The 57,671-nt window shown below is 32.3% G+C and carries 45 protein-coding genes (1 of these 45 running past the window's edge); 10 read left to right on the forward strand and 35 right to left on the reverse strand.

Translation table 11 applies throughout. The annotated features are described in order from the left end of the window. The first annotated feature begins 117 nt into the window (after window positions 1–117). The 3 genes from AC23L6_RS09150 (at window position 118) to AC23L6_RS09160 (ending at window position 12,033) form a co-directional block, all read left to right on the forward strand. Window positions 118–5,601 (forward strand): T9SS type B sorting domain-containing protein, encoded by a 5,484-nt coding sequence (locus tag AC23L6_RS09150; RefSeq protein ID WP_487561866.1) that lies wholly within the window; start codon window positions 118–120, stop codon window positions 5,599–5,601. A 102-nt stretch (window positions 5,602–5,703) separates the two neighbouring features. Next, on the forward strand, window positions 5,704–6,096 hold the full coding sequence (locus AC23L6_RS09155) for a hypothetical protein (RefSeq protein ID WP_487561867.1): 393 nt from the start codon (window positions 5,704–5,706) through the stop codon (window positions 6,094–6,096). 771 nt (window positions 6,097–6,867) lie between these two features. Continuing rightward, window positions 6,868–12,033 (forward strand): T9SS type A sorting domain-containing protein, encoded by a 5,166-nt coding sequence (locus AC23L6_RS09160; protein WP_487561868.1) that lies wholly within the window; start codon window positions 6,868–6,870, stop codon window positions 12,031–12,033. A gap of 497 nt (window positions 12,034–12,530) precedes the next feature. Here the strand turns inward: AC23L6_RS09160 and AC23L6_RS09165 are convergent, their stop codons facing one another. From AC23L6_RS09165 to AC23L6_RS09175, 3 genes are all read right to left on the reverse strand, one after another. Continuing rightward, window positions 12,531–14,111 carry an NADP-dependent glyceraldehyde-3-phosphate dehydrogenase gene (locus AC23L6_RS09165; RefSeq protein ID WP_487561869.1) on the reverse strand — a complete coding sequence of 527 codons (1,581 nt, stop codon included), beginning with the start codon at window positions 14,109–14,111 and terminating at the stop codon, window positions 12,531–12,533. A 200-nt stretch (window positions 14,112–14,311) separates the two neighbouring features. Next, entirely contained in the window at window positions 14,312–15,910 is a 1,599-nt protein-coding gene (locus tag AC23L6_RS09170) for an NAD(P)/FAD-dependent oxidoreductase (protein ID WP_487561870.1), read from the reverse strand. A gap of 27 nt (window positions 15,911–15,937) precedes the next feature. Further along, complete coding sequence (locus AC23L6_RS09175) at window positions 15,938–17,452, reverse strand: DUF5106 domain-containing protein (protein ID WP_487561871.1); 1,515 nt, start codon at window positions 17,450–17,452, stop codon at window positions 15,938–15,940. Between the two features lie 145 nt (window positions 17,453–17,597). Here AC23L6_RS09175 and AC23L6_RS09180 point away from each other — a divergent pair, with 145 nt between their 5' ends. Then, window positions 17,598–17,831, forward strand: coding sequence for a hypothetical protein (locus tag AC23L6_RS09180; RefSeq protein ID WP_487561872.1), 234 nt, complete (start codon window positions 17,598–17,600; stop codon window positions 17,829–17,831). Window positions 17,832–17,875: 44 nt separating this feature from the next. Here AC23L6_RS09180 and recQ read toward each other — a convergent pair whose 3' ends face one another. Further along, complete coding sequence (gene recQ, locus AC23L6_RS09185) at window positions 17,876–20,071, reverse strand: DNA helicase RecQ (protein WP_487561873.1); 2,196 nt, start codon at window positions 20,069–20,071, stop codon at window positions 17,876–17,878. A gap of 87 nt (window positions 20,072–20,158) precedes the next feature. On the opposite strand from recQ, the gene AC23L6_RS09190 reads away from it, so the two are divergent. The 4 genes from AC23L6_RS09190 to lptB all read left to right on the forward strand — a co-directional run bounded on the left by AC23L6_RS09190 (window position 20,159) and on the right by lptB (window position 23,167). Continuing rightward, window positions 20,159–21,124 (forward strand): KpsF/GutQ family sugar-phosphate isomerase, encoded by a 966-nt coding sequence (locus AC23L6_RS09190; RefSeq protein WP_487561874.1) that lies wholly within the window; start codon window positions 20,159–20,161, stop codon window positions 21,122–21,124. Further along, the gene (tatC, locus tag AC23L6_RS09195; protein WP_487561875.1) at window positions 21,124–21,936 is read left to right on the forward strand and encodes a twin-arginine translocase subunit TatC; all 813 of its coding nucleotides are present in this window, start codon (window positions 21,124–21,126) and stop codon (window positions 21,934–21,936) included. The genes AC23L6_RS09190 and tatC overlap by 1 nt, the downstream gene beginning before the upstream one ends. After that, entirely contained in the window at window positions 21,929–22,279 is a 351-nt protein-coding gene (locus AC23L6_RS09200) for a carboxymuconolactone decarboxylase family protein (RefSeq protein WP_487561876.1), read from the forward strand. The genes tatC and AC23L6_RS09200 overlap by 8 nt, the downstream gene beginning before the upstream one ends. 147 nt (window positions 22,280–22,426) lie before the next feature. After that, the gene (gene lptB, locus AC23L6_RS09205) at window positions 22,427–23,167 is read left to right on the forward strand and encodes an LPS export ABC transporter ATP-binding protein (RefSeq protein ID WP_487561877.1); all 741 of its coding nucleotides are present in this window, start codon (window positions 22,427–22,429) and stop codon (window positions 23,165–23,167) included. A gap of 58 nt (window positions 23,168–23,225) precedes the next feature. On the opposite strand, the gene AC23L6_RS09210 is transcribed toward lptB, so the two are convergent. Further along, entirely contained in the window at window positions 23,226–23,945 is a 720-nt protein-coding gene (locus AC23L6_RS09210; protein WP_487561878.1) for a CDP-alcohol phosphatidyltransferase family protein, read from the reverse strand. A gap of 176 nt (window positions 23,946–24,121) precedes the next feature. Between AC23L6_RS09210 and AC23L6_RS09215 the strand changes: the two genes are divergently transcribed. Together AC23L6_RS09215 and AC23L6_RS09220 are read left to right on the forward strand one after the other, a co-directional pair. Further along, on the forward strand, window positions 24,122–25,189 hold the full coding sequence (locus AC23L6_RS09215; protein WP_487561879.1) for a putative type IX sorting system protein PorV2: 1,068 nt from the start codon (window positions 24,122–24,124) through the stop codon (window positions 25,187–25,189). A gap of 8 nt (window positions 25,190–25,197) precedes the next feature. After that, entirely contained in the window at window positions 25,198–26,325 is a 1,128-nt protein-coding gene (locus AC23L6_RS09220) for a lipoprotein N-acyltransferase Lnb domain-containing protein (RefSeq protein ID WP_487561880.1), read from the forward strand. Here the strand turns inward: AC23L6_RS09220 and AC23L6_RS09225 are convergent. The 30 genes from AC23L6_RS09225 to wecB form a co-directional block, all read right to left on the reverse strand. Then, window positions 26,305–27,705: an exopolysaccharide biosynthesis polyprenyl glycosylphosphotransferase gene (locus AC23L6_RS09225; RefSeq protein WP_487561881.1), complete on the reverse strand. Its 1,401-nt coding sequence runs from the start codon at window positions 27,703–27,705 to the stop codon at window positions 26,305–26,307. The two genes, AC23L6_RS09220 and AC23L6_RS09225, sit on opposite strands and share 21 nt — an antisense overlap. A gap of 59 nt (window positions 27,706–27,764) precedes the next feature. Next, window positions 27,765–28,778, reverse strand: a complete 1,014-nt coding sequence (locus AC23L6_RS09230) for a glycosyltransferase family 4 protein (RefSeq protein ID WP_487561882.1) — start codon at window positions 28,776–28,778, stop codon at window positions 27,765–27,767. Next, entirely contained in the window at window positions 28,747–30,096 is a 1,350-nt protein-coding gene (locus AC23L6_RS09235) for an O-antigen ligase family protein (RefSeq protein WP_487561883.1), read from the reverse strand. The genes AC23L6_RS09230 and AC23L6_RS09235 overlap by 32 nt, the downstream gene beginning before the upstream one ends. A gap of 1 nt (window position 30,097) precedes the next feature. Continuing rightward, complete coding sequence (locus AC23L6_RS09240; RefSeq protein ID WP_487561884.1) at window positions 30,098–31,171, reverse strand: glycosyltransferase; 1,074 nt, start codon at window positions 31,169–31,171, stop codon at window positions 30,098–30,100. Beyond that, window positions 31,168–32,286, reverse strand: a complete 1,119-nt coding sequence (locus AC23L6_RS09245; protein WP_487561885.1) for a glycosyltransferase — start codon at window positions 32,284–32,286, stop codon at window positions 31,168–31,170. The genes AC23L6_RS09240 and AC23L6_RS09245 overlap by 4 nt, the downstream gene beginning before the upstream one ends. After that, the gene (locus AC23L6_RS09250) at window positions 32,283–33,380 is read right to left on the reverse strand and encodes a glycosyltransferase family 4 protein (RefSeq protein ID WP_487561886.1); all 1,098 of its coding nucleotides are present in this window, start codon (window positions 33,378–33,380) and stop codon (window positions 32,283–32,285) included. Before AC23L6_RS09250 ends, AC23L6_RS09245 begins: the two co-directional genes overlap by 4 nt. 92 nt (window positions 33,381–33,472) lie before the next feature. After that, window positions 33,473–34,468 carry a glycosyltransferase family 2 protein gene (locus AC23L6_RS09255; RefSeq protein ID WP_487561887.1) on the reverse strand — a complete coding sequence of 332 codons (996 nt, stop codon included), beginning with the start codon at window positions 34,466–34,468 and terminating at the stop codon, window positions 33,473–33,475. Window positions 34,469–34,473: 5 nt separating this feature from the next. Beyond that, the gene (locus tag AC23L6_RS09260) at window positions 34,474–36,015 is read right to left on the reverse strand and encodes a glycosyltransferase family 2 protein (protein WP_487561888.1); all 1,542 of its coding nucleotides are present in this window, start codon (window positions 36,013–36,015) and stop codon (window positions 34,474–34,476) included. A gap of 24 nt (window positions 36,016–36,039) precedes the next feature. Beyond that, window positions 36,040–37,191: a glycosyltransferase family 4 protein gene (locus tag AC23L6_RS09265; RefSeq protein ID WP_487561889.1), complete on the reverse strand. Its 1,152-nt coding sequence runs from the start codon at window positions 37,189–37,191 to the stop codon at window positions 36,040–36,042. After that, window positions 37,188–38,435: an MATE family efflux transporter gene (locus tag AC23L6_RS09270; RefSeq protein ID WP_487561890.1), complete on the reverse strand. Its 1,248-nt coding sequence runs from the start codon at window positions 38,433–38,435 to the stop codon at window positions 37,188–37,190. Before AC23L6_RS09270 ends, AC23L6_RS09265 begins: the two co-directional genes overlap by 4 nt. Beyond that, a complete protein-coding gene (locus AC23L6_RS09275; RefSeq protein WP_487561891.1) occupies window positions 38,435–39,085 on the reverse strand; it encodes a class I SAM-dependent methyltransferase in 651 nt (216 codons plus the stop codon). Before AC23L6_RS09275 ends, AC23L6_RS09270 begins: the two co-directional genes overlap by 1 nt. Then, window positions 39,078–41,057, reverse strand: a complete 1,980-nt coding sequence (locus AC23L6_RS09280; protein WP_487561892.1) for a hypothetical protein — start codon at window positions 41,055–41,057, stop codon at window positions 39,078–39,080. Before AC23L6_RS09280 ends, AC23L6_RS09275 begins: the two co-directional genes overlap by 8 nt. A 1-nt stretch (window position 41,058) precedes the next feature. Continuing rightward, window positions 41,059–41,583, reverse strand: coding sequence for a class I SAM-dependent methyltransferase (locus AC23L6_RS09285; protein ID WP_487561893.1), 525 nt, complete (start codon window positions 41,581–41,583; stop codon window positions 41,059–41,061). Between the two features lie 14 nt (window positions 41,584–41,597). Next, on the reverse strand, window positions 41,598–42,692 hold the full coding sequence (locus tag AC23L6_RS09290; protein ID WP_487561894.1) for a glycosyltransferase family 2 protein: 1,095 nt from the start codon (window positions 42,690–42,692) through the stop codon (window positions 41,598–41,600). 4 nt (window positions 42,693–42,696) lie between these two features. Further along, on the reverse strand, window positions 42,697–43,848 hold the full coding sequence (locus AC23L6_RS09295) for a hypothetical protein (RefSeq protein ID WP_487561895.1): 1,152 nt from the start codon (window positions 43,846–43,848) through the stop codon (window positions 42,697–42,699). 115 nt (window positions 43,849–43,963) lie between these two features. Continuing rightward, window positions 43,964–44,527: a serine acetyltransferase gene (locus AC23L6_RS09300; protein ID WP_487561896.1), complete on the reverse strand. Its 564-nt coding sequence runs from the start codon at window positions 44,525–44,527 to the stop codon at window positions 43,964–43,966. 1 nt (window position 44,528) lies between these two features. Further along, window positions 44,529–45,932 carry a UDP-glycosyltransferase gene (locus AC23L6_RS09305; protein ID WP_487561897.1) on the reverse strand — a complete coding sequence of 468 codons (1,404 nt, stop codon included), beginning with the start codon at window positions 45,930–45,932 and terminating at the stop codon, window positions 44,529–44,531. A 54-nt stretch (window positions 45,933–45,986) separates the two neighbouring features. Then, entirely contained in the window at window positions 45,987–47,102 is a 1,116-nt protein-coding gene (locus tag AC23L6_RS09310) for an acyltransferase family protein (protein WP_487561898.1), read from the reverse strand. Further along, on the reverse strand, window positions 47,087–47,956 hold the full coding sequence (locus AC23L6_RS09315) for an FkbM family methyltransferase (protein WP_487561899.1): 870 nt from the start codon (window positions 47,954–47,956) through the stop codon (window positions 47,087–47,089). The genes AC23L6_RS09310 and AC23L6_RS09315 overlap by 16 nt, the downstream gene beginning before the upstream one ends. A gap of 6 nt (window positions 47,957–47,962) precedes the next feature. Then, window positions 47,963–49,657 carry an asparagine synthase (glutamine-hydrolyzing) gene (gene asnB, locus AC23L6_RS09320; RefSeq protein ID WP_487561900.1) on the reverse strand — a complete coding sequence of 565 codons (1,695 nt, stop codon included), beginning with the start codon at window positions 49,655–49,657 and terminating at the stop codon, window positions 47,963–47,965. After that, on the reverse strand, window positions 49,658–50,353 hold the full coding sequence (locus tag AC23L6_RS09325; protein ID WP_487561901.1) for an acylneuraminate cytidylyltransferase family protein: 696 nt from the start codon (window positions 50,351–50,353) through the stop codon (window positions 49,658–49,660). It abuts the gene before it with no gap. Window positions 50,354–50,372: 19 nt separating this feature from the next. Then, window positions 50,373–51,023, reverse strand: coding sequence for a hypothetical protein (locus AC23L6_RS09330; protein WP_487561902.1), 651 nt, complete (start codon window positions 51,021–51,023; stop codon window positions 50,373–50,375). Beyond that, a complete protein-coding gene (locus tag AC23L6_RS09335) occupies window positions 50,993–51,376 on the reverse strand; it encodes a glycosyltransferase family A protein (protein WP_487561903.1) in 384 nt (127 codons plus the stop codon). The genes AC23L6_RS09330 and AC23L6_RS09335 overlap by 31 nt, the downstream gene beginning before the upstream one ends. A 3-nt stretch (window positions 51,377–51,379) precedes the next feature. Beyond that, window positions 51,380–52,267, reverse strand: coding sequence for a glycosyltransferase family 2 protein (locus AC23L6_RS09340; protein WP_487561904.1), 888 nt, complete (start codon window positions 52,265–52,267; stop codon window positions 51,380–51,382). A gap of 5 nt (window positions 52,268–52,272) precedes the next feature. Beyond that, window positions 52,273–53,085 (reverse strand): class I SAM-dependent methyltransferase, encoded by an 813-nt coding sequence (locus AC23L6_RS09345; protein ID WP_487561905.1) that lies wholly within the window; start codon window positions 53,083–53,085, stop codon window positions 52,273–52,275. Between the two features lie 50 nt (window positions 53,086–53,135). Further along, complete coding sequence (neuC, locus tag AC23L6_RS09350) at window positions 53,136–54,296, reverse strand: UDP-N-acetylglucosamine 2-epimerase (protein ID WP_487561906.1); 1,161 nt, start codon at window positions 54,294–54,296, stop codon at window positions 53,136–53,138. Next, window positions 54,293–55,300 carry an N-acetylneuraminate synthase family protein gene (locus AC23L6_RS09355; RefSeq protein ID WP_487561907.1) on the reverse strand — a complete coding sequence of 336 codons (1,008 nt, stop codon included), beginning with the start codon at window positions 55,298–55,300 and terminating at the stop codon, window positions 54,293–54,295. The genes neuC and AC23L6_RS09355 overlap by 4 nt, the downstream gene beginning before the upstream one ends. A gap of 31 nt (window positions 55,301–55,331) precedes the next feature. After that, a complete protein-coding gene (locus AC23L6_RS09360) occupies window positions 55,332–56,243 on the reverse strand; it encodes a glycosyltransferase family 2 protein (protein WP_487561908.1) in 912 nt (303 codons plus the stop codon). Continuing rightward, the gene (locus AC23L6_RS09365; protein WP_487561909.1) at window positions 56,243–57,487 is read right to left on the reverse strand and encodes a glycosyltransferase family protein; all 1,245 of its coding nucleotides are present in this window, start codon (window positions 57,485–57,487) and stop codon (window positions 56,243–56,245) included. Before AC23L6_RS09365 ends, AC23L6_RS09360 begins: the two co-directional genes overlap by 1 nt. Further along, on the reverse strand, window positions 57,484–57,671 hold the 3' end of the coding sequence (wecB, locus tag AC23L6_RS09370) for a non-hydrolyzing UDP-N-acetylglucosamine 2-epimerase (protein WP_487561910.1). 922 nt of this gene lie beyond the right edge of the window; only the last 188 of its 1,110 coding nucleotides appear in the window; the start codon falls outside the window, past its right edge; the stop codon is at window positions 57,484–57,486. The genes AC23L6_RS09365 and wecB overlap by 4 nt, the downstream gene beginning before the upstream one ends.

The raw sequence follows: 57,671 nt of genomic DNA on the forward strand, positions 1-57,671 counted from the left end.
GTAGATTGTAAAAACAACTGCTCCGAGGAACAACACGCTCAGAATAGAAGATCTGAATTCTTGATTGTGAAGTAGAGGATAGAATTAATAATGTTGAAAATTTAAAAAGTAAGGATAATGCAAAATTTAATAAAATATGTAATACTGTTATTTATAACTACTGCACTATCGCATACAACAATCTATGCTCAAAATTTACTCACAAATGGAGATTTTGAAAGTGGTGGAAGTGGAACAGGTTTTTTAGTTCACAATTACGGTCTCATAAATCCTTTAAATGGGACAAGTACCCCAGGAAAATATGGAATAACAACAAATCCAAACCTGATGAACTCTACCTACATATCTGGGGGCGACCATACTACAGGAAGTGGAAAAATGTTAGTTGTTGATGGAGCCAATTCTAGTAATCAATTTTTTTGGACTACTGGAAATACTGGTAGCCCAATTCCTGGATTTACAGTAGGAACAAATTATATCTTTAGTTTCTGGATAAAATCAGTATCAAATGACGTAACCAATACTACTAGGTCAACAATCAATGTAATTATTCCTGTAGGTGCTAGCAATATTAATCCACTTAACACTACAGTATTAGCTCCTTTACCTGCTGCTGGTTGGCAACAAGTATCGTTCATGTTTACCGCTACTTCAAATATGGTTATGGTTCGATTATTTACAACAAGTACAAGTACTATTGGAAATGATTTTGCGGTTGATGATTTTTCAATAACCGCTGGAACACTTCCTTTATCACTAGACATTACCTCATCTATAAATCCAACCTGTCCAAATTCTTTAGATGGATCAATCATAGGATCGGCTAAATTTGGTAATACTCCTTATACTTATACACTAAGTGGACCAAAAACAGTGAGTAATAGCACGGGGATTTTCACTGGGCTAAATGAAGGCACTTATGATATTACGGTCAAGGATGCTGCAAACAAAACAGATACTAAACAAGTTATTTTATCTGTTCCAGGAGGTCTAACTGTAAGCCCTGACGTATCTACTTGTGGTGGGAATCCGACAACACTTACCGTTAGTGGAGGAGCAGGAGGATATACATGGACAGCTTCTCCGGCAGACCCAACTTTAACAACTCCAAATAGTTCAAGCATAACAGTTAGCCCAAGTCAAACAACCACCTATACAATAACCTCTGGAACACCTTCAAATCCCACTAATTTAGTTAATAACGGCGATTTCACATTTGGTGATTCTGACTTTTCGACAGATTATTTGCCAATAGCAAATCCAAATCCGTTTGGAGTTAAAGGAGCATATGGAATAGTAACTAATCCTCAAGGATGGTTTAGTCCTTTTGACCCTTGTCCAGACCACACCACAGGAACTGGACTGATGATGGTTGTTGATGGTTCAGATAAAAATGGGGGAAACGATAGATTGTGGGTACAAAGCGTTAGTGTTCAACCCAATCAAGATTATGATTTTAGGTATTATATACAAACGCTTACCGCAGGGGCTCCTGCTAGACTCGAAGTATATATTAATGGAGTTTCTGTGGGAGCACCTGCAAATGCTCCCTCTTCGAAATGTTTGTGGGAACCGAGAACCTACACATGGAATTCAGGTTCTAATACCACAGCTACTATTACTATATACGATAGAGAGACATCAGGAGGGGCTAATGACTTTGCAATAGATGATATTAGTTTAAAAGAAACAACTGTCTGCATCTTTCAGAAAAATGTAACAATTACAGTAGATAACTCTGTAAATCTAACGATTACAGACCCAGCTGCTGTTTGTAATCCTTCAACTGTAGATATTACAGCTCCCGCAGTAACTGCAGGAAGTACTGCTGGTACATTATCTTATTGGACAAATCCTGCCGGAACAACTCCATTATTAAATCCAAACGCTTTGACAATTGGAGGTTCTTATTATATAAAAAATACCGTTGGCTCCTGCTCCGTAATTAAAAAAGTAGAGGTAACAATAAATACCAGTGGTTCAATAGCAACACCTGCAATTACATCACCAGTGAACTATTGTCAAAATAGTACTGCAAGTCCATTATCAGCCATAGGAGCAGTTGGAGCAACTCTAAATTGGTACGGAACAAATGCAATGGGAGGATTAGCTTCATTAACCCCTACAATTCCCACCACTAATGTTGATGGCACTATAACCTATTATGTAAGCCAAACAATAGGTAATTGTGAAAGTGCTAGAGTAGCAATTGATGTCATTGTTTCTCCACTTATAATTCCAACTTTTAATACGATAGCACCGATTTGTCAAAATGCAATAGCTCCTACATTACCTTTAAGTTCAACAAACTCTCCATCAATAAGCGGAACATGGAATCCATCTACCGTAAACACAGCGGTAATTGGAACTACAATATATACATTTACCCCAACCTCAGGCTCTTGTTATTCGCCAACCAAAACAACTATTTCAATTACTGTGAACCAGAGTGAAGCACCTAATTTTGCACCAATTTCTGCTTTTTGTGAGGGAAGTGTGTCACCAATATTAAACACTACTTCTCCAAATGGAATTACAGGAACTTGGCTACCAGCTACTATAAATAATACCTCTAATGGAAGTTATGTATTCACTCCTAATCCAGCACTATTTCCCTGCTCTCCAACTCAAACACTGAATGTTACTGTAACTCCTAAGGTCATAACAAAATTTGCATCAATAGCATCTCTTTGCCTAAATTCTATTGCACCTATTTTGCCCACAACTTCAACTAATTCTCCTACTATAAACGGAACTTGGAATGCATCTATTGACACTACCATTCTAGGTACTACAACCTATACTTTTACACCTACATCTGGAGTTTGTGCAACAACTGCTACTCTACCGATAACCATTGATTCAAAAATAATTCCATCTTTTAATCAGGTCTCTCCAATATGTTCAGGTGGTACACTATCCGCATTACCTTCAACTTCAAACAACGGCATTACGGGTAATTGGTCACCCGCTTTAGATAATACAAAAACAACTACCTACACTTTTACACCTGATCCTGGATTTTGTGCGAGCACAACAACTATGGAAATTATTGTTAATTCAACTGTAACACCTTCTTTTACATCCATTCCTGCTATTTGCGCTGGAGTAACATTAGCATCACTTCCAACTAGTTCGAATAATGGAATAATTGGTTCATGGACTCCTGCTTTAGACAACACAAAAACCACAACCTATACTTTTACTCCAACTACAAATTGTGCAACTAGCACTACGTTAACAATTACCGTAAATCCGAATACAATTCCTTTATTTGACCCAATTGCTCCAATTTGTTCAGGTGGTACACTATCCGCATTGCCAACAACTTCAAATAATAGTATTACAGGTAATTGGTCACCCGCTTTAGATAATACAAAAACAACTACCTATACATTTACTCCAAACTCAGGAATTTGTGCTACAGCTACAACACTTATAATTGTTGTTAATCCAAATATAACGCCTGCTTTTAACACTATTAACCCCATTTGTTTAGGAGCTACAATTGCTCCATTACCTACAACTTCAAATAATGGTATTATTGGTAATTGGTCGCCTGCGTTAGACAATACAAAAACGACGACCTATACTTTTACACCTAATGTAGGTCAATGTGCTACAATAACCACAACGACCATAACTGTAACTCCAAAGATTACACCTACTTTTGCTACAATTCCAGATATCTGTGTAGGAGCAGTTCTATCTCCATTACCATTGAACTCAACTAATGGAATTTCAGGAACGTGGTCACCTGCGTTAAATAATACTGCAACTACAAATTATACTTTTACACCCAATAGCGGACAATGTGCCTCAAATGCTAATTTGACGATTACAATAAACTCAAGTGCAACAATTACTCCCATATTTAATCCTATTTCTCCGATATGTATAGGACAAATAGTTCCGAAATTAGCTACTACTTCTCTAAATAATATTACTGGAACTTGGTCGCCTGAAATTAACCCAAATGCAACCACAACTTACACCTTTACCCCAAATGCGGGGCAATGTGCTACTACAATTACTCAACAAATTAGTATTAATCCATTACCAGTATTGTCTATTGTAAATAATTCTCCGTCTATTTGCTCTGGTACATCTACTGCAATTAATTTATCTAGTGATGTTATTGGCACAACATATACTTGGAATGTTGTCCAAGCCAATACAAAAGGAGGAAGTGCTGGCTCAGGAACTGTTATTAGTCAACTGTTATCAACTGCTGGGAATAAACCTGGTGAAGCAATATACTCTGTAGATCCTGTGGCCAATGGATGCCCTGGAGCTTCTCAATTAGTTTCTATAACGGTTAATCCTATACCTGAAGCTTCAGCAAATCCAACTCAACAAGTAATCTGTTCAGGTGAAACAAGTTCAATCAGCTTTTCAAGTACAGTTGCTAAAACAACTTACAGCTGGACAGTAGCTCCAAACTTAATTTTAGGCGCCTCTGCCTCTGATGGAGATGGTATTACTCAAACATTAATAAATACAACTTTGCTTGCTGATACAGCAATCTATACAGTAACGCCTCAGGCATATGGTTGCTCTGGAAACTCTATTTTGGTTCCAATTACCGTAAATCCTGCTCCTGAAGTTTTTGGATCTGGTGAAACTACAATTTGCAGTGAAGAATTCACCAATATTACTTTATCATCAAATATCCTTGGCACTGATTTCTCTTGGACTACAATTCAAACGGGAGTTACTGGTGCAAAATCAGGAACAGGTACCACAATCGAGCAATCACTAAAAGCTGGTGTAAATGTAGGAACTGCCATATATACAATTACTCCTACTCTAGAAAAATGTAAAGGAAATCCATTAACGATAACAATTAAAGTAAATCCTTTACCAAGTCCATCACTTTTAGAAGGAACCATATGTTTAGAAAACGATACTAATAATTTACTGAATCCATATACTATTGAAAGTGGTCTTACTAATGCAAATTATGATTTTGCATGGTTCTTGAATAAGACTAAGATAATAGGTGCTTCAGATAATAGTTATGAGGCTACTCAAGAAGGAAGCTACTCTCTCATTGTAACAGATAATGGTACCGGTTGTATCTCAAAAGAAAATACCGTTTTAGTTACTAAAAGTTATCCAATAGATTCATTTACTACTATTGTGAGTGATGCTTTTACTCAAAATGCAACAATTACGGTTATTACTCAGGGAGGAAACAACTCTTTGTTGTACCAAATTGATGGTGGTGATACACAACGATCCAATGTTTTTGCAAATGTAAGTAGTGGGACTCACATCATAACCGTCCTAGATGAATTGGGTTGTACCAATATAAGTGATGAAGTATTGATTATAGATTATCCCAAATTCTTTACCCCTAACGGTGATGGATCAAATGATAAATGGAATATAGTTGGTTTGAACGACCAATCAAATGCTAAAATTTTCATATATGATCGTTATGGAAAACTACTAAAACAAATTACAACTAGAGGTGAAGGTTGGGATGGAACCTTTAATGGTTGCCAACTTCCAGCGAGTGATTATTGGTTTACTATTGACTATTTAGAAAATAATGTCAATAAATTATTCAAAGCTCATTTTTCACTCAAAAGATAAAAACTAATTTTTTAACAAGAATTACAAAGTATTAAGCATCACGCCATGGTCGAGACAGTAGTAAATACCGAAATAAAAAACAACAAAGAACAAATAGAATATATGAATGCGTTTGGAGTAGTTTCAAATAAGTATTTTATTGTTTATGATGTATGCAAAAAAATTAGAACAAACATAGATGACACACGATTCGTTTCAATACAAAAAGTTAGAAAAATAAGAAAAAACGCTCTACTAGTTGGTCTGTCTGTTTATATGATTATAGGAGTTTATTATTTTGAATTGCCTCTCACCAATAAAATCTTTTTTAGTTTTCTAGCTTTCACAATTCTAATAGTCGGTATACTCATAAAAGAATACTATTACAAATTTAAAATAGTTAAATTTGATAATGAATGCATTGAATTTGAGGTAAAGAAGAAATTTAAAGAAGACGCAAAAAAAATTCAAAGGCTACTCAAAGAAAAATTAAAAAAGAATTCTAAACCATCATAGATTAAAAACTTTAGAGTTGTTATTCCTTACAGTTTTGCTTTAAACAACTTACCTAATCTCGCTAAAAAAGAAACAAATCTTTGCTCTTTTATCAAACTATACAATTCCGGCCTAATTTTTCTTTAATGGTGTTTAATCTTCTGCAAACTATCTACTTGCTAATGAATTAACGAAATTAGTTTATAGATACTACTATTTAAAATATTCATTACAATTAGTTTGAATCCGATTTTTCAGTACTACAATTTTTATCAAGAACTATATCAGATTATTTAAAATGAATTACCTCAAAAAACACATGTATTTTTGATACTATTCTTTTATTTTAAATTCTATTTTTCATTATAAATACATTTTTTAACAACAATTTTAATAACTAATTAGCATTTAAAATACTAATAACCTTATATTTTTTATTTTAAGAAAATTACTAATAGTATTTTTTTTTAGTACTTTTTTTATTTACTCTCTATTTTAAGGTATAAATTATTTGTTTTTTGATATTCTACATCGTTGTCGTGAACTTTAAAACCAATTTTCAACCATACAACAACTCAACATTTCGCTAAAAATTAAAAAAAACAGAAATTACATCGTTGTAGAATAGCAATTAAAAAGTTCTAAAATACCGATAATTAAAGGAATCAAGAGTGATAGTGAGACTTTTTTAAGAATGTATAGTTTTTGTATACTTTATTGATAACAAAAAATTAACATTCAGTGCTATATTTGAACAAACCAAAAAATATTATTCACTCAAAAAAATTATGTATGAAAAAATTTCTTTTATTACTCTTCCTGTTAACTCTTTTTTCAGGATATTCTCAGCCTAGTTCACCAGCACCAACTCCAACTAAACTTCAGGCGGATGTAGTTTCCTTTTACAGTGATACATATACTGCTGCATTTGGAACTGTGAATTGGACAAACGCAACTGATAGTCCAATTAGCGGTAATGCAACTAAACTTGCCACCAGTGTTACTTTTACACAAGGAGCAACAGCTTCAACTAGTATTACGGGTATGACATTTCTTCATGTGGATATTTACAGCACCAATGCAAATGCTTCACAAATAAAAGTTCAGGTCGGAGGTACTGTTGGCGCAGCCATCGCTACACCTAATGGTGTGTGGACCAGCTTAGACATTCCATTATCAAACTATAGCAATCCTAGCACGGTTAATCTTGTTAATCTTCAACCTTATGCTGGAGCTGGAACTTTTTATTTTGATAATATTTATTTCTATAAACCAGCTAGTGTTCCAGCAACACCAGCACCAACACCAAATAGACTACAGGCGGATGTAGTTTCCTTTTACAGTGATACATATACCGCTGCATTTGGAACTGTGAATTGGACAAACGCAACTGATAGTCCAATTAGCGGTAATGCAACTAAACTTGCCACTAGTGTTACTTTTGCACAAGGAGCAACTGCTTCAACTAGTATTACAGGAATGACATTTCTTCATGTGGATATTTTTAGTACAAATGCAAATGCTTCACAAATGAAAGTTCAGGTCGGAGGTACTGTTGGCGCAGCCATTGCTACACCTAATGGTGTATGGACCAGTTTAGACATCCCATTATCAAACTACAGTAGTCCTGGGACAGTTAATCTCATTAATCTTCAACCCTATGCTGGGGCTGGAACTTTTTATTTTGATAATATTTATTTCTACAAAATTCCTTCTGGACCTTCTGCTGCACCAACCCCAACTAATCTTCAGGCAGATGTAGTCTCTTTTTATAGCGATGCATACACTGCAGCATTTGGAACTGTTAATTGGACAAACGCAACTGATAGTCCCATTAGCGGTAATGCAACTAAACTCGCTACCAATGTTACTTTTGCACAAGGGGCTACTGCATCTACTAGTATTTCAGGAATGACATTTATACATGTGGATGTTTACAGTACCAATGCAAATGCTTCTCAGATAAAGGTTCAAGTTAATGGAACTGTTGGTTCTGCCATAGCTACACCAAATGGTGTGTGGACCAGTTTAGACATCCCATTATCAAACTATGGAAGTCCTGGCACAGTTAATCTTGTTAGTCTACAACCTTATGCTGGATCTGGAACTTTTTACTTTGATAATGTTTATTTTTATAAACTTGCTGGACTACCTGCTCCAACAATTGGTTCATTAACAGTCCCAGCTAAATCAGTTGGAGATGCACCATTTGTATTAACTAATCCTACATCGAACAGCAGTGGAGCATTTACTTATACAAGTAGTAATACAGGAGTAGCTACAATAAGTGGCAACACTGTTACCATTGTAGGAGCTGGTTCATCTACTATTACTGCAACTCAAGCAACAGATGGCACATATAGTTCAGGATTTGTTACTGCAACATTAACGGTTTCTTACTCACCGCCAGCAAGTGCTGCACCAACACCTCCAGCAAGAAATGCTTGGGATGTAGTTTCTTTATACAGTGGAGCGTATACTCCAACAACTGGAGCGACATGGGGTGCAGCTGGAACAGATGTTGCTATAGCAGGAGATAATGCACGATTTTTTAATGGTTTTACATTATCTCGATTGTCTTTTGCTGCTGTTAACCTTACTACAGCAGGAATGACTACATTGCATATTGATGTTTATACTCACAATCAAAATCAACTATGGTTTGAATTGAATAGTAACAGAAAAGTAGTATCAAGTATTGCTTTAAATGGATGGGTAAGTTTTGATATTCCATTAACAGATTATGTAGGGTTAAATTTAGCTAACATTAGTTTCTTTGATTTGAATAATCCTACTGGAGCAACTCCACCTGCAAAAGTAGTTTATTTAGACAATATCTATTTCTGGAGAGCAGCTACATCACCAGCTCCGACTTTTGGTGCATTTACAGTTCCTGCTAAGTTAGTAGGAGATGCGCCATTTAACTTAACAGATCCAACATCAAACAGTACAGGTACTTTTACCTATACTAGTAGTAACACTGGAGTTGCAACAGTTAGTGGAAACACAGTTACTATTGTTGGAATTGGGTCAACAACTATCACTGCTAATCAAGCGGCTAGTGCACCTTACTCTGCAGGTAGCACAACAGCTACATTAAATGTAACGGCACCAGCACCTACAGTTGCTGCACCAACACCTCCGGCAAGAAATGCATGGGATGTTGTTTCTATATATTCTGGAGCATACACACCTGTGGCTGGAACAAGAAATTATAACCCTGACTGGGGACAAAGTGGTCGTGCCAATTTTGCACAACCATTACTAGGTGGTGATGAAGTACTTAAATATTCTGGTGTAAATTACCAAGGTATTTCTATCAATAACGGAGCTACAATCAGTGCAGCTGGTATGACACACTTGCATATTGATATTTGGACTACTAATCGTCCTTCTACCGATATACGTATCATTGATACAGGAGATAAATCTGTAATAAGAGCAACTGCTGGTGGAGTATGGAATAGCTTAGATATTCCTTTAACTGACTTTACTGGTTTGAATATAGCTGCTTTCAAAGAATTCAAATTTCAAAGTTCTACTGGTATTGGTACTACAAGTGAGTGGTTTATAGATAACATCTACTTCTATAGAGCGGCTACATTATTGCCTCCAACATTAGGAGCATTTACGGTTCCTGCAAAATTGACAAACTCTGCACCATTTGCATTAACGGCACCAACCTCTAACAGTCCCGGAGCATTTTCGTACACTAGTAGCAATACCGCAGTAGCTACCATTAGCGGAAGTACAGTTACTATAGTAGGAAATGGTACTACAATTATTACTGCTACACAAGCTTCTGATGGAAGCTTTGGTATAGGAACTACAACTGCAAACTTAGTAGTTACTTTCCCAGTACCAACAGTAGCTGCACCAACTCCTACTGTTCCATCAGGAAATGTAATATCTATATTTAGTAATGCGTATACCAATCAAGCAGGAACTGACTTCAATCCGAACTGGGGACAACAAGGTTCTGTTGCCGATGTATTAATTGCTGGTAACACTACCAAAAGATATTCTAGCTTCAATTATCAAGGAACACAGTTTACTACGATAAATGGTGTTACTTCCAATCTACAAACCATTCATTTTGATTTCTTGTCACCTAATACAAATTTACTTAAGGTGTCCCTTATCTCAAATACTGGTGGTGGAGAAAAAGCAGTATTAATTCCTACTACACCTTTAAACAGCTGGAAAAGTGTAGACATTTTATTAAGTCAATTCTCTTCTCAAGGACTTAACCTAACAGGTCTTTTCCAAATTAAAATTGAGAATTATAATAATGGAGGGGCAAATAATGGAACATTATGGGTGTCTGGCGGAGAATTGTATATAGATAACATCTATTTTAGCGATGTAGTGACAAATGTAGCTCCTATCATTTCAGGATTTACAATTCCTATTAAGTTAGTTGGAGATGCTCCATTCAACTTAACAACTCCATCTAGTTCAAGTGCTGGTGCATTCACCTACACTAGTAGCAATACTAATGTAGCAACTATAAGTGGTAATACAGTTACAGTTATTGGTGCTGGTACATCCGTAATCACTGCTACACAAGCTGCAAATGGTAGCTATACTAGTGGAAGTATTACTGCAAACTTAGTAGTTTCTGGAGGACCTACAGGGCCTGCTCCTTCACCAACTGTAAGTCCATTAAGAGTTTCGTCAGTATATAGTAATAGCTATAACAATAGTAGTTACACATATGATAATTATGGAGGATCATCTTCTGCTTCAGAATTTGGAATTAATAATAATCCTGCATTAAGATTTAAAAATCTTGGAAGATTAGGATTAAATATAACAGGTAGTTTAAATGTGACTGGTTTAACTAATTTACATTTAGATATAAATACACCAAATGTTACAAAATTTAATGTAATTTTATTTAATGGTGGTGTACAAACGTTATACTCTCTTACCACTACATTAAATGGTTGGAACAGTTTTGATTTAAACATAACTGGACAAACAAAAGTAGATCAAATCTTATTAGTGGCTTCACCAGATGCAATCAACACAATAGCTTCTACTATTACAACTGGAATAGCTTATGTTGATAATGTTTATTTTTACACAACTGATAATGTTACTAAATTAATGTTAAATCAATGTGGTTCAACAATAACTGCTTTGGATTCTCCAATCTATTGTAATGGTATTACAGGTGCAACAGATTATCGTTTTAAAGTTACTAAAAATGGAGTTGACTATTTCTATGATAATGATTCAAAAAACATTAGAGCTTTTGCATTAACACAAGTATCAGGAGTTGCTGAATACAATAAATCATACTCAGTTAGTGTATCTTATTTTTCTGGTGGAGTCTGGTCAGCTTATGGAACACCATGTTCGATTAATACACCAGCATTGATTGTTGTTAACACTACTCAAATTATGTTGAATCGTTGTGGCACAACGTTACCTGCTTTAAATACAATTATATATGCTAATGCCGTTATAGGAGCTACTCAATATCGTTTTGAAGTTACTGGAGGCTCATTCGGATTAAGAACTTTTGATACTCCAAACCGATACTTCACTTTATCACAATTAAGTCCTGGGGGAGGAGAATCAAGCACTACTTATTCAATACGAGTAGCGATAAATAATGGCACTTGGCAATCTTATGGTCCTGCATGTAATGTAAGCACACCAGCGCCAATTTCAAGAATGGCCGCCCAAGATATCAACAGCAATGTGTTTGAGGTAAAAACGTTCCCAAACCCATTTGCGAGACATTTTAGCTTAGACATTCAAAGTTCTAGTGATGATTTGGTACAAGTGCGAGTATATGATATGATAGGAAGAGATCTTGAGGTTCAGAAAGCTACTGTATCAGAATTGAGCACTAAAGAAATCGGAACGAACTATCCTTCAGGTGTATACAATGTAATTGTAAGCCAAGGGGATAAAGTGAAATCCGTTAGAATGATTAAACGTTAAATTATTTTGGTTTATTTATTAAAAAACCTCTCCGTTAAAGTCGGGGAGGTTTTTTTTATTTTCTTTTATTCTCCAGCATAAATCTATATGTATAAAATATTTTTACACAAAAAGTATAAAAACACTTTGCTTTTTATACTAAAGTTTGTTAATTGAATAGTGTATAAACAACTCACATTCAACCAAAAGTCTAGAAAAAAGAACACAGATAGATAATAATAAAATGAATAGTAGAAGGAGGAGCAATTGAACTTTTATAGCAATATAATCTAATACCGATAGGTTTTAATATACTTTCCACTATGGTAAATTTAGTTTTAAATATTTAAAAAAAATCTCAGTTATTTAAATTATATATGTCAACCAAAAATTAATACATCGGCTAAACAAAATCAGAACATAATCTAGAAAAACACATCTAAAAAAATTTAAATGTGTTTAATAATTAATTATATGCAGGTCTGTATCGATTTTTGGCTAGTAAAAAACTATAAAGACTATAGAATATAATCCGTATTGATAAAGTTTGATTCTTTACTGTTTAACAATTCTTGTAAAATTTCATTGTTATACTCATTATCTTTTGAAGCTACAAAAGTTCGTATAGAAAACGAACGCAAAGCATCATGAATACTTAGTGTTCCCACAGCTGAATCTTTTCTTCCTGTAAAAGGGAAAACGTCAGGACCTCTCTGACAAGAGCTATTCAAGTTCACACGAGAAACTAAATTTACTAGGGTATCAATAAGTGGTGCAATAGTTTTTATGTCTTTTCCAAATAAACTCACTTGCTGACCATAATTAGATTCTGCCATATCATTTAAAGGCTCTTGAATATCTTTGAAAGTCATGATTGGCACAACAGGACCAAATTGCTCTTCATGATACACACGCATATCTTTGTTTACAGGAAACAAAACTGCTGGGAAAATAAAATTATCATACAACTGTCCTCCTTTAGCATTAATCACTTTTGCTCCCTTAGCAGTTGCATCATCAATTAATTCTTGAATATAGGCTGGTTTTTCTTTTTCTGGTAATGGAGTCAAAGAAACGCCTTTATCCCAAGGATTTCCAAAAGCCAATGCATCTACTTTGGCTGTGAATCGCTTGTTAAATTCCTCTTGAATAGATTCATGAACATACAATATTTTTAATGCTGTACAACGTTGTCCGTTAAAGGATAATGAACCTGTTATGCATTCTTGTATTGCCAAATCCAAATCGGCATCTGGTAAAATTATAGCTGGGTTTTTAGCTTCTAAACCTAAAACTAAACGCAATCTGTTTTTATTTGGGTGTTGGTCTTGTAGGGCAATAGCTGATTTACTATTTCCAATTAGGGCTAAAATATCAACTTTACCAGACTTCATTACTGGAGTTGCTACTTCACGACCTCTACCATACAAAATATTAATTACTCCTTTCGGGAAACAACTTCTAAATGCCTCTAATAAGGGAGATATTAGTAAAACCCCGTGTTTTGCAGGCTTAAAAATTGCTGGATTTCCCATTATTAAAGCGGGAATAAGCAATGAAAAAGTTTCATTCAAAGGATAATTATATGGCCCTAAACACAAAACCACACCCAATGGTCCTCTACGAACCATAGCATAAATTCCTTGTACTTTAGAAAAATGAGCGCTACGAGCATTCAATTCCTTATAACTTTCTATAGTATCGTAAATATATTCTACAGTTCTATCAAACTCTTTTTCAGAATCACCTTGAGATTTACCTATTTCCCACATCAGTAACTTAACCACTTCTGATCGAGTAGTTTTCATCTGAGCCACAAAATTCTCCATGCATTTAATACGATCTACCACTTTCATGGTAGGCCACAACCCTTGTCCATTATTAAATGCTTCATCGGCTGCTTTAACTGCTTCTAGAGCCTCTGTTTCTCCCATAAATGGGATAGTTCCTAACAAAGTAGGCTCATAGTTTTCAGTTGAGGATATTGTAGAATATACAGGAGTAGTAGGTCCTGTCCATTTTTTCAGTTCACCGTTGACTAAGTAAGTATCTTGAATAAGTGGCGCAGTAATTTGAAATTCTTCAGGTATTAAATTCATATTAATTTTTTTTTGTAAAAATACTATTTTTCAGTTAACAATATGCCGTGGATTTGTTTCCTTCTTAACATATTAATAACAAATTATTAATATCACAATAATAGCAACTAAAATAATTTTAAAATATCATATTGTTATTTTTAATTGATTTCGATTACTAAATAAACACAAAATAATTCAAAAAATGAAAAAATCGCAATTTACATCATTTTAACAGCAAGGCTTTGGCCCACCATTAAAGCGCACTTTTCACCATCTATGGCAGCAGAAATAATACCTCCCGCATAACCAGCGCCTTCTCCACACGGATACAATCCTTTTATTTGTAAATGCTCGAGGGTTTCTGGGTTTCTTGGAATTCGTACCGGTGACGAGGTTCTCGATTCTGGTGCATGCAAAATAGCTTCATTGGTTAAATATCCCTTCATAGATTTTCCAAATTCTTTGAATCCTTCTCTTAATATTTGAGTTAGAAAACCAGGGAAAACTTGTCCTATTTCTACTGAAGTCGTTCCAGGAACATAAGAAGTTTTTGGTATAAAAGAGGAAACTTTACTTTGTGTAAAATCTATCATTCTTTGAGCAGGAACCTTTTGACTTTGCTTCGCTTGTTCGCTACCGCTAGAGTCGCCAGCTAAATACCATGATTTTTGTTCTATTGCTTTTTGAAATTCCATCCCAGCAAGCGCTCCATACTTTGCAAAAGGTTTGAAATCTTCTAATTTTAGTTCAATGACAATTCCAGAATTGGCGGTGGCTTGATCTCGTTTAGATGGAGACCAACCATTAGTAACTACTTCTCCTGAGCTAGTTGCACAAGGAGCTATAACTCCACCTGGGCACATACAAAAGGAATACATCCCCCTGCCTCCGACTTGCTTTACAATAGAATAGGGTGCAGCAGGAAGAAATTCACCTCGATAATCACAACTGTATTGAATACTATCAATCAATGATTGTGGGTGTTCCGCTCTTACACCTAGGGCAAAAGGTTTAGCTTCGATAAATATTTTCTTTCTGTCTAATAGTTCATAAATATCTCTGGCAGAATGTCCAGTAGCAAGAATTATTTTTGAGGCAGAAATTGTATTCCCGTTTTGGGTTATAATCCCTTGAACTTCATTATTTTTAATAACTATGTCTCTTAAACGAGTTTCAAACAGCACTTGTCCGCCACATTCAATAATTTTTTCTCGAATATCTTGAATGATTTGAGGTAATTTATTGGTTCCGATATGCGGATGTGCTTCAACCAAAATATCTGAAGAAGCACCAAAAGCAACTAATAATTCCAAAATTCGTGTAACATCGCCACGTTTTTTTGAACGGGTATACAATTTCCCGTCTGAATACGTACCCGCTCCACCTTCACCAAAGCAATAATTAGAATCTTCATTTACAATATGTTGAAGATTGATTGCTTTCAAATCACGTCTACGACCTCGAACGTCTTTTCCTCGCTCTATAACTATAGGTTTTAAACCCAACTCTATTAACTGTAAGGCTGCAAAAAGACCAGCTGGTCCTGCCCCAACGATTATGATTTCTTGGGCATTAGAAACATTTTTATAATCAGGAAAGTCTATTTTTTGCTCTGTAAAATTCTCATTTTCAAAAAAAACAGCAACTTTATAATTAATTTTTATTGCCTTTTGGCGGGCATCAATAGAGCGTTTTAAAGGTATTATGTGCTTTATCTCCTTTGGTGAAACTTTAATTGATTTTGCTATATACTCTTTGAGTAAAAACTCATTTGCTGCTACTTCTGGAGATAATTGTAATTGAATTTCACGAGGCATCCTTGTCTTTTTTTAGAAAACTATAATTTAGTTTTTTTGATATTCCTCTTGCATTATTTTGATAATATCTTTGATTTGCTCTACTCCAACTCTCTTTGCCTTGATAATCTTATTTTTATCTAAGATATATATAACTGGAGTGGAATACACATCATACTTTTCTACTACATTATTATAGTGTACTCCGTCGTAAACATTAATCCAGTCTAAGCCTTTTTCAGCAATATATTTGAGGTATTTATCCCCTTCATGTTGAGTGTAAACACTATATACTTGAACATCAATATTCTGTTTTTGCAAATCATGGTACACGTTCAAAAGTTTCGGAATTTCTACCTGACAGTGTCCGCAATCTACATCCCAAAAAGCAAGTATTAGATATTCTGCTTTTACCGAACTAAGTTTATAGAGCATTTTATTGATTTCATCATAATTTGCATAAAATATTTTCGTCACTTCTTCATTGGTCTTAGCCAATTCAAAGCCCATTTTATCTATTTTATCATAATCAGAAGCTCTTATCATTTGAAGTTCTGGAGCTTTAGCCCCTATCAAAAGTGGTCTTAACAACTCTGCACGCTTGATAATTTTATCCACCACACTTTCGTCTTCATAAATTCCGATAGCTTTCCCTGTTTTGAAATAGTTATCTATAATATGAACAAATACTTTATCGAACCCCATTACTTTTGATGTTTCGTAAGAATACGTCAAATGTGCCAACATAATTTTATAAAGAGAACTTCCAAGTTGTGTCTTTTGAATTATTTTATCCACCTCAACATTTACAGAATCTGGGTGTCTGTAAACTACTTTGTCTAAATAATTTTTCAACTTATTGAAGAAAAAAGGATTTCGCATCGTCGCATTATCCTTAAAATCAACATTATCCCAATAATGTTGTTTGTAATAATTGTAAACAGCTAAACTGTCTGGTCTTCCGTTTGAGGCTTTTGGCACCTCTTTTAAAATTTTTTCAATTTTTATGTTCACAACGTCACCTATGAAAGTCCCTTTTTGCTTTACCAAAAATTTTTCTTCATACTCACGGATACGGTTTTCAAATTCTTTTTGCTTATCAGTAAGGTACAGGGTGTCTTTTCTGGTTAAAAGTGGTGTTTGTTTTTTTAGCTCTGCAAAATCTTTATTCTGTTTACCAATATATCGTACATAGTCAAAAAACTCATTTTGACGTGGGGCATTCTCGGCGCTTAATGCTTCAATGATATTGTCTCCAGCTTCACTTTTAAGTTGAATTTTTTGAATATCATCATCAATAAAGAAATCAAAATAAATACTTTTTTGTTGACCAACTAAAGAATAAATTCCCTTGTCTAGTTTGGTTTTCCCTTTGAAAACAATTTTACCATTTTTAATTGTTGTGCAGGTATCTTTTATAAATGTTTTATCAAACTGATAGAAGGTTAAAAACGCAATGGTATCCTTACAATTTTTTAGATTGATTGTAATATCATATCCTGACTGTGCCTGTGTAGAAAATCCGGTAAGACTGATTAAAATAGCTAAAACAAGTTTTTTCATAAAAATTTTATTTTATAGTCACTTTAAATTTTAATAAGGTTAGCGAACAAAAATAATCTATTTTAAAAATAAAATTCTTAAAACATTCTCAAATTACAACAAAAAATTATCTTTGAATTTAATCGAAAAATAAGTGAAATTAAAAATGAGAAAAATAAAGTTAATCTGGGATTTTCGAGGGCCTGTCTCTTCCAAAACCGCCGAGCATCATGAAATACATCTTAAACAGTATATTATTTCAGAAAAATTAGACATCAATTATACTGGTGTTGAAATATATAATGAAATGCACGCTGTAGCTTATATGGTGGTTTCTGAGGCTATGATGATTCCCGTTAGAGATGCTTTAAAACCTCATCGTGGAGAGATTTTTGAGTAATCAGTGATTAGTATTTAGCGTTCAGCTAATAAACTGAACACTTTTTAATTTGCTACTTCACTAATAAATTTTATTCGCATCAATCGCAACTCGTCGATATCGTAATCTCCATCAAATTCTTTTAGCGCATCCTCGATATTGTCCGATTCAGATTCCATGAAATAATCGTGAATTTCTTCTTGTTGCTCATCATCTAATAAATCGTCAATCCAATATTTAATATTTAGTTTAGTTCCAGAATTAACAATTTGTTCCATTTCTTTGATTAAAGCATCCATTGTCATCCCTTTGGCAGAGGCAATATCTTCTAGGGATAATTTTCTATCAATATTTTGTATGATATACAATTTATTCGTTGAATTTGCTCCAGTAGATTTTACCACCAAATCATCTGGGCGAATAATATCGTTATCTTCAACATATCGACTAATTAATTCTACAAATTCCTTACCATATTTTTTTGCTTTTCCTTCCCCAACACCATGAATATTGGTCAATTCATCTATACTAATTGGATATTTCAAAGCCATATCTTCTAAAGATGGATCTTGGAAAACTACAAATGGTGGAACTCCTAGTTTCTTGGCCACTTTTTTACGTAAATCTCTTAACATTGACATTAAAACTTCATCAGCTGTTCCTGATGATTTAGCTGCTGTAACAATAGCATCGTCCTCAGATTCGTTGTATTCATGATCTTCAGACATCATAAAAGAAACAGGATTATCAATAAAATCAAGTCCTTTTTGAGTTACTTTAATAATTCCGTAGGTCTCAATATCTTTTGATAATAATCCATCAACCAAAACCTGACGAATGAGTGCCATCCAATACCGCTCTTCAAACTTTTTCCCGATACCAAAAAACGGTTGTGTATCGGTTCTATGCGCTTTTATCATTGCATTCACTCTACCAATCAGAGTATAAATAATTTCTTTAGATTTATACAAATGCTTGGTATCTCTAACTACTTCTAATAGTTTGACCACTTGCTCTTTGGATTCTATTTTTGTTTTTGGATTGCGAACGTTGTCATCCATATCAGCACCTTCACCTGTCTCGCTATCAAATTCTTCTCCAAAATAATGCAACAGAAATTTTCGTCTTGACATAGAAGTCTCAGCATAGGCAACAACTTCTTGTAGTAATGCAAATCCAATTTCCTGTTCTGCAACAGGTTTTCCAGACATGAACTTTTCTAATTTTTCCACATCTTTATAAGAATAGTAGGCCAAACAATGTCCTTCTCCTCCATCACGACCAGCACGACCCGTTTCTTGATAATAACTTTCTAATGATTTTGGGATATCATGGTGAATTACAAAACGCACATCGGGTTTGTCAATTCCCATTCCAAATGCAATAGTCGCAACTACCACTTCAACATCTTCCATGAGAAACATGTCTTGATGTTTTGCCCTAGTTTTAGCATCCAACCCAGCGTGATATGGAACAGCACTGATACCGTTAACTTGCAAAACCTCTGCTATAGCTTCTACTTTTTTGCGACTCAAACAATATATAATCCCAGATTTACCTTTGTGTTGCTTTATAAATCTAATGATGTCTGACTCTATATTTTTAGTTTTGGTTCGAACTTCATAAAACAAATTGGGTCTATTGAATGATGCCTTAAATGTTGTTGCATTAGACATATCTAGATTTTTCAATATATCTTCTTGCACTTTTGGAGTTGCAGTTGCTGTCAATCCTATAACTGGGACTTCTCCTAATAATTTGATGATATTTCTTAGATTTCGATATTCTGGTCTAAAATCATGCCCCCATTCTGAAATACAGTGTGCCTCGTCAATAGCTACAAAAGATATGGGTACACTTTGAAGAAAGTTAACATATTCTTCTTTAGTCAAGGATTCTGGGGCAACATATAGGAGTTTAGTCAAACCCGATGTAATATCTTTTTTAACCTGATTGATTTCAGTTTTTGTCAATGATGAATTGAGTACGTGTGCAATACCGTTCTCAGAGGATAAACTTCGTATAGCATCTACTTGATTTTTCATCAAGGCAATTAATGGAGAAACTACAATAGCTGTTCCCTCTTGTACCAAGGCTGGTAATTGATAACATAAAGATTTTCCGCCACCAGTTGGCATTATAACAAATGTATTTTCTTTTGCTAATATCGCTTTTATGACCTGTTCTTGTAAACCTTTAAATTGGTTAAACCCAAAATATTTTTTCAGTTCCTTGTGTATGTCAATTTCGTTTGAATTCATTCTTTATTATATGGTATTTTGTATAAATTTGCAACACATAAAGATACAAATTTCTTTTACACATACAAATTTTATACCTTTTCTGTTTTGATAACAAAAGAAAATATTTTGGCTATTGCAAAAAAAACTATTTTGTCTGAAAGTGAATCAATAGCAAAATTAGCCGATTTTATTGACGAAAGCTTTATTAAAGCCACTCATACCATCTACAATTGCAAAGGTAGATTGGTCGTAACTGGCATAGGAAAAAGTGCAATAATTGCTCAAAAAATCGTAGCTACGATGAACTCGACAGGAACACCTTCGCTATTTCTTCATGCTTCAGAAGCTATTCATGGTGATTTAGGTATGGTACAAAATGACGATGTGGTGATTTGCATTTCTAAAAGCGGTAACAGTCCAGAAATAAAAGTTTTAATTCCTATTTTGAAAGGTTTTGGCAATACATTAATTGCAATGACTGGAAATTTGACTTCTTTTTTAGCTAAAAATTCCGATTGTGTTTTGAATACAACTGTAGCTACTGAATCGTGTCCAAATAACCTTGCTCCAACGAATAGTACCACAGCACAATTAGTTATGGGAGATGCCTTAGCAGTATGCCTCATGGAAATGAGAGATTTTAAAGCTGATGATTTTGCTCGTTTCCATCCTGGTGGTGCTTTAGGAAAAAAATTATTGCTTCGTGTAAAAGACATGTTGGTCAATTCCTTAAAGCCAATGGTTAGTCCAGATACCGAAATCAAAAAAGTAATTTTCGAAATCTCAGAAAAACGACTGGGTGTAACCGCTGTCATTGAAAACAATAAAGTGATTGGTATTATTACCGATGGTGATATTAGAAGAATGCTAAGTGACCGTGATTCATTTGCCGATTTGACTGCCAGAGATATTATGACAAAAAATCCAAAAATGGTTCAATCCACAGCTATGGTTATCGATGCATTCAACATTATGGAAGATTATTCCATAACTCAGCTCATCGTTGCTGACAGTGGTGAGTATAAAGGTGTACTGCATTTACATGATATTCTAAAAGAAGGCATCTTATAATGGAGAAAAAAGAATTAAAAGAGATGTCATTTCTAGATCATCTTGAGGATTTAAGATGGTTGCTGATTCGAATAACAGTTGGGGTTTTAGTAATATCCTGTTTATCTTATTTTATCATTGATTATATTTTTGACGAAGTCATTTTTGGCCCCATACATCCTGATTTTATAACCTACAGACTCTTTTGTGATTTAACAAAATACCTTGGTGCCGACGATGGCGGAATGTGTGTTCAACAAATGCCTTTTATCATTCAGAGTACAGAACTAGGAGGACAATTTTCCATTTTTATTTGGACTTGTATAACAGCAGGTTTTATTTTAGGTTTCCCTTACATTTTATGGGAAATATGGAAATTTATAAGTCCCGCGCTTTATGAAAAAGAAAAAAAACACGCTATTGCATTTATAGTTACCGCTTCACTTCTATTCTTTATCGGAGTTTTATTTGGGTATTACCTCATCCTCCCACTATCGGTAAACTTCTTCGGAGGTTTTAATGTAAGTAGCGTTATTAAAAATGAATTCAATGTGGACAATTATATGAGTATGGTTAAAACATCTGTGATATCCTGTGGTTTAATTTTTGAATTGCCTATTATCATTTATTTTTTAGCAAAAATTGGACTTGTTACCGCACAAACCTTACGGCAATATCGACGTTATTCCATTGTTATCATATTAATTGTAGCGGCAATTATAACACCTCCTGATATTTTAAGTCAAATTATTGTCTCTATCCCGTTGTTATTATTGTATGAAGTAAGCATATTTATAGCAGTACTAATTCAAAAAAAAGAAAAAAATGTCTGATTTAGTTCAAGAATTCAATGACTATCGTTCTAAAATGAACGAGAAGTTATTGGCCGATAATAACAAAATTGTAAAACGAATTTTCAATCTTGACACTAATGCTTATGCAGATGGCGCACTGAATGTTAAGACTAAAGAACTTTTAGGTTTAGTAGCTTCGACTGTTTTGAGATGCGACGATTGCATAAAATACCATTTAGAAAACTGCTATAAAGAAGGCATTTCTAAAGAAGAAATGATGGAAGCTATGGGAATTGCTACGCTTGTTGGCGGAACTATTGTTATTCCACATTTACGAAGAGCATACGAATTTTGGGAAGCACTTGAAGAAAGTAAGCAGTAAAAAGTGTTCAGTTGGTGACATTTAAAATCTAAAATTGAAGTTAAATCATACAATCAAAGAGGCAAATTTTGTTTATTTGTAAAACGAATTCTATTTATAAAAGTTAGGAAATAAACCATCCAAACTTTTTAATTCATATCCTTTAAAATGAAATTAAGAGCAGAAAATCTGATTAAAACCTATAAAGGCAGAAGCGTTGTAAAAGGCATTTCGGTAGAAGTAAATCAAGGAGAAATTGTTGGACTTCTGGGTCCGAATGGTGCTGGGAAAACCACTTCGTTTTATATGATTGTAGGATTGGTAAAACCCAATGCTGGAAATATTTATCTTGATGATATGGATATTACCGATTTTCCAATGTATAAAAGAGCACAGCAAGGCATTGGTTATTTGGCTCAAGAGGCATCCGTATTTCGAAAATTGAGTATCGAAGACAATATTTTGAGCGTGTTACAATTGACCAAACATACAAAAGCAGAACAAATTGCCAAAATGGAATCACTCATCGATGAATTTGGTCTGCAACATATCCGAACCAATCGTGGGGATTTACTTTCTGGAGGAGAACGTCGTAGAACAGAAATAGCACGATGTCTAGCAACCGACCCAAAATTTATTCTGTTAGACGAACCTTTTGCTGGAGTTGACCCTGTAGCTGTAGAAGATATTCAACGCATCGTTGCCCAACTTAAAAACAAAAACATTGGCATTCTTATTACCGATCATAACGTTCAAGAAACTCTTGCCATTACTGACAAAACCTATTTGATGTTTGAAGGTGGTATCCTAAAAGCGGGTGTTCCAGAAGAGTTGGTCGTAGATGAAATGGTACGTCGCGTGTATTTAGGTCAGAATTTTGAGTTGAGGAAGAAGAAGTTGGAGTTTTAAACACAAATTTCACAGATTTTCACAAATTGAGTCAGGCTTGGTAATCAAAAAAAGTCTTTTATTTACTTTTATTTACTTTATTATTCACAACAGACATCAAAACATAAGTTACAATTACTAGAGGAATAGCTAAATAATTTAGAAAAATCAACAATACAAGAGCACTCATCAGGAAAACCACTTGGAGCACATTATCCTTAAAATTGAATTTCTTGATTTTTAGAGAGAACAAAGGAATCTCAGCATTCAGTATGTAAGCACTAAACAAGGTGATTGCCAGTAAAATCCACTGATTTGTCAAGGCTTCAATTACGAACAAAGAATCGGTATGTTGTAAAACCAAGGGCAAGCTTAAAATAAACAAGGAGTTTGCTGGTGTTGGCAAACCAATAAACGAATCGGTTTGTCGGGTGTCAATATTAAAATTAGCCAATCTGTAACAAGAACCCAAAGCAATTATAAAACCCAAATAAGGAAAAATTTGTGTGTAACTAGTTGCTACAGGAGTTTCATTGGTAATCATTAACTGGTACATGACAAGTCCAGGAACAATTCCGCTAGTAATCATGTCTGCCAAGGAATCCAACTGCAATCCTAATGGACTGGAAACCTTAAACAATCGGGCAAAAAAACCATCAAAAAAATCGAAGAAAATTCCCAAGCTGACAAATCCAAAAGCCATTTCAAACTGGCGATAAAAGGCAAAAACTAAAGCGATACATCCACAAAAGAGATTTAAAAGCGTTATCGTATTTGGAATTTGTGCTTTGATGTTCATTATTTCCTGTTTAATTGTTCTAATTTGACAAATTTAGTACAATAAGTTAAAGAGAAGTACGTTTTTTAAATGATATTTTTATTTGTTCGTGTCTGTTGGTTATTTATTTAATTAGACGAAGAAATAACCTCAGTAAAAAAGTATATTTTTGACAAAAGTTTGTAAACAAATCCACATTGAGAAAAGTCCTTTTAATTTCATTTCTTTTTATCTGCATCTTTGCTCATAGTCAAGCGGTTAGGAAATATTCCAATGAATTTATGAATATTGGTATTGACGCTGCTGCTTTAGGGATGGCTAATGCTGTTACTTCCAGCACTAACGATGTCAATTCAACCTATTGGAATCCAGCGGGATTAATCCATCTTGAAGACAAACAAGTTTCCTTGATGCATGCTAGTTATTTTGCCAACATTGCACAATATGATTTTGCCGCCTATGCCTCACCCATTGACGATGAAAGTGCTTGGGGAATTTCTATGATTCGTTTTGGGGTCGACGATATTTTAAACACTACAGAATTAATTGACAGTCAAGGAAATATTGATTACAATAGAATCAGCAAATTTTCAACTGCTGATTATGCTTTTACTTTTTCTTATGCTAGAAAATTAAAATTGGAGGGATTTCAATATGGAGTGAATGCAAAAATTATCCGAAGAATTATTGGGAAATTTGCCAATTCTTGGGGTTTCGGAATTGATGCTGCAGTGCAATTTGAAAGGAATAATTGGAAATTTGGTTTGATGCTTCGAGACATAACTACAACCTACAACGTTTGGAGTATTGACGAAAAAGAGTATGCTAAGATTCAGAATGCTATTCCAGGAGAAAATCAGGATTTACCCGAAAGCACAGAAATTACGTTACCAAAAGCGCAATTAGGAATGTCGAAAAAATTTGAATTTCACAATGACACCAGTCTTTTAGCTTCTGCAAACTTGAATATGGAATTTGCAAAAACCAATGCTATTTTTGCGAGTGATTTTGTGAGTATTGCGCCAGCTTTAGGTTTTGAATATGGATATACCGATTTGGTGTTTTTAAGAACTGGATTTGGAAATTTTCAAAATACCGTTCAACTTGATGACAGCAAAAAATTAAGTTTTCAGCCTAATGTAGGACTAGGATTCAAATACAAAGGGATTCAAATTGACTATGCCTTGACCGATATCGGAAATCAAAGTGCCGCTTTATATTCCAATGTATTTTCTTTAAAAGTTGATTTAGGAATTTTTAGATAAAACTTAAAATGATACGAAAACTACTATTGTTGTTTATCTTTTTCTTTTCTTGGAAAAATTATTCCCAACTTACACCAATAACGCCAAATACTCAAATAAGTATATTAACTGTAGGAACGGCTAATGAATCCCATTCTTTATATGGACATACTGCATTGAGAATACAGGATGCCTCTAATGGTTTTGATTACATTTACAATTATGGCATGTTCGATTTTAGTACTGAAAATTTCATTCTAAAATTTGTAAAAGGAGACATGCAATATTATGCAGCAGCTTATTCGTATGAAGATTTTGAATACAATTATAGAATTGAAAATAGGTCTATCTATGAACAAGTTTTAGACCTTTCTATTGAAGAGAAGCAGCTTTTATTTGAAAAGCTAAGTATTTCTCTTAATCCAGAAACCAAATATTACACTTACAAATTTATCGATAGAAATTGCACCACAAAAGTAGTAGATATCCTCAACGAAGTGCTTAAAAACAAACCTATTGAAAAGAAAAATACCAGCGATAAAACGTACAGAGAAGTTTTATTCCCTTATGCCAAAAATCATTTTTACGAAAAATTAGGCATCAATATTATTTTTGGGACCAAAGTAGATGAGCCGGAAACTAAAATTTTTCTTCCTTTTGATTTATACGAAAATCTAAAAATTATTTCCTACAAGAATAAACCACTAGTTAAAGAATCCAAAACACTGTTTGAAGCAACTTCTGTTACCTACAATCCTCCTATTTGGGACAACATGTATACTTTGATAGGGATTTTATTGATAGTCATATTTTTGAATAATAAGATAACTAACATTATCTATTTTAGTACTATTGGTGCTGTAGGATTGCTGTTTTCACTGATTGGCTTATACTCGTTTCACAAAGAGATATTGTGGAATTATAATATCTTTTTATTCAATCCTATATACCTTGTAATTATTTATTTTATATGTAAAAATAATTTAAAATGGATTAGAAAAACTGCATTTGTATGCCTATTCTCGCTTTTAATTTATATACTATTGATGATTAATAAAGTTCATCTATTCATTGTTTTACCAATTATAATAACCAATAGTATAGTACTTCTTAGGTTGATTGTTACAAAAGAAAAATTACTGTCCTCGGTAAAATAATACCGTACTGAATGTTTTGAAGATGATATTGATGTCTAGAAAAATACTTCTGTGCTTGATATAATACAAATCGTATTGCAATTTTATTAGACTGTCATTTATGGTTTCGCCATAAGAATAATTTACCTGAGCCCAGCCCGTTAATCCTGGTTTTATAACGTGACGGGTTTCATAGAAAGGCATCACTTCTGCAATTTCGTTAACAAATACGGGACGTTCAGGTCTTGGCCCGATAACAGCCATATCGCCTTTTAAAATATTTATAAACTGTGGAAACTCATCGATTCTCGTTTTTCTTAAAAATTTACCGAAGGTAGTAACCCTTGAATCGTTGATGGTCGCAAATACGGCTCCATTACTTTCCGCATTGGTTTTCATGGTTCTAAATTTTAAAATATTAAATATTTTCCCATTTTTACCAACACGCTCTTGAATGTAGAACAATTTTCCTCGATTCCCTATAAAATTTCCTATCAAAATAAATGGACATAAAAGTATCCCCAGACTCACACCTAATAAAGAAATCAATACCTCTACAATTCTAACAGCCAAGAGATAAAGCTGATTTTGATTGCTTCTACTAAATGGGAAATACCTGTAAAAATCCCTTGCTACATATTGAACTGGGATTCGCTGTGTACTATTTTCGTACACCTGAGTATATTCTCTAATAACAAAACCACTTTCCAATAAATGAATGAGTTGATTGTATAAATTGACTGTAATACCATCTGTTTTTTGTGAAGCTATAACAATCTCTGAAACTGAATTTTCTATGACAAAATTCTCCAATTGATTGCTATCAATATTTTCTATAAAATGACTTTTATTCTCTTGATTAGTTGTACTAATACTGTCCGAATTAATGTAGCCCATTACTTTATAATGCGGATCAGCACTTTCTAAACCCGAAACTAATTCTTCCAATTGATCTTTATCACAAATCAATATCACTTTTTTTGTAAATCGATTGGAAGCTAAAAACTGAACATAAAACATTCTCCATAAAAATAGAGCTAGAAAAATAGCTATGTAAAAGAAGACTATTTGTATCCTATTCGATGGTAAAACAGGAGTGTAAACGGGAGTAAGTAAGTATATTAAAACCGTTGTAGAAGAGGTTAAGACTATACTTTTTATAATTTGAAACTGATTACTTGCAACTTGCAAATTATACATTTCAAAAACCGTCCCAAACATAATGATGTAGAATCCTAAAACAATAGTCCAATAATAATTTGTAGTTGAAATATTGAAATAATTAAACTTAAAAATAATTCCTACGCAGTACAATGCCAATAAGACCCATACCACATCGAAAATTCTTAATAGAATCTTTCTTTCAGAAATTTCAAAATGTATTTTTTTATTGGCAACCATTTTTAAGCTTACTCATTTTTTTGAAAGCGCAATTTAGTGAAATTAGGGATGCTTTTATTCTAAATAAGAATTTTTAACCACTTATTTTTCACCAAATCCCAATCAAATTGCTGCACTAAATTTAATGCGTTTATGACCAGCTTATCTTTCAAATCTTCATTTTCAATTAATTCTTTAATACCAGCAACCATTCCATTAACATCGTTGTCATCTACTAAAAGAGCCGTTTCCCTGTTTTCTAACAAATAAGGTATTCCACCAACATTAGTAGTTACAACCGGTAAGCCCAAAGCAATTGCTTCTATAACACTAATAGGAGTATTATCGTAGTGGGTGGTATTTAAAAATATATCATATTGCTCCGAGAGTTTTATCCATTTATTTTTTGATAATTTTCCTGTAAAAACTACGTCTAAATCCAATTGTTTGGCAATCTTCTTTAATTTCCTCTTATTGCCATCCTTATCAGGACCAACCATACAAAGTTTTGTGTCTGAAAATTCTTTTTTTATTTCAAACATCACTTTTAAAGCCATTTCGGGATTGTAAATATCACTTAAAGAACGTACCCAAAGCAATTTAGGGGAACATTTTTTCCTTTTTTTAAATGAATAATTTTGAATTTCTATAGTATTTGGAATACACATAAGATGTGCATAGCCTCTATTTTTAAAAGCCTCTAAAAGGTAATCGGAGGGTGCAATATTAATATGAGCATACTTAAATATCATTCTACTTAAAATAGGATTTCTTTCTAATCGATTAGGTAAATCCCCACCATGAAGCTTTGGAATATATTTCAACGAAAAAAATCTGCACAATTGACTGATAATAAATGCATACCAAAAATTATAGGTGCTGTAGGTATCTATTAATACATATTCAACTTTATTTCTATATTGAATAGTTCGAAGAATCATCTCAGAAAGTCTTAGAATTTTATTTTTCTTTGATGAAGCATAATATACATCATAGCCTTCCTTTTCTAGAAGTAACCCTAAGGTTTCAATAGAAGTAACTGTTAAATTGTGACCAGAAAGTTTATTTCCTATGTAGAGCAGGCTCTTTTTCATTGATTACAACTACTTTTAAAAGTGACAATGCATATACAAATGCTGGTGCTGCAATTCTCATGGCAGCATGATTAATAGTCAATATCCAAAAAACTATAAAACTCAATAGATAAATATTGTGGTTATTGTCCAAAAATAGAAATAATGGAGTGGCAAAAAGTATGAGTAATCCTAAAATCCCCAAAGCACCATGTTCTGCAGCCATTCTGGTAATTTCATCATGAGAAGCCACAAATTCACCTATTCTTTGTTGCCTTATCTCTGCTGTCTTACCAACTCCAACTCCCAAAAAAGGATTTTTGAGAAAAGTTTCAATTTCCTCTTTAGCAAGCTCTGCTCTTCCGGTGAATCGATCCTCTTTTTCTTTTCCCGTAGCATCTTGATTGGCATATCTTTTTTCTATCAGTCCTCCTGTTTGATTAGAACTATATATCCAAGTTGAAACCATTGTTATTACCACCGCTATCATAAGATAATTCATTTTAATTTTGGCACTTGAATTAATTTTGAAATAGGTAATCATAATTAAAATTATAACCATAAAAAAACCAGTCATCATTCCCCCTCTCGAAAACGTTACCAAACCTCTGTAACTAATGTTAAAAGCAATAATTAAGTTTACTATAAAAAGAAATTTAGAATTGGAATAATAAATTAATCTGGATATGAATACAAACATCCCTAATCCTAATATTGTAGCAACTTGATTAGGTCCAAACCCCCCAGAAGTCTCATAATTAGAACTTGTCCCTGTAATGACATCTCTAACACTTGGCGTATATAAAATGAGATAAATCATATTGGCTATTATAGGTAATCCTATGAGTAAGAGAATTTCATTGAGTTGCTTAAAAGTAACCTGCCTAGTGTAACAATACAAGGAGGTAATACCCAGACAGAAAGGACCAGATGTATTGAATGAAATTTTATTTTGTAAATCTGTGGTATATTTCAATGAATAGGTAGCTATGAAAATACCTGGCAATAAAAGCAAAAGAAAAATCCAATAGGCGGCTGCGTGTTTTGACACTCCTTTATAATACATGCCTATTAGCATAAAAATAATTACACCATATTTTGAGAATTCATAGTTAATATTACCTCCTGTCATTCGAAGCAAAACCTCGCTCCCTACAATGTAGGCAGATGCATACAAAACCTCATTGTTTCTATTTTGAGAATTAATCACATAATAAATTCCCCCAATTAGAATTGTATATCCATAAATCTTCGGAAAAAAAGGGATATAATACAGCCCAAAACCTATGGCAATATGGAGACCAATTAGAAATAAATATTTTTTATCTGATTCATTCATTCTATAGCTCTTTTATCCATGTTAGATATTGCTGAATAATTGCCGATTCGGAATTATTATTTAGTATTGTCTCATAAAGTGCATTCCCAAATTCACTCTTTAAATTCTGATTCTCAATTAATGTGACTAATGCCTTATAAAATTGATCTTCATTGTTTGAAGGTACACTATACCCATTTTTACCATTCTCAATAATTAGTGGGATTTCACCAACTTGAGTAACAACAACAGCCTTTTTATTCAATCCATATTCTAATAATGCTACTGGCAGACCTTCTGATTTGGAAGTTAATATAGCAATATCTGATTGAAAAATTACATTAGTAACATCGTTCCGAGTCCCATATAAAAATACTGTTTCGTCTAATTGATTTGACACAATCAAAGATTTTAACTTCTTAGAATAATCATCTTCAAAATCTTTTCCAACCAAATGAAAACTCCAATCTGGATGACTTTTTTTTAATTTATCGGCTACACGAACAAGTAAAAAATGATTCTTCTGATCTCTTAAATTAGCCAAACACAGTATTCTCTTCTCTTCTTTTCCTTTTAATACTGTTTCGAATGCCGTTTCATTTTGTTGATGTGTAAAATTAGGCAGATAAATTACATGTTTACAATTTAACTCCTTTATTGCCCAATTTTTCAGTTGGTAATTTACCACAATAATTCCTTTAAAGAAAAAAGAAGCAACTTTTAACGGAATCCATTTTTGGGAACCTAAAAATTCACTTAATCCATTATGGTCATGCCAAATAATTTGAATTTTAGGGTATATTAATTTAACTAAAAAAGCCAAAAAATAAGAGCTACTGTGAGGTTGTAAAAACTGTATTTTATTTTTTTTACAATATTCTTTTAATTTAAAAACAGCTTTCCAATCTATTGTTTTTTTCTTGTTCAAAAAAAGATATTCGACTCCTTCTCCTATTCTGCTTTTCAAACCACCTTCTCTCCTTGTGACAACTAAACCTGAAAAACTAATTTTTTTAGATAAAGCATTAGCATAATTAACAGCAATCTGTTCTGCTCCTCCAACATCAAGCGAATCTATAATTTGTGCTATTCTCATGTGTACAACAATGCTCTAATTTCATTTTCAAACAAATCTAAAGTATATTTTCTAGACCAAAGAATACTTTCTTGAACTTTAGAATCGTATTCTGTCTGATTTTTTAAAATAGCTCTAATCATATCGATATCACTCTCTAAATCCATATTTAAAAGTAATCCTCTTTTTCCATAACATAACATACTTCCTACGCATGATACCTGAGTTGCTATAGGTAAACATCCCCAAAACATTGCTTCAGCTACTACTTTTGGCCAACCCTCACTTTCAGAAGGCAAGAGTAAAAAATGACTTTTTTTGTACGCTTCACGAACCATACTTTCTATCTGATTCCCTTTGAATTCAACAATAGAATTCAACTGATTCTCATCACAATAGTGTTGTAATGCACTTCTTTCTGCTCCTTCTCCAAAAAATTGTAGTGAGACAGGATAACCTAATTGTGCCAACTTTTCGACAATATGAACAGCATATATGGGTCTTTTACCTGAAGAAAGAGTACCTACAAATAAAAAATGAATTCTACTGTCCAATAAACTAGGACTAATAATAACTTTATCTTGCTCGCGATAGGTTGCAGTAAAAAATGGTTTTATGTTTTTTGACGTATTCTCCCATTCTCCATAAACCAAAACTTGCATGTTTTTTGTTAAAAATGTATTACTCAAAATCCATCTTTGCAATTTATAGGTGAAAGGTTGTGCTGATTTTGGATCCCAATTACCCGCATATTTGGCTGTTTTAGGCTTTTTAGGAAATAACACTTGAATTATACAGCCCAATAAACCTATATTTCCTGGACAGCGCAAATGAATATGATCTGCATCTCTCATTGCTTTGAAAATACTCCAAGAGACCGAAGGGGTATTTAAAATTGACATAAAAATAGATTTAAAACTCAATAGATTCATTTTAGGAATCGACTTGAATCTAATATTCTTATGACCGTAACAGCTGTGAATTGCTGCTCTTTTTTTTGATTCCAGTGGGGCAACTAGTACTACTTCATCCACATAGTTTAACCAAACATTCATTTCCCTGACATATGGAGCATATGCATAGTATAAATTATCCTCTAATATGTGTTCTACGTGAGTGATAATTACAAATTTCATTCTATAATCTTTAATAAATCTTCACAATAATTTGAAATACTGAATTTTTTTAAAAAAGTATTTCTCGCATTCAAACTCATTTGTTCTATAGTAGCAGAATTAGATTCAACTCTGTTGAATAACGCTATGATATCATCTATGTTGGAATCAAACTTGAAACAATCTTTACCATCTTCCAAATAATCCGTTAATCCCGTAGTATTCGAAATAAGTAAAGGCGTTTGATTCATTAGAGATTCAAGTCCTACAGTTGGAAGATTATCAAACTTTGATGGAATAATCGTAAAATGGCTTTTATTCAGATATTCATCTATTTCATGGTATGCTAATGGACCTAAAAAACGAATCGAAGAATTATTTTGTGTTAATTCTTGTATTTCACTGGATTGTTTTCCTGAACCAGCAATATTTAAAACAATTTTTGAAATCGGATTATCAATTTTATATATTTCAAAAGCCTTAACAAGGTCAATCACCCCTTTTGAAGGGTCTAGTCTACCTAAATAGGATATACTAATCGAGTCTGTGGTCGTATTAATTTTTTTCTCAAATCTATCTATCATCGGATTTAGAAGTACAATACCCTTTTCTGATGAGAAAAAATGAGCCAAATCTTTTTTTGCTAGTATCGAAGGACAAATTATTTTATCACAAAAAAGCTTGTAGAAAAATTTCTTTCTAAAAAAAAGAAGCTTTTGTTTGAAAGTAACTCTTTTGAGGTCTGATATAATTTGGTCTGAAAGCGTATGATAGTATTCTACCGATTGGACCTTACCGAAAGAAAACACCTTAGAAAGCAAAATCGTTATATTACTTCCTACGAAATGCCCAATTATAATTTGTGGTTTATATTGAAAATAAAGTCTTGAAAACCAAATAAAGTCACGAAACGTTGTGGGTCTTTTCTCTGAAGACCAAGAACACAGAATAATTTCTCCTGAATTGATTTTAAGAATTTTCTTTTCAGAAAAATAAGGTATATGAGAAATAAATACTACCCGATGACCCAAATTAGCTAAATAGTGAGCAAAGTGATAACTCATTGCAGCAAATGAAATTTCACTGTAATTATGTGCAATAACAATCGTTTTCATTTACTGATTTAATATAATTTATCATTTTAAGATGCTATAAAAAAATATTGTTTTGCTCTCTTTTAATAGTACCAACAGTAACTAATCTAAATTTAACTTTTGGGTTTATCAAAAAATAAGCTAAACCAACCCACTGCTCTTCCCATAGTTTCGGTTAAAGCTTCTTTTCTCTTGCTAGTTGTAAATATATTGATAAATCGTATTACCGTCAAAAGTAAAGTTATAGCGTGCCATTTTATCCTAGCATTTAATCTTGGTTTAGGATTCTTAACTCTCCAAACATACCATCCATTTCTAACCACCATTTTACCATATTTATACCGATTTGGTCTTCCAGATGGGTCATGATAATGAGATAATTGAGCATTAGTATTAATGTATAACTTGCCTGTTTTTGAAAGTCTTAGGGTAAAATCGGCATCTTCATACAAACCATATCCTTCAAAATAAGTAGAAAATTGAAAAGTTTTAAAAACTGATTTTCTAAAAGAGGAAACACCACCCATTAGTTGCTCAACTTCATAAATTTTTCCCGATGGCGGAATGAATCCAATGCTTCTACCGTGAGAAAATTCAGGTAAAAAGCCAGGTTTTACATTACTATCTAAGCCTAGTCTTTTCCTTAAAACAAAACGACTCCCATCTTCTTTTTTCCATCCATCATAGTAAAATTCATGTAGCTTAGGTGTATAATCCTCAGTAGTCTTTTTCCAATCATCTTCATTAATAATGTATCCTCCAACTCCTAAAGCATTGGGAAACTGATGATACGTTTCTATAATTTGTTCAAAATAACTGTGTTCTAGAATAGTGTCATCGTCTAAAAAACAAACTATTTCTGAATCATTTGCAACACGTTCAATTCCGAAATTTCTTTGTCTTGTCAGACCTCTATCCTGAGATGACACTAAAAAATAGCGTAGTTTTTCAAATGGATTTTGCTTTAAAATAGTCTCTGTATCATTATTTTCAGAACCATCAATAATTAAAATTTCATCAGGATACATTGTCTGTTCTTGAACTGATTGTAACAATTGCAACAATGGCTTAGGTCTATTATAGGTACAAATAATGAGTGTAAACTTCATAATTATTAACTTGTTCTTCTGCCTAAGTCCATTAATTTTTTTGCATAAAATAATGACTTATTAAACTGTAATTGTTTGAATGGGATTTTTAAAAGTCTTAAAAGAAATAAAGCTTTTGACCCTTTAAATAAAAATAAAACAAAATATTTATGACGGTATTCTTTTATTAATTCTATACCAAAATGTTTGCAGTAGAAATACATTACTGTTGGACTAGGTATAGGTCTAATAAATCGTACAGGTGTATCTAATTCCCAAGGTTGTTTTTTTCTCTTTTTCCCTAAAATTTTTGCCTGATTTCCCCAAAATCTGTAACCTCCAATAGGTGGCTTTAAATGTAAACTATTTGAAAATGGATTTTGTAAGACAGTAACTCCAATTTTAGTTAAAGTCAAACCAAAATCATTATCCTCACCGTAACCTCCATCAAAATTGATATCATTACCAACTAATTTATTCACAAACTCTCTTTTAACACAATTATTGGCATTATTAAAAAATTGAGCTGCGCCAACAACAAACCTACTATCATCAAGTATATCTAATTTCTTTTGCAAATCATTAAGATCTTGATGTTGGTGGTCAGCACGAATGTCTAAACCATTGCAAGCATCCGCCTTGTAAGTTTGTAAAAACCGAATATGATTTTCAATATAATTAGTAGCAAGTCTTAAATCATCGTCCCCAAACACAATATAATCACCAGTGCAATAGGTAATAGCCTCATTTCTTGCTCTACAACTTCCTTTTGTTTTTTGCCATTTTACAATTAATTCAAATGGATAATTTTTATTGTTATATGCAGACTCATCTCTACTATTTTCGGGTGTTGCATCAACGACTACTACCTGAGTGGGTGGATAGGTTTGATTTGCTAAATCCGTCAACAACTGCAAAGTATAATCTTGGCGCATCATCGTTGGAATAATATAACTAACAGTAGGTTTCCCTTGTATGGATTCTAATTCTCTAGGTTTTATTTTAGGAGTATTAGATTTTATTCTGAAGTTTTTCTTCGCATATAAAAAGGCATTCCATTCACTAATCTTCCAAAATCCTTTTCGGTATAACATAAAAATGGCATGGTCAATTTTGAAGTTTTTTATAAAAAAAGCATACCTGTCTTTTGGCGTAATTTGAAATATTTCCTTTTTATTTTCGTCAAAAAGTTTATTTACATACAATGGAACGCCTCCTGAAAATCGTAATGCATTGAACCCAAAATCTAAAGCTTGCATATAGATAGTATCGTAATCAGCATCAAAACCATTTAGAGTTTCCCAAACTGTTTTTCGCACAGCAAACTGATTTGGATTTATCCTCCAACTAATGCATTGATCCAAATTATCAAAGTCAAGTAAATACCAAAAAATAGTTTGATACACGACCTCGGGAAATGCATTTTTGAATCCTTGCTCAAAAGAACTATGCCAAATATCCCCATAACCGAGAGACAATTCTTCTAATTTTTGAAAATCTGGATTTCCATTGTAAAGAAGTATCTCCCCATTTTTGGTAACAAACTCTTTCAAATTAATGCTATTCATATCCTTTTAGTTTTCAAAACTTAGTTATTTTTTATATCCGAGAATCGTTTTCTCATAAAATTGAATACTCTTGTCAGCAACAACGCTAATACTAAATTCTTGTTCCACTTTTTTTCTTGCTTGAGTTCCAAATTGAGCTCTTACTTTTTCATTTTGAAGTAACTCCTGAATCTTCAGTGCAAACTCGTAATGCTCTTTCGGGTGAACTAAGAAGCCACTGACTTTATCTTCAATTACCTCGGTTGCCCAACCTATATTTGAAGCTACAATAGCTTTCTTCATTGCCATTGCTTCTAGCCAAGAAACAGGTAATGCCTCAGCAAAAGTAGGAAAAACACAAACGGATGCTTTTGCAATGTAACTTTTAATTTCATTATATGGAATACTTCCTAGATAGCTTACATTCTTTAAAGTATCAACATCAAAAAGCTGTTGCATCATTTTCCACGAAGAGCTATTTCCTGACTGTATATCCGATGCATCTCGGCCAATTAAAATTAATTTGGCATCACTGTTTTTTTTATACAATTCGTTAAAAATAAGTGGCAGTTCGAATGCGCCTTTTTTTCGAATTAATGTTCCAAAATACAAAACCGTATTTTCTTCTATTTCAGTTGAAGTATTACTAAAATCATCTAAATCAATACCATTGGGAATAACTGTAAATTCTTTATTCAATGAAAATAATTCTTTGGTTAAATTTGCGGTATATTGACTCACCGATAGTAATGCATCGGCATTATGTAAGGCTTTCTTTTCATTAAATTGATTTAAAAACTTTACAGGTCGTCCTTCTAAATGACAAAAATAAGTATCCGTTCCATGTAACCTAATAACAACAGGACATAAAGGGCATATTTTTGATGTAATTCCCGTCCAATCAGGAGCTTCAAGAATATCTATTTTGTTTTCTTTTACTAATCTATTAATTAGTTTTTGAATTTTATTTTGTGTTAAAAACCGAGAAAACCCTTTCCATTTTATGTTTTTTATCTTGTAAAAAGTAACCCCATTGTCTTTAAAAACCTCATCTTGATTTTGACCATAAACTAGAACAGACACTTCATGTCCAGATTGAATTAATCCTTTGGATAAATTAAAAATACTAGTACCAATTCCACCAGAAGGTCCAGTTTTAAGATGAGGAAACTCAGGTGTTAGAAAAGCAATTTTCATTGGTCAAGTTTGATTAAAAGTTTTCTAAATAGGTACACATAAATCACATAAGACAAACCTGTGGCCAAAGATGCCCCTTCAATTCCAAATAAAGGAATTAAAGCCATGTTTAATAATAGGTTAGCAATAAAGAAAACAAAAAAAGTGGCTGATTGTTGATTTGGCTTTCCTATTTGACCAAAAGTCAACATTAAAGGAATAAATCCTGAAGTTAATGCCAAAAAAGACACTAAAATAATTAATGAAATTGTACCGTCTCTATAGATTAAAACTTGTGAAATAAAATTGGTTGCACCTAAATAAAACACCACTACCAAAAATAAAAAAGGCACTAGTATTTTATAACACATCATGACTTTGTCTGTTATAAAGTTTACAAAATTGTTTCTATGGTTCATAAAATTCATTGTGATATCTGGATTCAAAAATGTTCTTAAAACCGATGACACATTCAAAAACAAATCAGAAATCATTGAAATAATAGTATATATCCCTACCTTATCTGGACTTATATAAATTCCTAGCATTAAAACATCAACTTTTGTGCTGGCTTCAAAAAATAAGGTTCCCCAAATAGACTTTACACCAAACGTTAAATCTCTTTTTAAATATTTGAGATAAAATCGCTCTTTGATATTCAAAAATTCTTTTACGGTTTTGCACAAATAAAAGAGATAAATGAGTAGCTCAGGAATAATTAATTGATACATTAAATAGGCTCTAAAATCAATTTTTTTGAAAATGATTAAAGAAATAATTGCGAAAAGAACAAAAGATTTAAACAAATAGAGCTTACCAATCAATACAAATTTCTTGGATGCGTTTAACTCAGACAATAATACTTTATTAATCGCTATTAGAATAACAGAAACAATTAAATAGATTCTAAAATCGTCAAGACTGAAATTGCTGTATATTCTAATTATAAAAGGGAAAACAAAATAAAAAATGATGCCGAGTAAACTTGCTACCAAGGTTACATTTATCTTAGAACTTATAGAGCAATACGATTCATTAGTTGAAGAATTTTCATCCATAGATTTGTAATACAAAGATGAAAAATGCAATCCTGAACCAAAAAGCTGAGATAAAATAAATTGTAAACTGATACAAATTCCCAAGATACCTATTTGTGATTGCGAAAAATATAACGATGGGACTGCAATTACAGCTAAATAAGCTAATCCTTGTGCAAAATAACCAAGCATTAGAAGATTTAAACTCGTATTTTTTAATGATATCATTAGTACTTTTCGACAAGCATTATCAACCACGGAAAGGGCTTAAAAACTTTAATAACCTTACCATAAGGCTTGATGATTTTTGCTAATTTTTTTTCATTATAATGATTGATATGCCCTGGGGTATTACCGAAATCTTTGAGATATTGGAATCGTGCCATATTAGCAATTCTCCAAATAGGTTCGTTGGGAACAGAAATAACTACATATTTTGAACTTACCCTAAAAAGTTCTTGAATTGCCTTCTCAGGAAACTCAAGGTGTTCTAAAACTTCCAATAAAAAAATCACATCAAACTCGCTATCCTCACGCTTTAAATCATAAACCGTTTCATGAGTAACTAGAAATGGATAATTTAGGGTTTCTATCTTATCAACAAATCTCTTATCATATTCTGAAGCTTCAAAATGAGTTTCAAAATCAAGGTTTGACAGCATCTTATTAATTTTTAATGAAGATTCTGCTGCCCCACAACCCACCTCAAGAAGCTTAAATTTTGGCTTTGCAAAGTTCTCTACTATGAAATTGATTTTTTTGTAAAAATTAGCATATAATTTCTGGCTTATAGGATTAGTAGATGCGTATTCCAATCTATAAAACTCCCAAAAATCATCAACTGACATTTCTTCAAAACCAACAAATTTTTTATCCATACAAGTTTTTTTTGCTATTTATAGTTTGTATTGTTTTTTTCCAATCTATGTTTATCGTATTACAATACCATTGTATGGAGTTCCATCTTGGAATGTTTTCAGTTTCAACTTTTAACAAGGCTTCTTCTCTAGAAATTCTTCCTTCCCGAATCTCATTACTTCTGAAAGTATCATACTCGCTAAAACCAGCATTTATATAGTAAATATAATTATAAAATGCCGCAGTACCATCTCCAATCCTCCATGTAGATTTCGTTTCTGGATCGGTTTCCCAATTGTACTGATAAATCAGTGTATCTATTATCTCTTTTTCATCCCATTCTAAGTAATGAAACAAGTTAAGATACGGATGTTTTATATAATAAAATGACAAAAAAGCACCAAAACTATCTAGCAAAGACGAATTGATATAAGAAGGATTTATCAGATACTGTTTAAAATAAAATAGCATCATTTTTAACTTATCAAAAGTTGAAATTGAGAATGATTTTTCCTTCTGTTTTAGATTGGGTTGGATGCCACAAAATCCATATTTGAAAAAAGTTGACTCTAATAAATTTTCTCCAAAAAAGATAAAATCCAATCCTTTTTCGTCCATTATTTTATTGGCATAATAAAAGTATTGTTTATCGCCAGCCATAAATAAAGGAATGGTGCCTAGATTTGGATTCTTTAGCCAAGCTTCTACATTAAGCTTAATATTTTTTCTTTTTTTTCTAATATCTGCTGATATCAAAATGTGCTCTACACTTAGCTTCGCACACATTCTTGATTGATTTCGTCTTGCTAAATCGGTTAACATACCCCAATCATATGAGAAGGCTACAGCCTCAACACCTAGTTTTTGAGTAACATAATGAAGCGCATAACAACTGTCTCTTCCTCCACTTAACCCTATAAGTACTTTAGGTAATCTACCATGAGTAGTTTGAAAATCTGCTATTAACTTTTTAAGTTCAACTTCTCCTTTGGTGGCATATTTTTTATAGTTTGAACAATAATTGCAAACTCCTTTAGAATCAAACTCTATGAATGGAAATGAACTTGGTAAAATGCATTTCGTACATCTTTTAAGTTCATTTATCTTTTTCTTTTGATTATCAAAATGGTTTAAAAATGATTCTGGAACTTTTTCAAAACTAGTTTCAAGCGATTTGTTTTCATGAACCTGCTTCTCATCTTTATCGACTACTTCCTTAATTTCATACTTTGGTGTAGTATCAATATCTAATACTTTCAAATCCGTTACGATTTCAAATTTTATAAAATCAAAATAAAGAGCTGTATTAACCAATTGATGTATTGAACTTATAGCTACAGAAAGTCCTAGACTCTTGATTGCATCGCTTAAAAAAACAGATTCGGAAGCAAAAAGGAAAAGCCCTGCTTTTGCATCAAAAACATAATACAAAGAGCCATTATTCGACGCAATTGTCAAAAATGTTTTCTGAACATCTAGTAAAGCTATATTGGCAATTCCTTCAATCTCAGAAAAGACTTGCTTAATTGATTCGCTATAGGTTTGTTTATTTCTAAGTGAATTATTTAGTATGGCGGGAATTAACTCCGTGTCTAAATCGGTTTTTTTTACAGTGGTAGGATAGTTTCGCCATAAATCATCTGTATTTACAATAATACCGTTGTGAATTACAATTTTGCCATCATCAACAATAGGTTGATTGTTATAATTGTGTTGTTCGTATCCATTAGTTACCAGTCTTGAATGACCAATTCCAAGAAAAAATTCAGTATTGACTAACTCCTTTTTAATGTCTTTATAAACCTTAGTTTGCAGCAATTCCTTGCCTGAAAAGGGAATTTTATTGACCAATAGTGTCTTTTGGTTCTGCCCTAAGATAGCAAAACCAGAAGCTTCTTTACCTCTTTTATCCGACTCAATTAGTAATGTTTCGAAAATTGCACTTGGCTTATTTTCTTTATGCTTGGAGATAACTCCAAAAATTCCACACATATTATATTTTTTTGAAAATGTAGAGTCTATTGATATTCATCATGAAACCTTCATCTAAACTCAACTTGAATTTTTGCTGACCAAATAAGTCTACTATTTGACTCTTTGTAAGCCCATACACTTCGCCTTCTTTCATGCCTCTTTCGGATTGATCTACATCCCAAGGCTTCCTTAAAAAATGCCAAACGGTTGAAATAACAGGTGGAATCATTGTGATAATCATTTTCCCGTCAGGCTTTAATAGTCTGTAACATTCTTTAATAACCTCACCTCTATTGGGAATATGATTCAAAGCTGCGATGATTGTAATCGTATCAAAACTATTATCTTCAAAAGGTAGTTGTGCAGTATTTTCAACAACAATATCTACATTATCCCATTTATAAACATCAACACCAATACCCTTACCATAGGCTTTTTTCAATTGATTCAATCCGCAACCAATATCCAATAATTCACCTTGAATGTGAGGTAAAACTTTATTAATTCTGGTCGATTCTAATTTTTTTCCTAGAGCATCATTCATTTGATTTGTTTTAATTATTTATACAACCTATCATTATCCTGAATATCCATCCACATTGCAAAAAGAAAACTTTGTATAGAGCTAATTCCTAGAAACGTAAATGCAAACAATGTCTCAAAAGAGAGATTTTTACCTTCAATCAAAGCCATAATTACTCTATAGAGATAAGGCATCCAAATTATTCCAAGCAAAAATGAAAAATGGTATAAAATAAATAGTGGGTGAAAATCTCTAAATAAATATTTGAACCATAGTCTCTTGAAAAATGATTTTATAAGTAATAAAGATACTGTTGGAATTACTTTAAAAATTTTCATTTTAGATTTTTCGCCAATATCATAAACTGGTTTTATCTCTACTTCTCTCAAAGTACAAAATGCAATATTCAATTTGACCAACATATCATTAGGATAACCGTATTTCTTGTATATATCATACAATCTTATAGCATTCAGAGCTTTATTTGAAATAGCGGTATAACCCGTTTGGGTATCCGATACATGCCAATATCCACTGGCTAATTTAGTCAATATTGAAAGTATGGAGTTTCCAAAAAATCTAACTTTAGGAATTACAAGTAAGGCACTTCTATGAATTAATCTGTTTCCCTTTACATAATCAATATTTTCGTAAAGTATTGGCTCGCAAATACTGAGTAATTCCTCAGGATCCATTTGTCCATCACCGTCCATAGTCGCCACACAATCAATACCATAATCTTTTGCCCATTTATAGCCAGTAGCTATTCCTGCTCCTTTACCTGCATTTACAGTGTGAGAAATCAACACTATTCTATCTGTATTATTATTATTGTAAATTTGATGCGGAGTAAAGTACTTCATTTCTTTTCGCTGCAATTCTTGTACTACGATGTTCGCTCTGTTATGGCTATTGGGTTTAATTTTATCCAAAACAGTATTAATTTCAATACCAACATTAGACACATTATCAATATAATCCTTAATGTTTTTTGAGGTTTTATCGGTGGATTTGTCATCAATAACTATAATTCTATCTACAAAACTTGGCATAGTTTCTAAAACTTGAATTATTTGTAATTCTTCATTGAAGCATGGAACAATTACTGCAATCGTTTTGTTATTTATCATAAAATTATAATTTGCTCAGTATTAAATAATCCAATCGCAATTCGTTGATGACATATATCACAGCGAGCAATAGTGATAGCTTTTCAAAATAATTATCTTTAATTTTTAGATAATTAAAACAAAAATAGAAACCAAGCCAATATCCAGGTAGTAGAACTAACCAATACCTACTAAAACCAGTTCCTGCAACTATTAAACCCAACATGATTAAAATTATAGCTATAAAAATCACTCTATATTCTTTTACTTTCCATTTTGAAATGTATCCAAAACAGAAGGCTACTATCAAAGCTAAACTTATCATCCAATTTCGCAATCCAGTAACAGGAACAAAAAGAGAAATAAAGGCTGGAATTCCATTGATTTTATTAACCTCTTCATGTTTTATTATTCCTAAGCCCGCTTTAATATTATAAAAAATATCATTTTCCTTGAATCTGGTAAAGTAGCTTTGCTCAATATTAATTCCTCTTTCAACAAAATAAACATATTTGAACCAGATAATTAAAGGCAAAATACAAATAAAAGAATAAATCAATACTTTGTTTATGCTTCTGTAATCTCTTCGTTTTATTAATTCAAGAAAATAGTTTGCAATAAAAAATCCTGTTATAAAAATACAAACTCCATATAAATAGCGCGTAATTACAAGTATTGAAAAAGGAATTAGAAAAAACAGAATTTGCCTTGGCGATTTGATTTCTTCAATAATATAATAAATAAAAATCCAAAAAAAACAAAACAAAATAGCCTCTGGGTATACAGCTGCACTCCAACTTACAAAAATAGTGTTAACTGCTGTGAGTAATACGATTAGCTGAGAGATAGTTGATGTAATGTTTATTTTTTTTAAAGTTAAATAAACAAATCGCAATCCAACAATCATCAATATCAAATTAAAAAATTTAACCACTGCAAAACCTACGGCTGGTAATGATTTTGAATAAAATAAAGCGATTAAAAAAGGAAGTGTTGGTGTAAAGGTTGAAGGAATTCCCGATAAGGAATACTCACCCTTTGTCATACAATTCTTTGCAATTTCAGCATATTGAAGTTCATCTGAAACTAGTGGAAAAAACAAATTTCTTAATGAAGACACCAATGAAATAAGTAATAAAGTATAAATCAAGTATTTTTTATTGTTAAAAAACTTCATGTTTTTGTATTTAACATTTGTTCCCAAATCTAATAAATTATAACTACTTAAAAAGTGAAATTATAGCTTAAAAACAAACTATTTACCATTTGTAAATTAATTAAAAAAGTGATGGCTAATTATCTAAATTATGAACAAAATATGCAGATAAATCTTTATCTATTTGTATTGATTTTGGACTTAAAACTGTTGAATTATTTGGCACATCTTCCGTAACTACAGCATTGGCTCCAATAGTTACATGATTACCAATCATGATTTTACCAAAAACACAAGCTCCTGGTCCTAAAAACACATGATGCCCAATAATGGGAGCTCCCGTTTTTTTCCCATAATTACTAGTCCCTAAAGTTATTCCTTGTGAAAGATTACAATAATCTCCTATCTCAACATCCCCATGTATCACTATACTTCCAAAATGACCGATATAAATTCCTTTTCCCATCTTAGTTCTATAAGAAATATCTAGCCCATATTTTACCTTTAAACGTCTTAACCATAAGAAAAAGAAATAAAACAACAACCTGTTTCTTCTTCTATAATTTTGAGTCAATCGAAAAATAGTCATGTACTTCAAACCTGGAATAGGATGGATTACAAAAATGGAAAGTAAATTCCCTAAAGATATTGATGTAAAATTATGTCGTTTAAAATCCGATAAAATTAACTCTCTTACCATATTACATTTTTATAATTTTTTCAATGGCATTCCAAATTGTTTCAGAAGCCAACTCTGCTGGATGAAAATTAATTTTTTCAAACCATCTTTGAGCATTTTCAATCACTTTCTCAGAATCATTAGTGCTCAGCATTTTTTCAATTGTCTCTGAAATTTGATTCGGATTATTTATCCAAAAAACAACGTCTTGTGATGGCATTGAACGAAAATGAATAAAATTATATATTTTTTTCACAGACCAATCTGGGTAAGCATCATTGGGTACATCATAATTTATAAAACCACAAGGTTTTTTATGTGCAACATAATCAAAAACCATTGACGAACCAAGATTTATGACCATCTCTGTGTGAAATATTGTATTCATCTGAAGTTTTAAGTCCTCTTTTGTTGGTAAAATAGTATTCCATCCTTCTCCTATTTTTTCCCATTTTGGATGAATAGGAATGATAATGTCTTTATTTTTTTCTAAAATAGCATCATATCTATCAGAAAAATCGACTGGACATCTCCGAAAAATTATTCCTAAATTATATTTTTTACTATTTAAAAAGCGTACCGCATCGGCAACATCTGCTAAATATGTAGGGTCATTTGGCGAAGTAGTAGTGTCATCTCCAGAGAAACAGATGTATTTTTTGTTTAAATCTAATCCATGAAGTTTGAAAAAAAATTCCTTTGATTCAATCCAACTTTTAGTATAATGGGGCTCAAATTGGGGCGTTCCAGTGATAAAAATTTGTTTTTCATCAATATAAGGATAATAATAAAGAAGTTCTTCTTTCATGTATTGGCTCCAAACAAAATAGAAATCTGTTTCAAGCACCTTCGTTCCTTTAGGCAGATTATCCCAAGAAAAAATGAACGTAGCGGTTGGAATCCCCAAATCCTGAGCAGCTAGAATTGGCGCAACGGCTAGAGTAATTCTCTGATTAGTACAAAAAATCAAGTCTGGTTTTTGTTGTTTCAGGGTTTCTAAGCTGTCATAATATAATTTAGTTTTACGCTCTTGAATTGCGATTCGTTTCCTAATTCGCCCCAACCCTTTTTGAGAATTATTCCAAAAAAAAAGCCAATTTACATAACCATTTTTCAGAATTGATTTAAGATTTCTATTGGTAAGTTGGAAACGATAACTTTTATAAACTGTATCTTTTGATTTTGCAGCGTTTAGAGACAATTCTATTTTTACCTGAGCTTTTTTCAAAAAATCAGTCATAGGATGCAGTCTAGCATTTTGAATTTTGATTTCTTTGAAATTAATTTCAGTCAACTCAAAAGGTGTACTGTTCCAAAAAGTGATATCAAATCCTTTTTCAATGCCAATGTTGTAAAAATCAGTATAAGCAAAATTGCGAAGACCTACGCCATCTGGTAATAAAATAAATATTTTTTTACTGTTCATTAATTTTTGAATATTTATTTCTCAAATATCTTTCTTTTTATCAGGACTAAAAAATTAAATTGATCTACTTGGAAAATACGTATCACGATATGTTAGAAAATATTTTTCCAAGCTATACGTCATTACAAATCCACAAATTGTGGGAAACAAGAAGGTCAATGCAAAAGACAAATAATGATTTTTCAAGCATAAAAATCCCACTAAATAAATCACAAAAGAATGAATCACATAAATTGAATAGGAACAAAATCCAATTTTTGAAACATAATTAACAAGTGTAGTAGAGAAAACTGTATTCAATTTTTTATTAATTGTTGTATCAACTAGAAAATGAATTAATAGGATTCCAAAGGCAATGTAGAGCATTGAAAAACCAAAGATTTTTACAAAAAAGGAAGGTACAGGTTCAATAAAAGGAGTAAAAGAAAGAAATAAACATGATAACAATAATAAATATTTTTGATGTCTAAAATAGATTGAATTTAGTTCTTCTTTTTTAAAATAATACCAATAGGATATTAAAACTCCAGACAGAAGTGAATCTATTCTAAGGTGTGTCATGGTCATGTTTTTAACATCATGTTCTGGAAATAAAAGATTCGAAATAACACGAAGTAAAAAAACTAACACTAGTAAAGTAATTACTAATTTTTCAAATTTTGAAAATTGTTTATTTTCATTAGTAGCAATCAACCATTCTTTCTTTTTGGTAGTTATAAACCATATTAACAGGGCTAACCCAAAATAAAAATGTTCCTCTACAGCCAACGACCAACTTGCTGCATAGATGTAACCCCAACCTAAAGCATAATTCTGAATAAAAAAAACATCGAAAAAAACTTTTTTCAACTCCAATTTATGCAATAGAATTTTTGGCAACATATATCCTAAATAAGTTAAATAAAAAATCGGATAAATTTTAAATCCTCTTCTAATCAGGAACAACTTTGGATTTACCTGACCAAATTTCTGATATTCTTTAAATAATAATCCTGAAACTAAAAACCCGCTAAGAACAAAAAACAAATCAACTCCTATCCAACCCATGGTTTTTAAAAAAGGAAATAAGACTTGATGTCTAGCTATAACCAAGATAATAGCAATACCCCTTAAAAAATCTAGTTCTCTTAATCTATTGTTTTGTTGCATAGCTATTATTTGCCAATCCAATTTTGATTAATTCCAATAGTCAATTCACCAGAATTGAATAATGAAAATCCATACTTAGTTAGAATTTCATAAATGGCTTCACGACAATCAAATTCATCATGAATTTCAATAGCAATACATTTTGTGATTGCTAAAAATGAAATGTCAGAGTGAGAATTAGTAAACACCTCTTTTTCAGAACCCTCTATGTCCATTTTTAAAATATCAATAGTTTCCCATTTGAATTTTTCTACTAAATGAGAAATTGAAAATGCCCCTAAATCTGTCTCATCTCGTGACTCAACAACTCTATACGACCAATCGTAATGCCCTCTAAAATCACTAACAATATTTAAATAGGTATTCTTGCTCCAAATTCCCGCTTTAAGTTTATTACAATTTGGGATTGAATTGGTATCCAAGTTGAAAGTTAAAACATCGAGATTAGATTCATTGGGCTCAACACATATAAATTCTGCATGCTCAAAGAACCTTGAAAAGTAGAGAGAAGTTAAACCTATATTACTTCCAGCATCGATAATTTTTAAAGATGTGTTGGTTTTGAAATTAGCTTTAAAAGTATCTACTACCGGCTTGTATTCTAAATCACCAAAAATTTGAGAAAAAACATCTAAATCACTTGATGGTCTTTTTCGAGTTTTGATAGTAGCTTTCCATTTGGGATAATAAGCAATAAAACAATCTTCTTTTTGTGATTTAAAAAACCCTCTAAATTTTATAAGATGATAATAATAATCATTTATTAATCTCTCTTTTGGTGAAGTTTTGAGTTTAAAAATCCTCTTAAATAAGTACTTTATTACTATAAATCCATTTAAAAAATCCAGCCGATATAAATGTATTATTTTTTGCATACCCTTTTATTTAAATAATAATACCGTGTTTATCCATTGCCAAATATGGAAACTACTTTGATTATCTCCTTTAAAAAATGCATCCATTTCAGTTTGTAACTGTTTTTTTTCAAACCAATTATTAGCTTTCAGTAGTTCAATTTCAGAAATTACCCAATCTTTTAAATCATGGGATAACCATTCCCTTTGGGGGGTTTGCAGAGGTCTTTTTGGTGCTAAAACTAAATCTTTTTGTAAAAAATTCTCAGCTATTTTTCGCAACATCCATTTCTGAACACCGTTCTTTATTTTCAAACTTTGAGGTCTACTAAAAACGTATTCAACTAATTCATAATCCAAAAATGGCTCCCTCAATTCTGTGCTGTGAAGCATTGAAACTCTATCATTAAAACGTAATGCTCGAGGGATTTTAGTATAGAATAAATCACGAAACTGAAGGTTCAACAAATCTTCTTGAAAAGGTTTAGGATAAACTGTTTTTTTATAGTCCTTAGCAAAATCAATCGCTAACACATTCTTTCTGAAAGGAGATTTTGATACGCCTTGAACGGTGTTTTGCGAATTATTCAAATAATAATCATAACCTGCCCAAGCTTCATCTGAACCTTGCCCGTCGAGTAGTACTTTTACTCCCATTTTACCGGCGCTTTCAAAAATTTTAGAATAGGCAATTGTAGGTATTCCTCCATAAGGTTCGGATTGATTTTGAGCAATTTTTAAAGCCAATTCGGGTACTTCATCATGATTTAACTGACATATAGTAAGCGGATAAGGCTTTTCGTTAAGCATAGATTTTACCCATTGCAGTTCATCATATCTTTCATCATTTGTAATGAATGTGAATGCCTCTATAGAAGTTTTATCTGTATTTTGTTTGTCAATTAATGCTAAAAGCGTACTAGAATCAAGACCTCCGCTCAAATTGAACCCAACGGGTACATCGGCTCTGAATCTCAGATGTATTGCTTTTATTAATAATTCCGTGATATACTCTTCTTCATTTTTTTCGAAATGATTGTGTAATTCGGCTATTCGATCTTCAAAATGATACCACTTTTTTATGTGTAAAGAATTGTCTTTTAAAGTTAAAAAATGTCCGCCTGATAATTGATGTATGTCCTTCCAAAAAGTTTCATCAGGCATTCCGTAGCTTCCTTCTTCAAAATAATTCAGCCAAACTTTTTCATTTGGAATTTTAGGAATTCCTGCAGCCCATAAAGAATTTATTTCTGAGGCAAAAATGAAATTGGTGTTATCGAAAAAATAATAAAAAGGCTTCACTCCAAACCGATCACGCACAGCAAATAAGGATTGCTCTCTTTTATTCCAAATAGCAAAAGAAAACATTCCGTTCAATTTATTCAAACAGCGTTCCCCCCATTCAATAAAGGCATTCAGTAAAACTTCGGTATCTGATTGGGTTTTAAAACTATACTTAAATTGAAGTTCGTTTCTTAACTCTAAATAATTGTAAATCTCTCCGTTAAAGACTAAAATATAGTTCCCGCAATCGCTACTAAAGGGCTGATTGGCATTACTAGACAAATCAATTATACTTAGTCTATTATGGCCTAAAGTAATTTTATTTTCTTCATGATAATAATCTACAAAGTCAGGTCCGCGATGTCTTTGCGTTTCCAACATTTGTAAAATACTTTCTCTATTGGCTCTATGTCCTATAATGCCGGCAATTCCACACATTTAAAGTTTCATTATAGTAAGTAATTTTTCTGCTTTTTCCCAATCTTCCATTGTGTCTATATTTACATGAAACTGTGGGTTGTTTTCAATGTAGGCTATAGATTCTCCATAAAGACTCCCATTTTTGACAACTGCGGTTTTAGTAATATAGACAGAACCATCACGAAAAAAAGTTTTGGGTAACTCTTGCCTTCTCGTAATTATGTTCTTTTCACCCGTAGCAATTTGCAATAATCCAGTTTCATCTTCTTCAAATGCCCAATGAGGGTTAAATTCATGTGGTATTGGTAAAACACTTATTAAAGAATCCGACTTTGAGCTAATAAATTTTTGGATTGCTTCATCAATAAAACCTTTACCTCTAAACGGATTAGTTGGTTGCAACAAACAAACCGCATCAAAAAAAATATTTTGTGATTCGAAAAAAGCTATAGCATGTTGCACCAATTCAAGTGAAGTTGAAGTGTCTTGGGCGAATTCATCTGGGCGAATAAACGGTGGCTTACAACCTGCAATTTCTGCTTCAATAGCTATTTCTTGATCATCCGTAGAAACAACTATTTCCGTAAGTAATTTTGAATTCTTAGCGTCATTAATAGTATATTCTATCAATGGTTTTTTTCCTAATAGTTTAATATTCTTCTTTGGAACTCCTTTAGAACCTCCTCGAGCAGGTATTACAGCTAAGAATTTCATATTGTTGAAATTGTATTTGTTATAAAGAATAATTCTTGTAAATTAACTTAAAAACTTTCTTTGTAATTTTTTTCTTTATTTGGTAAATTATCGTTTTGTATTTGGAATAAAACAAATCAAAATTTGTTTTATTTTCATAATACATTTCTGTGAAATCGGTAGTTGTAATCAAATTATTTTTTTGAACATCTATCATCCAGTCTTCTATATTATTGCCCATATGAAAAGCAAAATTAGTATAGGTACAGAGTCTCAATTTTCCTAATTTGTCTATTGGTTCATCGACATATTTATATTCGGAATCTCCACCAACCAAGGTTAAAGATGGGTTTGTTGGAACCGATTTAAATAACACTTCTCTTGAAACCGTTAATACTTGATGTCCGCTACCAACTACTGCTTTGGTATTGTTCTTCTCTATTACAGGCCAATTATTAGTTTCCTCTTTATCTTCATCCCAATTAATACTTTTTAAATACTTATTATAGGAATCAAAATTTTCAGGTATTGGTTCAAATTTAATTTTAATTTTTCCTAAGATAATTTGTTTTAGAACAGAACTTGTTCCATAAAACAATCCATATCTGACTGAAATTGGTGAAACTGAACCTACATTAGGAAATATTGAAAATACCTTTTCTACATTTTCCTGCCATCCTTTTTTAAACAATATACAGAATCTGAATACGTAATTAACCTTTCTCTAGCACCTCTGGCTGCACCAATAAGGGCATCAATTTTACCTATATTAACTGAATGTTGAATTAAAGAATCAATTTTTTTATTTTTTAAATAGTTTTGAAGTAGGTCGGTCACCTTATCATATGAACCATTATTAACAATAGTTATTGCAGAATTACTATTTGTTGTTGCAACTAATGAGTCTAAACATAGTTTAAAAACATCATAGGAATTTTTATAAAATCCTTCTTCATTAGGAATATAAACAACTACGATTACTCTATGATACGTAGTTAAATTTATTTTTTTTTCGCTTTTTTGGGGATTAAACCCTACTCTCATTACTTATCGAATTAAATTATAAAATATCGATTTTATAAAATTAATGTATCTTACAAAAGAACCACTGCTAAGATAAAATAAAGAAATTTTAAATAGTGCTTTACTATTCCTTTTATTATTCAGGTAACTGTTCTCTAGTCTCTCATACATTATTAATTTTTGATCATTTGAAAAAAATTGACTTTGATTTGATAACAAATAATAATAAAATTCAAAAACTGATTCTGTTTTTAATCTTCCTAAATTAGTACTCCCTGTAATACTCCATTCAGAAATTCGAACGTATACAATTGCATCATTTATAGTATAAATAGAATCAAAATTGGAGACTTCCAAATAGGCTAAAATATCACTAAACCAGCCTAAAGGAAAATCTTTAAACCCAATTTCCTTTAACTTTCTCTTTTTAAACACATATTCACTTAATGAACTTCTAGAAGGTCTGAAAAAAAAATCAATACTATTTTCAATCTTCGGATGATAATATTTATCGCTAGTTGTTTCGCCCTTGTCATTTATTTTTTGAGTAGCAAATCGGACGACATTTACATCTAATTTATTTATCTCATCCAAATTTTCATAAAACTTTTCTACTACATTTTCATCTAAAACATCATCATCACCTAAGATAAGTATCCATCCAAATTCTTTTGACAAATCAACACAACGATTCCATTGTTGAACGAGTGAAATTCCTCCGAGATTTTTTTCAAATCTGTGATATTGAAAATCAAATTTCCCTCTAAACTGATTTATAATTAAGTCCGGATTTTCTGGACTTGCATCATCACCAATGTATACTTTAAACCTTTTATCCGTTTGATTTTCGAGAGATTGAAGTGTTTTTTCAAAAAACACGCCTTTATAATAAGGGATTACTATTTCAAGCATTTATTTTACTTTTTTTTTAAACGCTTAAATGGTGATAAAATTAAATGCCCTAATCTATATGAATTACTATGATACACTTCATTAACTCTATTTTTAAATTCTGTTTGAATTATTTCGCTTCCATCAAAAATTGATATTTTTTGCTTTTCAAAAGATACATTCGAAGCAATCGCTATTAAATAAAAAGGATCAATAATTACATTTGAAATAGCTGAATAGTTTCCTGAAAAAATCTGGATTTCGCTTTCTAAAATATCTTCTTGTATTATGGAATTTCCATTAATATATTTTTGAGTTAGCAATTGAACTGAATTAAAATTTTGAGTTATTAAGTCTAGAAATTCTTGTTTGTACAACTCCTTAACATGAAACCGATTTATAAAATTCCTCTTATCTGTATAATTCTTTTTATCAGGTGTAGAAATAATTAGTAAGCCGTTGGGCCTCAACACCCTCTTTATCTCATTCATCATTTCAACATGCTCATCATGATGTTCAATAGTTTCAAAACTCACAATAACATCAACAGAATTATCATCAATAGGTATACTGCTTGTACTTCCAACAAGAAATTTTAGATTGTCCTTTTTGTATTTTAATTGTGCGTATTTAATTGAGGTTTCATCAATATCTACCCCGTAAACAAATTCAGCTTTATCACTAATAATATTACTACCATATCCTTCTCCACTGGCAATGTCCAAAACTATTTTACCTTGAATGTAATTCAAAACAATAGAATATCTATGAAGATGATCAATTGTGTCCTTACTGTAAACATAAGTCTCTAATCTTTCTCCAGTCCAATTATTTTTCATACTTTAAATCTTGTTTTACAAATACTTCCATTTGATATTAATGTTTTTTATCAATACATTATCGTTTTATGAAACACCAAATCTAAATTTACTAGCAAATTAGCAATTTTTTCTCCAGCATCTCCTGTTCCATAAATCGCTGAAGTCGGAATTTTTCCTTTTTTTACAGACTTCAAAATAGCCGATTCTATTTCATCCTCCGAATACTGAACGTTGATACAATTCTCTCCTTGTTCCCTCTTGTTCTGTCTGCTACCAATATTCACAACAGGAATTCCCAAATAAGCACATTCTCTGATACCAACGCTAGAATTACCAACTAAGCATTTACTGTATTGCAATAATTCTAGGAAATCGACGCCTTCCATATTCTTAAAAAAGTGAACATTGGGCAATAGATGTTGTTCTCTAAAAGCTCTAATACCTGTAGACGTTCCATCTGCACCTGCATCTACATTTGGCCAAAACCAAAGTGTTGGCAAATTAATTTTTTGTATAACTCTTAGTGTAATTTCTATTTGTTTTCTTGAGTCTTGATATTCATTGGTTACAGGATGTTGCATTACAACAACATAACCATTCCTCAACTCGGGTTTTGAGCCAACCCCACCGTACTTCTCGTAGGGATTAAAAGACAAGCCTTTAGTGTTGAATACCTCTTTGGCAATATCAATTGATGGGCAACCAGTATTAAAAACCATTTCGGGATTTTCGCCCAATTGTATGACTCGTTTTTTTGCACTTTCTGAAGCCACAAAATGATAATCTGATAGTTTGGTTATTGCATGTCTGACCTTTTCATCAATATTTCCAGTTACCTCACCTCCTTGTATGTGAGCCAAAGGAATGTTCATGTAAGAGGCTGCTATTGCAGTTGCCATAGTTTCAAATCTATCAGCTACAGTAACTACAATATCTGGCTTTAGATTATCAAAAACAGTTGATAATTCCAATATTCCTATTCCTGTGGTCTTAGCAGCAGCCGTTAAGTTTTCGCCTTCTAAAACATTAAAAACTTTTGCTGCTATTTCAAACCCATCTTTTTCAATATAATTTACCGCACTTCCGTATCTATCGAGTAAAGCAGAGGCTGCAACAATAAGCTGCAACTCCAATTTGTTGTGATTTTTAATTGCAGTTAAGACTGTTTTGACTCTACTATAGGAAGGCCTCGCTGTGATAACAACAGCTATTTTTCGCTTTGCATTCATTCTAAATCATCTTCGTTCAAAAAATCCCACTGTCTTTTATCAACATTTAATTTTCTTCCAATTATTTTTTCAAAATCAGTTGCAGAAATGCCATATCCTTTTGGTTTTTTACTTTCCAAATCATCAAAAGTAAGAATATGTCCTTTTGTCAAATTCTTATTTACGGCCAATGATTTTTCAAAAATAGATTTGATTTGGTTGAAATTATCACTATTATTTTTGTCAATAGGACTTCTAATAGCACGATAAATATCGTTTACTGCTTCAACGAGTTGTTTTGTTTCTTCTATTGTTAAAGAAGCTTTTGCATCAGGACCAAACATCGAACGATGAAAAACCACATGAAACTCTAAAATTTCAGCACCTAATGCTACAGCAGCAATTCCAGTTGAAATTTTTGCAGAATGATCAGAAAAACCAATGGCAACCTTATAACGATTTTTTAATTCATTTATAACATTTAATCCATATTGTTCAGCCTGTGTAGGATAAGCAGTGGTGCATTGTAAAATAGAAAATGGAGCATTCTTGCTTCTTAAAAAAGCGACTGTTTGGTCCAATTCAGTAAAGTTGCTCATACCAGATGAAATGATAATCGGTTTTCCCGTTCTCACAACTTTTTCCAATAACAAGAAGTTGTTAACTTCGCCCGATCCAATTTTATAGCTTTTAACTCCGACTTCTTCTAACCAATCTACCGCCCTATTACTAAACGGCGAACAGATAAAATCCAACCCAACTTCGTCACAATGTTGTTTAATTCCTTTCCATTGCTCCAGCGAGAATTCCATTCGTTTCCAATACTCATAACGTGTAGCATCTTCATATGAAAATTGTACTCTAAACGGCTCGTGAATACTACTTTCTGCCTCAGCTATGTGCATTTGAAATTTAATAGCTTGAACACCAGTTGTAGCAACAGCATCAATATAGGAATGAAGAATTCCCAAGCTTCCATCGTGAGCTTGGGCTATTTCGGCTATTAAATATGGCTTTTGATACATCAAAAATAAATTGTAATGGTAGTAAAAATAACTATTTTTCTGGTTTCCAATAAATTTTTGCTTCGTTTAATTTGAGGTATTTTTCATATTCCTCACGACTGAGACCATTTCTATACTTTATCAATTTTGGAATTGCTACAATCAAATCTATAATCGCTAAGAATAAAGGAGCAATTATTTTAAAATTTCCTTTGAATATTTTGTTTTTAAACTGCATCCAAATGGAATAAGCCATTTTTCTTGGAATTTCATTGAAGGGAAAAAACAGAAAATAATTATACCAATCAGCACGAATAGCTCTGCGGTATCTGAAGGCTACATTTGCCTTAGACTTGGCTCTTTCAATAGTATCAACTCGGTGTTGCACTAGCAGTTCCGGAACATAATGAACCTCCCAATTGTGCTTCAACAACTGCATGGAAGCAAAACTTTCTTCTCCATAAAACTGGAACCATTCAGGGTAATTTGGAATAGCATGCCAAGCTTTCATTCGCCAAACATGTCCACAGCCAACAAAGCTTTTCACTGTTTGGGGTTCATCACTATTCTTAATCGTTTTCAAATCTGTAGAACTCCAAAAAATTCGAGTGGCGATAACTGCACATCTTAAATTCTGATTGAAATAGTGTTGTATTATTTCAACGGGATTTTCTGTTAAAAAATGGGCGTCATCATCTAAAGAAATAGCATAATCCGCATTAGTCAAATTAAGCATTTGATTCCTGCAATACAAATACCCTTTTGAAACTTGATTTCTGTGAATAATTATATCTGGAAAATGATGTTGTACAAATTCATGCGTTCCATCAGTAGAACCGTCATCAAAAACTACACAAGTCACATCAATTCTTTTCAATAACTTTTCAATTTTATGAAGCGTGACTTCTAAATCGGATTTTCGATTTTTAGTAGAAATTAATATGGCTATTGTTGTATTTGACACTAGGAGGCATTATTTTTCAACTCATCAATGACAAATTTCAAATGAGTTGCCGATAAATATTCTTCCAAATCAAAACGGTTAAGCACTAAATTATTAGGATTTTGTTTCCATAATTGATAGAGGCTCTCTATGCGATTAGCTATTTTTTCAACATCATCTGCTTCAGACCAATATGGATAGTCATTACCTAATAGTCTTCTGGTCTCACTAAGGTATGGGGCTAGTGAAAGAATTATTTTATTTGCCTCTATGCAATGCGGAAATTTACCCGGAAGAAATGGACTTACAGCCGCTTTTGCTTCTAAAATTATATTTACAGATGCCTTTTTTTGCAAATTATAAACTATCTCAAATGAGACACTCTCATTGAGAAAATAAATTTCAGGAATAATTACTTCCTCAAAAAAAATTAAATGCAATTCATGTGCTCTTCCAATAAAAAATAGTCTTGCATCATTTTTAGCGAGAGGATTTTGTTCTAAAAACAATTTAAAGGCATTCACTAAACCTTCTGGGGAGCGTTGCTGCAATAAATTTCCCGCATGAATCAAATTGAATTTAGTTTCATCAAAGTAAGAAGGAACATCACAACTTGTAGTATTGTAATCAAAATTTTGATGAGGAATGATTACTCCAGTCTTTAAAAAATTGGGAAAATAACTTCCCATCCATTCTTTGAGTAACAGACTTGGAAAAGAACTATATCTAGCTTTTTCAGAAACTTCTTTAAAAAAAATATCTTTTTGTTTATAACTTGATTCTACCCAATCATAAGGTCTTGGATAACAATGAAACGGATATGGATCGTGAATGTATGCCATCCACTTATCATGAAATTGAGGCAATTTCAGCACTGCATAATGTGGCCTAAAACTAGCTCCTTTGCTCAAAGTCAAAACTAAATCTGGTTTTAAATCCATCTCTAGTAAAGCTCTCTTTATACTATTTACATCGTTAAAAAAAGTAAACGAAAAACCAAAGATTCCCTCCAAAAAAGAAGCGACATTAATAGTAAAATTCCGCCAAAGAACCCTTTGTAATCTACTTAAAAAATAAAATGGACTAAATTTTATCTCCGAAATTTCTTTACATAAAATTCCTTCTATCTGAATGTTTCTCCTAGTGTAATGGTACACGCAAACTTCAAAGCCAGCCAAAGCCAAATTATTAATTATTGCCACATTAGCTTTTGAACCACTACTGTCTTCAACATTAATAGAATCTACAACTACAGCAATTTTCATAGTAAAGTCTTTTCTAAATAATTGACTATCAATTGAGCAGCATTACCATCACCATAAGGGTTTTTAGCATTCTTAGTTGCCTTAAAATAATCCAACTCATGAGCAATAGTATCAATGATTTTTTGTTTCTCCGTACCCACCAAAATAGAATGTCCTGTAGCTACACTTTCAGGTCTTTCAGAAA

This window comes from Flavobacterium sp. R1_16 (genome assembly GCF_057652095.1).

Bases quoted from the DNA above. Each gene is read 5' to 3' on its own strand.
- AC23L6_RS09280 (WP_487561892.1), bottom strand. From the start codon at position 41,057: ATGTGTGGAATTTTTGGAGTTATCTCCAAGCATAAAGAAAATAAGCCA.
- AC23L6_RS09230 (WP_487561882.1), bottom strand. From the start codon at position 28,778: ATGAAAAAGAGCCTGCTCTACATAGGAAATAAACTTTCTGGTCACAAT.
- AC23L6_RS09345 (WP_487561905.1), bottom strand. From the start codon at position 53,085: ATGAAAAATAATTGGACTGGAGAAAGATTAGAGACTTATGTTTACAGT.
- AC23L6_RS09200 (WP_487561876.1), top strand. From the start codon at position 21,929: ATGTCTGATTTAGTTCAAGAATTCAATGACTATCGTTCTAAAATGAAC.
- AC23L6_RS09270 (WP_487561890.1), bottom strand. From the start codon at position 38,435: ATGATATCATTAAAAAATACGAGTTTAAATCTTCTAATGCTTGGTTAT.
- AC23L6_RS09250 (WP_487561886.1), bottom strand. From the start codon at position 33,380: ATGAAAACGATTGTTATTGCACATAATTACAGTGAAATTTCATTTGCT.
- AC23L6_RS09150 (WP_487561866.1), top strand. From the start codon at position 118: ATGCAAAATTTAATAAAATATGTAATACTGTTATTTATAACTACTGCA.
- AC23L6_RS09305 (WP_487561897.1), bottom strand. From the start codon at position 45,932: ATGAACAGTAAAAAAATATTTATTTTATTACCAGATGGCGTAGGTCTT.
- AC23L6_RS09260 (WP_487561888.1), bottom strand. From the start codon at position 36,015: ATGAATAGCATTAATTTGAAAGAGTTTGTTACCAAAAATGGGGAGATA.
- AC23L6_RS09315 (WP_487561899.1), bottom strand. From the start codon at position 47,956: ATGCAAAAAATAATACATTTATATCGGCTGGATTTTTTAAATGGATTT.
- tatC (WP_487561875.1), top strand. From the start codon at position 21,124: ATGGAGAAAAAAGAATTAAAAGAGATGTCATTTCTAGATCATCTTGAG.
- AC23L6_RS09170 (WP_487561870.1), bottom strand. From the start codon at position 15,910: ATGCCTCGTGAAATTCAATTACAATTATCTCCAGAAGTAGCAGCAAAT.
- AC23L6_RS09210 (WP_487561878.1), bottom strand. From the start codon at position 23,945: ATGAACATCAAAGCACAAATTCCAAATACGATAACGCTTTTAAATCTC.
- lptB (WP_487561877.1), top strand. From the start codon at position 22,427: ATGAAATTAAGAGCAGAAAATCTGATTAAAACCTATAAAGGCAGAAGC.
- neuC (WP_487561906.1), bottom strand. From the start codon at position 54,296: ATGAATGCAAAGCGAAAAATAGCTGTTGTTATCACAGCGAGGCCTTCC.
- AC23L6_RS09240 (WP_487561884.1), bottom strand. From the start codon at position 31,171: ATGAGAATAGCACAAATTATAGATTCGCTTGATGTTGGAGGAGCAGAA.
- AC23L6_RS09295 (WP_487561895.1), bottom strand. From the start codon at position 43,848: ATGAAGTTTTTTAACAATAAAAAATACTTGATTTATACTTTATTACTT.
- AC23L6_RS09225 (WP_487561881.1), bottom strand. From the start codon at position 27,705: ATGGTTGCCAATAAAAAAATACATTTTGAAATTTCTGAAAGAAAGATT.
- AC23L6_RS09285 (WP_487561893.1), bottom strand. From the start codon at position 41,583: ATGAATGATGCTCTAGGAAAAAAATTAGAATCGACCAGAATTAATAAA.
- AC23L6_RS09155 (WP_487561867.1), top strand. From the start codon at position 5,704: ATGAATGCGTTTGGAGTAGTTTCAAATAAGTATTTTATTGTTTATGAT.
- AC23L6_RS09335 (WP_487561903.1), bottom strand. From the start codon at position 51,376: ATGAGAGTAGGGTTTAATCCCCAAAAAAGCGAAAAAAAAATAAATTTA.
- AC23L6_RS09265 (WP_487561889.1), bottom strand. From the start codon at position 37,191: ATGAAAATTGCTTTTCTAACACCTGAGTTTCCTCATCTTAAAACTGGA.
- AC23L6_RS09245 (WP_487561885.1), bottom strand. From the start codon at position 32,286: ATGAAATTTGTAATTATCACTCACGTAGAACACATATTAGAGGATAAT.
- AC23L6_RS09365 (WP_487561909.1), bottom strand. From the start codon at position 57,487: ATGAAAATTGCTGTAGTTGTAGATTCTATTAATGTTGAAGACAGTAGT.
- AC23L6_RS09160 (WP_487561868.1), top strand. From the start codon at position 6,868: ATGAAAAAATTTCTTTTATTACTCTTCCTGTTAACTCTTTTTTCAGGA.
- AC23L6_RS09165 (WP_487561869.1), bottom strand. From the start codon at position 14,111: ATGAATTTAATACCTGAAGAATTTCAAATTACTGCGCCACTTATTCAA.
- AC23L6_RS09325 (WP_487561901.1), bottom strand. From the start codon at position 50,353: ATGAAATTCTTAGCTGTAATACCTGCTCGAGGAGGTTCTAAAGGAGTT.
- AC23L6_RS09290 (WP_487561894.1), bottom strand. From the start codon at position 42,692: ATGATAAATAACAAAACGATTGCAGTAATTGTTCCATGCTTCAATGAA.
- AC23L6_RS09275 (WP_487561891.1), bottom strand. From the start codon at position 39,085: ATGGATAAAAAATTTGTTGGTTTTGAAGAAATGTCAGTTGATGATTTT.
- AC23L6_RS09175 (WP_487561871.1), bottom strand. From the start codon at position 17,452: ATGAAAAAACTTGTTTTAGCTATTTTAATCAGTCTTACCGGATTTTCT.
- AC23L6_RS09300 (WP_487561896.1), bottom strand. From the start codon at position 44,527: ATGGTAAGAGAGTTAATTTTATCGGATTTTAAACGACATAATTTTACA.
- AC23L6_RS09220 (WP_487561880.1), top strand. From the start codon at position 25,198: ATGATACGAAAACTACTATTGTTGTTTATCTTTTTCTTTTCTTGGAAA.
- AC23L6_RS09180 (WP_487561872.1), top strand. From the start codon at position 17,598: ATGAGAAAAATAAAGTTAATCTGGGATTTTCGAGGGCCTGTCTCTTCC.
- recQ (WP_487561873.1), bottom strand. From the start codon at position 20,071: ATGAATTCAAACGAAATTGACATACACAAGGAACTGAAAAAATATTTT.
- asnB (WP_487561900.1), bottom strand. From the start codon at position 49,657: ATGTGTGGAATTGCCGGCATTATAGGACATAGAGCCAATAGAGAAAGT.
- AC23L6_RS09355 (WP_487561907.1), bottom strand. From the start codon at position 55,300: ATGTATCAAAAGCCATATTTAATAGCCGAAATAGCCCAAGCTCACGAT.
- AC23L6_RS09235 (WP_487561883.1), bottom strand. From the start codon at position 30,096: ATGAATGAATCAGATAAAAAATATTTATTTCTAATTGGTCTCCATATT.
- AC23L6_RS09255 (WP_487561887.1), bottom strand. From the start codon at position 34,468: ATGAAGTTTACACTCATTATTTGTACCTATAATAGACCTAAGCCATTG.
- AC23L6_RS09340 (WP_487561904.1), bottom strand. From the start codon at position 52,267: ATGCTTGAAATAGTAATCCCTTATTATAAAGGCGTGTTTTTTGAAAAA.